A 46,676-nucleotide genomic window follows, 5' to 3' on the forward strand; every position below is an offset into this window, starting at 1 on the left:
TTAATGCAGTTGCCTTAGTAACCTCTTGAATTACTGCTTCCGCTTTATCTAATGGGTTTAAGTCTTCAAATCCTAGAAATGTAATTAATGATGATTGTGTCAAATCCCTGGGCATAGGTACTACAACAGCCCGAATGGACTTCCATCCTAGTAGCTTTGCTCCCTCAGTACGCAGTTGACCGTCCAACAGGATATAACGACCATCTTCTTGAGCTACAAGAATTATTGGGGTAATCTGCCCATGTTTTTTCAGTAGTCTAGCTTTAGCTTGAATAGATTCTAACGTTATCGTTTGCCTGGGTTCGGTGTTGCGTGAGTGATTTTGTCAAGCTATGGGTAAAGAATAAGTACCACGTTTATCATGCTCTTAAAATTTTGAAAAGGGCATATTTTTATTGGGCTACATATAGAGTCTAAGTGTATCCCGAAATCATTTATAAATCTTTTGGTTCATTTTGTTACCCATATAGGAATATATTTAGGTGGCTTTTAGGTTATTTCTATCGCCATCAATTTTTGTATCATATTTAACATTAATGACAAGTGTTCACGCATTACAAAAAATATTTCCAGCAGGGTTTGATAATGGTTACGGCAATCTCAAACTTTTAGTTGAGGGCTTTGATGTCGTCCGCATTCCCAGCTATATTTCTACAGCAGACATGGAAGATGTACCAGGACGGGTAGAGTTTGAAGGCAAGGCTTACACAGTTGGCGAATCAGCTTTCCGTTCTGGCTCTCATTTTGAGCGCAATACCGACAGCAACGAAAACAAAGTCAAGAATGCGCTGACCACTTTGCTGGGAGCATTAGCACATCTGCCACACCGCAAAGCTTGGCACTTAAAGATGGTTGTCAGCTTGCATGATGTTGGTTTGGCAGAAGAATTGAAGAAAGTATTAAATGGAGAATATCAGCCGATACTGGCGGGTAAACCATCAGAAGTGAAAGTAGAAGTGCTGAAGGTGATACCTGAAGGAATGGGAGCATTATTCGGACAGCCACTACCCAAAAAGTTGACTGTGCTGGACTTTGGCAATGGTACAACGCTGTACTCGCGTTACAATCAGGGCAAGCGAGAAGTACATACCCCCTACCCAACAGGAGTTGAAGTTCTTATTGATGACATTGCTCAAAAGATGAAACACCTTAACGGCGGTAAGGTAGGAGATCCAGCTAAGATTCGCTATTGCTTAGAAATGGGACATACCCGCTACAGTCGTGACATCGATATCAAAGAGATTTAAATATATTATTTCAATCAATTTGATTAATTTATAACATCTCAGTAAAGTGAAACTAAAAGTTATTGAAAGTTATCAAAATGACGCATCAAACCAGGATTGCAGTAGTTACAGGCAGTAATCGCGGATTAGGATATGCTATTTCCCGGAAATTATCTCAAATTGGCATTCACGTTGTTTTGACGAGTCGAAATGAAACAGATGGTCTTGCTGCCAAGCAGCAGTTATCTAGTGAAGGGCTTGATGTAAGCTATCATCCGCTAGATGTAACTAGTAATACTAGTGTGGCAGAGTTTACACACTGGTTGCAGCAAACTTACGGAAGAGTAGATATTTTGGTAAATAATGCTGGCATTAATCCCACAGTCAAGCCGGAAGAATCTAGCTTATTGACTGTGGAACTAGAAACTATGCAAACCACATTTGATACTAATGTTTTAGCGGTACTGAGAATTTCTCAAGCTCTAATCCCATTGATGAAAGTTAACAACTACGGTCGCATCGTCAATGTTTCTACTGAAATGGCATCTCTAAGCACTATTAGCGATGACTATTACCCATTAGCTCCTTCTTATAGAATTTCTAAAATTGGGGTAAATGGCTTAACTGCGCTTCTGGCTAAGGAACTCCAAGGTGATAATATTCTTGTGAATGCCTATTCTCCTGGTTGGATGAAAACCGAAATGGGAGGCGAGAATGCACCATTTACGGCAGAAGAAGGAGCCGAAACAGCTGTTTATTTAGCAACCCTACCAGATGGGGGAGCGCAAGGACAATTTTTTGCAGAGATGCGGAAGTTTGGCGGGCCGATTCAATTACAGTGGTAGATTTTTATGGAAAATTCAGCAATGTTACCCCCTATTTATGCAGATACACCAATAAAATTGGCTCCTGCCAAAATTATTACCTCGTTTCCAGTCAATACTTTTTTAGAAAATTTGGCGATCGCACCAGATGGTACAATCTTTGTGACTAATCATGAAGCTGGTCAAATTGTTCGCATTACTCCAGATGGTAATCAGCAAATTCATGCCAACGTTGCAGGGAAAGTTAGTGGTTTGGCTTTCACCAGCGACGGCAGTTTAGTAGTGACTGGATGGAATGCTGATTCTACACCTGTAGTTTCTCTGGTTGCCGCAGATGGCACGGTAGAAACTTTGCTAACATTGCCAGATGCGATATTTCTCAACGGTATTACCCCTCTTTCCGACACTCAGTATTTAGCAGCAGATTCTTACCGGGGTGCAATTTGGTTGATTGATATAGCTCAACGCCGTAGCGCCATCTGGCTCGAACATCCTTTACTGGCTCGTAGCAGTTCGGAAAACGTCATTCCGGCGGCTAATGGCTTGAAGCGTTTTGGTAATTTTCTCTACGTTTCCAATACGGAAAAAATGTTGCTGTTACGAATCCCTCTTGGTACAGGAAATGAACCTGGTGAGCCAGAAATTTTTGTCGAGCAGACTAATATTGATGACTTTGCTTTTGATGTAGAAGGCAATCTTTACGGAGCAACACATATCTACAATAGCGTAGTAAAAATTACACCAGACGGCAGTACAACTATTGTTGCTCAAGCCGAACAAGGTGTAATTGGTAGTACAGCAGTTGCTTTTGGTCAAATAGAAAGCGATCGCACTGCCATTTATGTAGTGATGAATGGAGGAATGTTTTTACCACCGCCTACAGGCGTAGTTCCTGCTAACGTTGTCCGCATTGAGGTGGATAAAGCTGGATATCCCTTAGTTTAAAAATTACCGCTTCTGGACAAAACAACCTCTGCTGAAGTGGGGAAACTCCCCTAGACAAGTTGACCTTTTTTGAATTTTGAATTTTGAATTTTGAATTTTAAATTGATTCATTTTCTGGAAGTTCCCAACCTCAAAACCTCAAAGGAGTCGTGCTGGTTAGCTTCAGCGCTTGGGGGGGGTGGATTCCGTTTGCTCAAAGACATTTTTAAGTAAAACCAATCCTTTTTCAACTTGGGATATTTCCTCGGCTGTCAGACCTTCCAAAAGATCAGCAATTTGGGCGCGTGTTTCATCTAAGGATTGTTGCAAAATAGATTTCCCCTCTTCTGTAAGAGTGAGGACGATACGTCTGCGCTCTTGCGGATGGTTTATCCGTTGCACTAAGTCCCGTTGTACTAGTCGTTCGATTGTGGCTGATGCTGTAGCAGAGGTGACACCTAAATGTTCTGCTAGATCAGATAAGGAAGCTCCGGGGTTACGATTGAGAAACGCTAGCGATCGCAATTGTGGTATTGATAAAAAAGCGGCTTTGTGCGATCGCATCTTAGCTCGGATAAACCTCATGACTGAGGGTACAGTTTCCATTACTTTGGCGGCACATTCTGCGGAAGTTGCACCTTCTTGAGAGGATTTATCGAGCTTCATGAGTATCGTAATTCTCCTAATTACATCATCATCTGTGGATAAAGTTTGCCACAGATGAGGTTTAAGCCTATTAATCTTACTAAGAGAATTGTACAATCCAGACCAAAGCCATACACTCTTGAACCTTGCAATAACATAGTGCTAAGTCAGTAAGAGGAAAAGGGGCAGGGGGCAGGGGGCAGGGGGTGCAGGGGAAGCAGAGGGAGCAGGGGGAGAAAGAGATTTTTTTTGCTGCTATTAACCTTGCAAAGTTCTCTTGGCGAACTACTAGAAGGGCGGGGCTTGTACCCTGAAGTTCTGAGCGCCGGCTTCCGGCGCTCAGACTTCTCTTCATGTTCCGCTCCGCTTCACGCAGAGGGGAAGGGTTTGCTCCCCCTGCTCCCTGCTCCCTTCCCCCTTCCCCCTTCCCCCTTCCCCCCTGCCTCTTCCGGTCACAGCCCACATCCTAACTTGTTGGTGCTGGTTTTTTGCCATTTCCGTTACCATCGACATTGGCAACAAACGACGGTTGCTGAGGACTAGAAGTTAACGACTCACCCCGCAGTCCCTTGCTGCGTTGATTTTTAGGAACTCCTCCCGCCATGCCATACTCTACACTGCTTTTACCATATAGAACGCCGACTCCCATCAGCATATGCTCTGTCATATCTGCTAATTTACCTTCTGTTTCAAGCATTTCACGATATAACTTATCTAGGTTAGACAGAGCGCTGTTGTAGGCATTCTCTTTAGCTCGCATCGTCTCAATTAAAGTTGAGAAAACAGGTAGAGTGAGTCCATTACCCACATCTAAATTTGGATCAATTGAGTTCATACCAGCCGCACGCCGCACTGCTTTTTGTAACACAGGAGAGCTTCTTTTTCTACGCGCCATGATATACACCTTGTAACATAGTACGGTTGATATTCTTTACCTTAAAAAATATCCGTATGATCAGCCTGAGAGAATTTTGGCAAATCTGCAATAACTTTTGCTACAAGCGATTATTGTTATAAATGCGCGAACTACTGAAATGAGAAAGCATTTAAAGCAAATGAGTAAGCAAACTCCGGTTTGCTTGCTAAATCTACTGAAATGAGAAAGCATTTAAAGCAAATGAATAAGCAAACTCCGGTTTGCTTGCTGAATCTACTGAAATGAGAAAGCATTTAAAGCAAATGAGTAAGCAAACTCCGGTTTGCTTGCTGAATTTATCAAAATGGGAAAGTAATTAGGCATTTTGAGAAATATCATGGGATGTCTGGCGACAAGAAGCAGAGCTTCTACGCACTTTTGGTAATAGGGTTGATGTAGGCGATCGCTCTCGTTTGTTTCTGAAACGCTTAAGTTGAAAATAAATTGAAGATAACTTGCTAAAGTTGCCTGGTGTCAGTAGGTGAAAGTCTGCAAACTGAAATATGTAACAACTACATCGTACTTTGCAAATAAATCTTTATGCGAGTCATCTACCACACTGCAAATCGTAAACCCGGAATTAAGCGATCGCAAATTGCAAGTATGAATAATCAGTCATTTTTTGCATATTCATCTTTTCTTTTACAAAGACATATAGAAGCAACAATGTTGCTTCCTAAACTTTTAGGTTATGCAACTTTAGTATGGTTTGGTACATTTATAATTTCATTGTTTTTATTTTGTGGCTAAATTAACCTAAGTAAAAACAATAGATAAGTTTGCTGTAGAGCTTATGCTTGCTTAGAGACGAAAACAATATTGACTAAAAATCAGGGAGCTAATGACATGATTGCAAATAATGGCAATAAAACAAATAATGGAACCAAACCAGAAAAGACACAATTTCAAACTGTAAATACCACCATAAATGATGAAATTAATTCAACAACAACACAACCCAGCAATATATATATAACTACATTCAATGAAAATAAACCTGAAAAGACAGACCCAGAATTAAATAAATTAGATTCGCAAGAATTAACATTATTTAGACCTATCGAATTATTTGCAGCTTCGCTAGGAGCCATCATTATTCCTTGTTTAGTTGCATGGGCAGGATGGCATATAAGTAATTCTCAATTTAATACACAACAAACAGATAATAAACATACTATACTCAAAGAATATATAGAAGGAATATCAACTTTAAGTCTAGATAAAGATTTAACAGAGAATGAAAAAGAAGTAAAATTAAGGAATGACAAAATTAAAGAGACTTTTGAAGAAACTTTAAAGACAAAACCTAAATCAACTAAAGAACAATTAGAAGTATTTCAAAGTATTAAAACTGCCAAAGATTTGTCGGATACAGTAGAAGATGCGAGAACTATAGCAAAAGGTCAAACAAGAACGGCTTTACGTAGGTTAGATGGTGAATTTAAGGGACATATTATACGTTTTCTGCATGAATCTAAATTAATTAAAGAAAAGTCGGTGATAATCTTAAGTGGTGCGGATATTACGGATGTTAAATTGAGAGATGCGCCGTTAGAAGACATCCAACTAGAAGGATCTTATATGACAAAAGCAGACTTTTCTAATGCTGGTCTTCAAAGAGCTAATCTTCAAGGAGCTTACTTAGATGGTGCTAATTTTCAAGGTGCTAATCTCCAAGATGCTGACCTTCGAGGTGCTAATCTTCAAGATGCTGACTTTCGAGGTGCTAATCTTCAAGATGCTGACTTTCGAGGTGCTAACTTCCAAAGTGTTAACTTCCAAGGTGCTAATCTCCAAGGCGCTAACATTCAAGATGTTAATAACTGGCAACACGCTTGTTATGATGAAGAGCTTAACGAGTATTTAGGCTTAACGAAGCAAGACCGAGATAGAAACTGCAAGGACAAAGAACCTTTTTAAAACCAGCTTGAAGTAGCTTTTGTTTCATCTCTCTAATTTTTTCAAACATGATTCACACATGGACTAACAACGACAGTATCACCAGCTAAAAAGCCACCTTCAAAAGGTGATGTGTGATTTATAGTTAATGAGCGATCGCACGCATCTAACACTTTACTAAGAGCGATCGCTCATCAACTATCTCAAAACAGCGTAGAAGCTCTGCTTTTTGTCGCCAGACATCGCTCACCGTACAACCTACCCCACACCTTCTACCGCCCCCAAAGCCAAGAGTGCAGATCGCTGCGCTGCTGTTAACCCAGTCACCCCCCTGATGTTCATCCCTTCATAAAGGCGATCTATTTTCAGGGTTTTAATCCGCTCAAATGTTTCCAGATCCCAAAGCTTTATTACTTCATCTTGACTAGTATTAACCAAGATATTACCAACAGAATTAAAGCTAACAGAGCATCCTCCACTAGTATGACTATGCAAAACTCTGAGACAGGTAAAGTTATTCATATCCCATAAGCGGATTGTTTGGTCAGAACTAGCGGATGCCAAAGTGGAACCATCAGGGCTAAAACTGACTGACCATACAGTAGAAGTATGTCCTTGCAACACTTTTAAGCAAGTGAAGTTACTAGTATCCCACAATCTAATTGAGTGATCGACACTACCAGTAGCGAGTATTTTACCATCTGGACTAAAATTCAATGACCAGACTCCATCAGTGTGACCAGGCAAAGTTATGATACATTTACCTTCACCTACATCCCATAACTTAACTAAGTAGTCTGCACTAGCAGTAGCTAAAGTATTACCATCTGGACTAAAACTAACTGACCAGATGTCACCCGTGTGACCTTCTAATGTTTTTACACATTTACGCTCGTGAATATTCCACAACTTTACACTCTTGTCCCTACTGGCACTAGCCAAGGTTTGACCATCGGGACTAAAGCTAACTGATGTTACTCCACCATTATGACCGTATAAAGTTGTAATACAATGACCAGAAATCACATCCCACAGTTTAATGCTTTTGTCATGACTGGCACTAGCTAATATAGAACCATCTGGACTAAAGCTAACTGACCATACCCAATTTGTGTGACCTTGTAAAATTTTAGTACAGTAACTAGATGCAACATCCCATAGCCGAACCAAACCATCCATACTACCTGTCGCCAACATACAATCGACTCCTGTCGGGCATACAGAGTTAAAGCTGACCGAAAACGCCCCACAGGAGTGACCTTGTAACGTTCTCACGCATACGCCTTTACTTATATTCCATATACGCACACTGAAATCTTGAGCAGCACTAACTATGTGGCGATCTGAACTAAAAATGACTGAGAACACGTCACTAGTATGACCGTGGAAAATTTTAACACAGGTACCTTGCTGCACATCCCACAACCTCACACTGGAGTCATAACTCCCTGTGGCTATAGTTTGACCGTCTGAACTAAAGCAAACTGACCATACTTCATTTTTATGACCGTGAAATGTTTTGATGCAAGTGCCTTTACTCACATTCCATAACCGAACAGAGTGGTCACTACTGCTACTGGCAAGAGTTTTACCATCTGGACTGAAGCAAACCGCGCGTACATTTCCAGCATGACCTTGCAAAACTTTTATACATTTATCTGTACTGACATCCCATAAGCGAATGTCGCAATCTTGACTACCACTTGCCAGGATAGAACCGTCTGGATTAAACCTGACTGAACATACCCCACTAGTATGACCGCGCAATATTTTAAGACACTCACCTCGACGGATATCCCACAAACGAATTGAAGCGTCTAGACTACCACTTGCAAGAGTTTGTCCATCTGGACTAAAGCGAACAGACCAAACAATACCTTTGTGTTGAGCTAAAGTTTTGAGACAATCTCCCGTTTGTACGTCCCACAATTTGATTAATCCATCATGACCACCACTTGCCAGGGTTTGTCCATCTGGACTAAAGGCAACTGTCCAAACTACACATTCATGTCCTTTAAATGTCAACAAGTTTTTTCTATTTGCCATTTGCCACAAATGAATTTGCCCATCCTGATCGCCCGTAGCTAACAGTTTTCTATCTGGACTCAAGGCAAGTGAAAAAATATTCTTTAAACTTGTGGCAAATGCAGACTGATCAAAAGCTGTATTTTGGAAATTGACTCCAGCTAAATTGATACGCTGTAAGTCAGCTTGCCTCATGCTCAAATTTGAGAAGTCATACTCTCGTAAATTTACTTGCAAATGCGCTAAAAAGTTGAGGATATTGCCCCCTGCATAGCCAGTTAAGATTGCAGTTTGATGTCTTTGCTGCTCCAATATATTCTGTAACAAAATTATTAGTTGTTCTTGACTGCCCATCTCTAGCAACAATTGCTCAAGTAATGGTTGCACAATTAATTGCTTTTGTGTCTCCCTAATATAGTCTTTGCTTGTTGCTTTGATTAAAGCATGAGTTTGGAATAAGCGTAAAAGGACAGACTTTTCCCCTAACAATTGTTGACGAATTTGTTGCACAAATCGCTGGGTGGTATATTCCATCACGACTGGTTGTAAAAAGAAATATTCACCACTTTTTTCAATTAATGACCTTTGCAACAGAGATTTAATTGCTGAAGGGACAAGACGTTGGGAAGAAGATGTTACTATATCAGCAACTAACTCGGCAAGGGATACTGGCTCTCGATTAATTGCCAGCCAATACATTACTTCCGCTTCTACTGGTGACAAATGGTAGAATTGCCGTTCTAACAAGTCGCCAATGTCCTCAAAAATGAGTATCCCGTGTTCTACATACTCTAAAACAGGGGCGATTCTACCATCGAAAAGCTCTTGGGTTCCGGCTGCTACCATCTTGAGCGCTAAGGGGTTACCCCCATAATGCTCGATGAGTAATTGCCATTCTTGTTCTGTACCCGTGAATTGTCCTTTTTGCTCAAATAACTCTTGTCCCTCAGTAGTATTTAATCCCTTTAATGAAAGCGATCGCACTCCTGTTCTTTCTCCTTCTAAGGGTACAATTTCTCTGGGTTTTTCTCTAGAAGTGAACAGAAGGCAACTAATATGAGGTACTTCACCAACGCGCTTAAGTAATTGACCGTATCCCTCGTAACCAGGACGACATTGCCCAGCTTGACCACCAGAGAGAATTGTCTCAACATTGTCTAAAATCAGCAGACATCGGTTTGATTGCAAACATTCCATCAGCTTTGCTAATTTGCCATCAAAGCTTTCAGGGATCACCATTTCCTTTTGCAACGCCAACAGCAAAGATTGCAGTATATTTGTGACTTGCTCATCTACTGGTGGTGCATTTTGCAAACTTCGCCACACCACTACCTCAAATTCGGCTTGAATTTGCAGCCCTAACTTCACCGCTAAAGTGGTTTTGCCAATACCACCAATTCCCAGCAGTCCAACTAAACGACACCGTTCTTCTAATACCCATTGTCGTAGCTGCAATAATTCTTCACTGCGACCAAAAAACACAGATACATCGGGTGCTTCTGCCCAGTCATACTGTGGGTTTCCTTGTCGAGTTTCTAGTTCTTCTACGGTTGAGGTAGGACGAGTATAATCGCTGGGAGATAACTCCAAATTAAAGGCAGCAAAAGCAAGCTGCAAGGAACTTTTATCTACAGGTTCCAAGCGTGCCAAAATCCTAGATATAGTATGCAGAGCTAAACGGGTGCGATCGCTCAGTTCTTCCAAAGAAAAGCTATCTCCACCATTCTTTTCCCATTCTGCTTTAGCTTTGGCAGCTTGAAGTTTATCCCAACCTTGGAGGGTCAAGGTTACACCTCGGTTGCGTCGAGCTTTTTGCTGTTTCATGCGTTTTAGTAAGTTGACCTAGTAAAACTACTTGCAAACTAGCGGCTAGTTAAGGTAGTGTTCGTACGAAACTAAAAATGAACATAACAGGATTTCAGATTGATAATATCAATCCCAGTAGATTTACGATAGTCATGAAACCAACAAAAATGTAAACTCTTTGACTAAATATTTGCCGTGTTGTGTCTCAGCTTTGATCCCAGCGTTTGTAAGTAATTATTTATTTGTATAAAAAGATAAATTGCGACACCCAATTTAATAGTCTCTTAACTGAGCCGTATTGTTCTATATATGCGTTACTGAGTGGAAGGATGAATCTGTCTCATACCAATACACCAAAATTATGAAACAGATCCAAACCCAGAAACCCTTATAAAATCCGTATTTTTTAATTTTTAATTGTTATGACTTGGGTGGTGTTCGGTGTGCGCCGAAGTATTTCTCACTACGGTAGCGAAGCCACACTCGTAGCACTTGTGGAATCTGCTGTTTTTGTTCTTTGCTGAGTTTGTTGTAAAGGTCTAATGCGCGATCGCGTTCACCCCTACAAGCAGCATTATTGTGGGCATCCCAATAGCTGCGGGCTACTCGAATCCGACGACAGACTTCTTTAATCAGTGCATCTCCCGTGAGTGGAGTGTCTTGTGTTGCCATACTCAGATACGATAAATTCATACTGCTATCGTAGCGAGTCCTTTTCATGTTCACAATCACAAGTTAATAGCTAGTTGATGTCTAGCAATACTGCCACTAATTTTTCTATATGTGCTGGTTTATGAGTTGCCATTAAGGATATTCTAATGCGACTTGTGGGGACTGTGGGGGGACGAATTGCTGGGGCGAAGATTCCTGCTTGTTTTAGTTGCTTACCCACTTGTAGCGCTTGGCTGGGACTTGACAACTGAAAACATAATATGGGCGATGCTGATGGTAGTAATTTCAGGTTTGGTATTTCCAGCAATAATTCTCTCAAGTAATTAACGTTGTGCCACAGCTGCATTCGGTGTTGTGGTTCTTGTCGAGCTATGTTGATGGCTGCTAAGGCTGCGGCTGTGTCTGCGGGTGATAACCCTGTGGTGTAAATCCAACTAGGGGCGCGGTTTCGCAAATAGTCAATCAGGGTGTGGCTTCCTGCTACATAACCGCCTAAACTACCTAAGGCTTTACTCAATGTACCAATTTGGATTAATTGCCTACCTGTACACCCAAAATGTTCTACACACCCAGCGCCAGTTTTACCCATTACTCCAGTAGCATGAGCTTCATCAACTAGGAGCATACAGCTAAATTCTTCAGCCAAATCTAATAGAGCTGGTAAAGGGCATAAATCGCCATCCATGCTGAAGACGCTATCTGTCAAAATTAAACAACGTCGGTAGTTTTGCCGTTGCTCAAGTAACTGGGTTTTCAGTTCCCCTACCTCACAGTGGGAATATTCCCTAACTGTTGCCCCACTGAGAATAGCTCCATTTTTCAGGCTGGAATGATTGTATTGGTCAGATAAGATTAAATCACGCTTGCCGACAAGAGCTGCGATCGCTCCTATATTAGCCAGATAGCCTGAGCTAAACACTAAGGCATCTTCTGTTTGTTTCCAAGAGGCGATCGCCTTTTCCAATTCCCCATGCAGTTCTCGATGCCCACTTAATAATCTCGAACCAGTACTCCCAGTGCCAAATTCTTGAGTAGCAGCCACCGCAGCCTCAATTAAGCGTTCATCCCCAGCCAACCCCAAATAATCATTACTAGCAAAATTAATTACCTCCTGCCCCCCTAAAACCACAGTTGCACCAGCACGACCCTGTATTGTTTGCACGGAACGATACCAATCTGCCCGATGGATGGTTAAGAGTGAATTTTGTAACCAAGCATAGGGATCGGGCATAGCAATTCAAAATTCAAAATTCAAAATTCAAAATTCAAAAAATATTAGGGAGTAACTGATGACTGATGACTGATGACTGATGACTGATGACTGATGACTGATGACTGATGACTGATGACTGTTGACTGTTGACTAATGACTGTTGACTAATGACTGACTTGCTCACTACTACTGAGGTGGGCGATCGCTTGTTTAATCCAGTCTTCTACGTAGGCATCTTTTGGTAAACCAATATCTTCGCTGACTACGTGTAAGGCGTGACTAACTTCATGGGCTGTGTAACCCAGGGCGAATAAAGTCATCTGCACTTCTTCGAGAATACCGGGGGCTGGGCCTTCGGTGGCGACGAAGAAGCCTGCTGATTTGCGCCATTCGATTAATTTGGCTTTGAGTTCCAAACAAATGCGGTCAGCGATTTTTTTACCCACTCCTGGGGCTTGAATTAAGATTTGGACGTTAGCAGCAATGATGGCTTGGACTAAATCTGGTAGTTCCAAGGTGTCTAAGAGGGCGATCGCACTAGCTGCACCCACACCACTCACAGACAACAGGTGGCGGAATAAATCCCGTTCGGCTGGGGAAGAGAAACCATAAAGCAAGGGTATTTCTTCCCGGACTTGGTAATGGGTAAAGATTTGCACCAAATCTCCGGTTGTGGGCAATTGCTTTGCTAACCGTTGGGGAATTTGCAAATCATAGCCCATACCATTCACTTCGAGAGTGAGAATGACGCGATTGCTGCCTGCGTTTTGAATACCAGCGACTATACCTTTGAGATAGCTAATCATTCTAGGAAACCAAAGAATTGTAAACCTTCAATAATTCCACCTGCACAAAAGTTTTTTGCCAGGTAGCGATGGTCTGCGGGATACTCACTGTGCCACTGAAGCAACTCCGGTCGGGCATTCCCGACGATGATTCCCCTTTCGTTGCCCACAGCGAACAAAGCAATATCATTACCTGAATCACCACAGACAACTGTTCTTTCTGCTGCAAATTTCCACTTTTGACGAAGAAATTGCATTGCCTGACCTTTATCGCTGTTTAATGGTACAATGTCAAGGTCTATACCGCTACTATAAATTAACTTTATATTTAGTTTACATTTCTCTAACTCTGTCTCAAGTTGTGGTATGACCTTAAATGAGGCTTCTTGATGCAGAAAAAAACTGACTTTAAAAGGGCGTTGCTCTGAGTCTGGTTGCAGCACTAATTCGGGAAATTTCTCGCTTACGGACAGTACCAGTTCTCGGTTCCAGCCATCGTTAAGAATTTCTGACCAGTCAGAATCAGGATTACCACTACCATCGAGATAGATTTCCGTACCCACAGACAAAACTAACCCATCAGGTTCTATCAAGTTTTTTTCTACTTGCAGTTCTTTGTAAAGAATAGGCGATCGCCCGGTGGCATAAACTATTTTTGTGCCATATTCTTGACGATGGTGAGTGAGTATCTGGCTGAGTTCTGCCAGGGCTGCATCATTACCTACCAAAGTGTGATCCAAATCGGTGACAAAAAGAAATGGCTTCATTATTTTGTTCCCAAATTTATAGGTCAAGCATTCCGAGCTAATTTACCAGATTTTGGTTCCTATGTATTCTCACCAGTGTAGGAGTGTAGGGGTGTGAGGGTGTGAGGGTGTAGGGGTGTAGGGGTGTGAGAGACAAGGAAGGGGAGCAAGATTCAAAGCCTCTCTCCTTGCAGGGGCTACGGTGTACACACAAGTCTAATAACCTAGCCCCATAACGTTTTGATCCCCCCTCACCCCCCTTAAAAAAGGGGGAACAAGAATCAAAGTCCCCCTTTTTAAGGGGGATTTAGGGGGATCGAACGACATTTTGCACCCAGCAAAAAGATGTGTGTACACCGTAGCCTTACAGGGGAGAGGTACCCTGCGGGTACTCCTACGGAGAACTCGTAGAGTAGCAAGCTATGGAGAGGGGTTTCAAAAATAAGTTGCACATCGCGTTTATTCTGTACTGTAGAGACGTAGCATACAACGTCTCTACATCATTTATTCTTTCTCCTACACCCCTACACCCCCGTTTTTCCTCGCTAAAATAACACAGAAATATGGTTTAGGGTCTAGATAAGTGCTGAAAAAATTTCGTTTTTATATATTATTTGCACTTAGTTTAGTTTTTGTAATAGGCGTATATTACGTCTCAGATTTTTTAGAGCGATCGCCTGTTATGAGTTGTGATGTTCCTTATGGTTTTATTCAAACAAAAGAAGCTAAATACTATACATTTGCTGAAGAAATAGTAATTCAACCTTGGCGTGGTCAGCATCATGTATATGCGATATTTCAGATTCCTGACGGCTACCAATATGAGTATTTATTTCGGCTAAAAATCCCAGGAGAAGACATTCAATGCGGCGGATTGATGCCTCTTGATAAAAATGTTTTTACTGGCATTCCCCACAAGCAAGGATATTATCCAGTTCGTGGATATTTAAATACACGTATTGCCATAAATCTAATAACCAAAGGCAAGCTAGATCAGTTAAAGAAACTGCAAAATTGGCAACTTGGTTATGTGATGACAAAGAAAATGTAGAAATTTTGGATTAAATTAACATTCCCGCAATACAAGCAGTAATAAAACCTGCCAGCAATCCACCAATCATACTTCTAAAACCCATCCGGGCTAAATCATGTTGACGTTGAGGAGCCATTCCAGTAATACCGCCTATCGTAATCCCAATTGAACCGATATTGGCAAAGTTACACAAAGCATAGGTGGCAATAATCACTGCCCTCTCAGAGATTTTTCCACTCTTAATTAAGTTTCCCAAATCTACATAAGCCAGAAACTCATTCAAAATTGTTTTCTTACCCAGTAGCGCCCCCACTTGCGCGCAATCACCCCAAGGTACACCCATCAAAAACGCTACAGGAGCCATAATAAAAGACAAAATCCACTCTAAAGATAATTGTGGTAAACCAATATAAGAACCTAACCATCCGATTAGAGCATTAACTACAGCCAACAACCCCAAAAAGGCGATAATCATTACCCCCACATTCACGGCTAGCTTTACACCATCAATTGCGCCGCTAGCAGCAGCATCAATCACATTGACATAACCAGTCTCGCCTTCCATCTTTGCCTGACTAGCCGTTTCTGATACTTCCGTTTCTGGATAAAGTAATTTTGATACTACCAACGAGGTGGGTGCAGTCATAAAAAAGGCAGCAATTAAATGTTCTGGAGGTATTCCAAAAGACAAGTAAGCACCCAGCACACCACCAGCAATTGTGGCAAAACCACCAGTCATGACTGCATGGAGTTCTGATTGAGTCATTTTTGCCACATAGGGTTTTACCATCAGTGCTGATTCTGTCGGCCCCAGAAAAATGTTACCAGCACAAGATAGAGATTCAGAACCAGAAGTTTTCATTGTCTTCATCATCACCCACGCCAACCCATTAACCACCCTTGGTAAAATGCCGTAATAATACATGACATTAATGAAGGCAGAAAAAAAGATAATTGTTGGTAGTACTTGAAAGGCAAAAAAATGATCCTTAAAGTTATCGCCAAAGACGAATTTAGCCCCCACATCTGAAAATGATAAAAAATAGCTGACTGTATCACCCAAAGACTTAAACACATTTAATCCCCAAGGTGTTTTGAGAATCACTAGCGCCAATACAAATTCCAAACCTAAACCCCAGGCTACTGTCCGCCAACGCACTGCATCACGACGAATAGACATAGCGTAGGATATACCAATGAAAACTAAAATTCCTAAAGCAGATATGGCACGTTCCATGTAATTTTGCTTTTATACAAACATGGTCAAAAAGTATACATAAGAATTTGCTTTTTTGCTCAGTTTTGGGGGAAATTGAAACGCGGAGGATTGGTTATGGGCAATGAAGTGGGAATGAAATGGTGAAGCTGTTGTTATTCGATTTATTGGCAAGTATTATATTTTACACGAGTATCCCTCTGCCTTATATCAACGGCTTGGATTTTCAAAGGGTGTCGCGGCTTGTACCCGTGGTGGGGTTAATTATTGGGGGAATTTTAGGTTTATTCGATGGAGGCATGAATTATCTGGGTATGCCCGTATTAACTCGTAGCGCCTTGGTGGTGGTACTGTGGATTTTTATCACTGGGGGGTTACATTTAGATGGGGCGATGGATACGGCTGATGGTTTGGCGGTGGGCGACCCAAAACGACGGTTGGAAGTGATGGCGGATAGTGCTACAGGTGCATTTGGAGCTATGAGTGCGATCGCTATATTATTACTAAAAACCTCTACTCTCACAGATATTGGGGAATACCGTTGGCTAATATTAATGGCTGCTTGTGGCTGGGGACGTTGGGGACAACAAGTAGCGATCGCCTGTTATCCTTATTTAAAAGCCACTGGTAAAGGCGCATTCCATAAACAAGCTATTCGCTCATACAAAGATTTATTACCCGGATTATGCTTGATGGTTGCAGTTAGTGGCTTATTTTGGCTAGTAAATAACCATCATCTATTGATATCAGTAGTCGTGTTGATTACTGGAAGTGCGATCGCTACTTTAACAGCTGCATGGTTTAATCACAAATTAGGCGGACACACAGGCGACACCTACGGCGCAGTCGTCGAGTGGACAGAGGCTTTATTCCTCTGCGTACTGACCATACTCACATAACTTACCATGTAGGCAATAATTCTATCTGTGTTTATCTGCGTGCATCTGCGTTTTGATGCTACAGCCAAGCAGCAAACAAGGGTCTATGGTGGTGAGCCTCCTTATGAGCCACCAGATTATTTAATTTTGTAACGCCTACACTCTGGTGAAAAAGGTGTTTTTAAAGGCTGAAACGCACATTTTTACTAGGGCTTGGCAGTTCGTAACGGATTGTAAATATCACTGCTAATTCGTCGCAGTGAGCTATAAAAAGCTAGGAAGATTAAATATGTGTAAATAAAAGTAAAGTTCGTAATTTAACCTTGACATAGCCAGTTGCCAAAGCAATAACCCCATTAGCAGTTACTTACCATCACTTCCCCGCAAGGGGATGGAAACAAGAGTGGGTGTTAGGTGATGACGGCTATATGCACGCTCAGTTACTTACCATCACTTCCCCGCAAGGGGATGGAAACAGCTCCTGGATCTGATGTAAATGCTTTCTTAGCAATGTTGTGTTACTTACCATCACTTCCCCGCAAGGGGATGGGTGCGACTATCAGTCGCACATAAGAGTGGGTATTGCGAAATACCCCGGCAAGTGTCTATGCCAGTACCTGCCCGAAGGAGCATCATGGGTAACTGTGATGTTTCAAAGCTAGAGGGAAAAGCGTAAAATCTGCCAGCCGAAAGTGGAAGTAACGCAGGGTAAAACTATCAAAGGGTTAACGCAAGTGAATCTTCATTGAGGCATCGTGAAGCGGAAATACTGAAACGGCTGAAACAGTAATAGCGTCAACTGGAAAAACGCTTACAGGGTAGTCAGGCGACTCAGACAGAGAATATTCAAGGCAACCAAGGACGGTAGTCTCAAAAAGGTTCGCAGCCTTCAAAAACTACTATTGCGTAGTTACTCTAATATACTACTTTCCTTAAGCTCATCCCACCCCTAAAAGGGGATGGGATTTCACGTTGACGGTTGACGGTTAACAGTCAGCAGTTAGCAGTTAACGGTGGCGGGGCGGCTATCCCTCCCACCCCTTGAAGGGAGTGGGTTTCCCGCCGCCTTCGATGATACAACCTAGACACAACAAGACTTTTCACCCAGTACCCAGTCCCTAGTCCCCAGTCCCCAGCTATATGATTGAGCGATCGCCAGAATTTGGATAAAATAATTGACGGGACTATAATTTTGGATTACCCAAAGAGTGGGAATTTTTTAACTGATATTGTCGCCACTTCTCCTGCTGACGCGTTCTTTTATCTTCCGTAAGACTATCAAAACAGTGGGGGCAAGAAATACCTTCTTCATACTGAGGAGATGCCTTATCTTCTTCAGCCAAGGGGTGTCCACAACAGAAACATAACTCGTGAGTTCCCGGCTCTAACCCATGAACTACGGCGATACGTTCATCAAAAACAAAACATTCCCCTTGCCATAAACTCTCCTCTGGTGGGATTTGCTCTAGGTACTTGAGTATACCACCCTTGAGATGATACACCTCTGCAAAACCTTGAGAAAGCATGAAAGATGAAGCTTTTTCGCAACGAATACCCCCAGTACAAAACATAGCTACTTTTTTGTGCTGATTCGGGTCGAGGTTTTGGCGGACATATTTCGGGAAGTCTCGAAATGAGTTTGTTTGGGGATTTTGCGCCCCCTGGAAAGTACCGATATGTACTTCGTAATCATTGCGTGTATCAATAACAATCACTTCCGGGTCAGAAATCAACTCATTCCATTCTTCAGGGGTTACATAAGTACCCACCTGTTCATTAGGGTCTACTTCTGGTAAACCTAAAGTGACAATTTCTTTTTTCAGCCGCACTTTCATCCGTTCAAACGGCGGAGTGTCTGCGGTGGATTCTTTATGTTCTAGGTCTTGTAAGCGCAAGTCAGAACGTAGATAAGATAAAACATTGTCAATGGCTGGACGCGAACCTGCAATTGTCCCGTTGATTCCTTCTTTAGCTAGGAGAATCGTACCCTTGATATTTTGGGCTAAACAATAAGCCAACAAGGGTTCTTGTTTCTCAGCAAAATCCGGCAAACTGACGAATTTATAAAATGCAGCAACGATTTGCGTATTTTCTTGGTTCATCCCTTTGTAAAAAACAGAGTTTTCGATTATGATATTGAAGGTTATAAATTCAATTTTACGGGGGTTTAGCTCAGTTGGTAGAGCGCCTGCTTTGCAAGCAGGATGTCAGCGGTTCGAGTCCGCTAACCTCCATTGACGTAAATTAGGGTATAGGGGTGTAGGGGAAAGAGTAAAACCAAACTCTTCCCTTAAACCCTCACACCCTTACACCCTCATACCCTTATACCCCTACACCCTTACATAACTAACGTTGAAAGACCACCGAAAGATTATTGGCAGGCATTTGGTAGGTTTTATGCAGTTGGAGATTTTGTTGTTTAGCTGCTGCAATCACATCTTCCAGGTTGCGTACTCCCCACTCTGGATTTTGGGAACGTAAGGATTCATCGAAGGCGGCGTTACTTGGGGCGGTATGTTCTCCCCCTTGTTTGTAAGGCCCGTAAAGATAAAGAATTCCTCCTGGTGGCAAAATCCGCCCCGCACCAGCTAAGAGTCCCAAACAAGCTGACCAAGGGGAAATGTGAATCATATTAATATTAACTATGGCAGTAATGGGGGCATCGTTGAGAATTGCGTCCTTTTCTACTGACCAAATTGGCTGACTAGCATCAAGTTCTACAGGTGGGTAAAGATTATCGCTGGGAAATTGTGCAGTCCATGCGGTGATACTAGCTCGTAATTCCGGATTGGGGTCAGAGGGTAGCCATTTACGTGGTTGAAGGCGGGGGGCAAAGAAAATGGCGTGTTCACCTGTACCACTGGCAATTTCTAGAATAGTGCCACTGGTAGGTAACACTTGTAATAGCACTTCTAAGATGGGTTCGCGGTTACGTTGTGTTGCTGGTGCATATTTGCGGGGGTCTTGTGGTGTGTTCATCTGGCTGTGTAGAGTAATTCATTATTAAACTAGCAGCGATGGGCTACCCTCCACCATAATCGTTGGTGTTCCGCCCAGCCTAGCTGACCGCCTGCTTTTAAAAGTGGCAAAATCAATTAGGCTATTCTGCTTTTAAGTTGCATAATTCATCGTGAAGGCTGTTGACAGTTGACCGTTAACAGTTAACAGTCAACAGTTAACACCCCTTATTAGTAGTTATGCAATTTAAACCCGCATTAGCTTAGGCATTCATTTTGGATAATATAGTCGGGAGCATCACTTGCCGAAATTAATCAACTCTACCCAACCACCCCTAAAATTTATCCCCCACAGTTTTAACCCCCTCATTCTCAGGTTAATGCAGTGGTTACTACCTCTTGTGTTGCGCTTTCGCACACGCCCTTGGCTCCCGGCTGGTATCGTCAAAATTGAAGCAGAAAATTCTGAAACATTAGCAGAACTTTATCAACAATTCCAAAGTGGGAAAATTCGCTTTTTAATGGCATTTCGCCACCCAGAGGTAGAAGACCCTCTGTGTATGTTGTACTTAATTTCTCGCATTGTTCCACAGGTGGCGCGTCAAAAAGGTATTAAGTTGCAATACCCAGTTCACAGTCATTTTGTCTACGACAGAGGAATGACTATATGGGCTGGAAATTGGTTGGGTTGGTTGTTTTCTCAGTTGGGAGGCGTGCCAATTCGTCGCGGAAGACGGTTAGATAGGCAAGCTATTCAAACAGCAAGGGATTTATTCGCTAACGCTCCATTCCCCATTGCTGTTGCCCCTGAAGGTGGTAATAATGGTCACAGTGGCATAGTCAGCCCTCTGGAACCCGGTGTTTCCCAATTGGGGTTCTGGTGTGTGGAAGACTTGAAAAAAGCTCACCGGACAGAAACTGTGGTGATTGTGCCGGTATCTATCCAATATCGTTATGTTACGCCGCCTTGGTCTAAATTGGATGAGTTGTTGAGTAAGTTGGAAGCTGATAGCGGTTTACCAGTGCAATCAGTTGGGGAGTCTGCAATCAATCAACCGGAGATTTACCATCAACGCATCTGTCGCCTGGGTGAATATTTAATTACAGAGATGGAAGAGTTTTATCGCCGCTTCTATCATCAAGATATCCCCAACACTATAGCCACAGAAGAATCTACCACGCCCAATCAGGTGTTAATTGCCAGACTGCATCGTTTATTAGATAAAGCGTTACAAGTTTCCGAGCAGTATTTTGGTATTCCAGCCCAAGGTAATTTTATCGACCGTTGTCGCCGTTTAGAAGAAGCCAGTTGGAATCGCATATATAGAGAAGATTTACCAGATATCGATAATTTACCTTCCTTTAAACGGGGACTCGCCGACTGGGTAGCCCAAGAAGCAGACTTACGAATACAGCATATGCGTCTAGTAGAGAGTTTTGTGGCTGTGAATGCTACCTATATACAAGAAAAGCATAGTGCAGACAGATTTGCCGAGACGGCTTTACTAATGTTTGATATGCTTTCTCGTATACAAGAATCAACTCTACCAGGACGACCAAGGTTAGGTTTACGGGAGGCGGTAATTAAGGTAGGTGAGCCAATTTCTGTCACGGAACGCTGGGAAAAGGTGCATGATAACCGCCAAGCGGCTAAAAAGGCTGTGAGTAATTTAACTCAAGATTTACAGGTGGCTTTAGACAATTTGATTGATTAGGGATTGGGGATTGGGGATTGGGTGAAGAAGAAGACGCGACGCCAGTCGCTACAACGGGGGGAACCCCCGCAACGCGCTGGCTCATGAATCGCGTCTCTACAGGTGGTTTATTTGTTGGGTTCTTTTTTTACATTGGTGTTAACACAATGTAGGGGTTTAAATCCCCGTTACAACACGTAAGTAGGTCGGTGTAAATAATTATTGTTGGAATAAGGCAGGGAGCAGGGAGCAGGGAGCAGGGGGAGAAAGCGTTTGAGCCTTATTTACTTTTCTTTACATAGTTTGGTTTTATTGCATCGACTTACTTAAACTCGGTGCAGGAACATTACAACTGGGATTGGAAAACCTCTTTAATAGTCAATATTTCCCCGTAGTTTCCCAATTGCAAGCCAATGGTAGCGCTTATGCTGCTGCTAGAGGTAGGACTTTGAGTATTAAGTATTCTTTTGATTGGTAAATTCTTTTCTTGATGAAGTAACTGAGGGAGTCGGAAAGCTTGAGAATCCGTACTCCCAAAGTAAAAACCCCACGGGTGCAGTGTGGGGTCTATAAAGTTAGAATCTAAGTTTATAGTACCATTGTACTATATAGATTACACATAGGCAAATATAAGGTCATAAACGTTTGAAACCCCTACACCCGGTCTCAACAGAAAATCTAGGTGCGTAAGTCCTATTGATTTGGTTAAACAAAAATTCATATAAACAAATATAAAATTAATCATAATTAAAGAATTTTTTGCTTAATCAAACTAATATATTTATCTTTGCATTTGTTAACATAAACCGTAGCTTTATATTGCAGTTTGTTACTATATTGTATGGACTTGAGGAATATTCCTTTAGACTGAATTCCAATGGCAAAAATTGGGATGAATGCAGATGCACGGAGTTAATTTCTTGTGTCATGGGTTTGTAGTTGCTGTATCTTTTGTGGCTTGCATTGCTGGCTTGATGTTGCTGTGGGATAGCAAGGGTACAAAAGATGATGAACGGGAAGAAACCGAGAAAATTCTATTTAGAATGAGCTTTAGTTATTGGCTAGTTTATTGTGTGGCATTTGGTTTGGAAAAGTTGGTTTTCCCTAACTATGAGCCAATGATGATGACATTGAAAATAACTACAGCTTTGTCATATTTTTTAACTTTTTCTTGTATATTGAGTCTGCCACTACATAGATTCGCAGTACGCCAAGAAGTTCAGGATTAGTCATTAGTCACTAGTCATGTGGACTATTGACTATGGACTATGAAGGGAATTTACCTTTTTCTAGGGATGAGCTACCCTCGATTGCAGGCGATCGCAATCATCGTTTCCAGTGTATCCTGAGCAAGAGGTGTTAGAATAAACACCTCTTGAACTGTTTTACCCTGTCGGGCAATAATTTTATAGCCACCACGAATCGGTACAGATATACGCAGTTGCATTTTGGGAGAGTGGCCTCTAACCCTACCAATAACCCCTGGTGTGATGGTTTGAATGCCATCTTGTTGACACAGGCGTTCTAAAATCGGGATCAGCCCAGGAATGTGGGTAGAATGATTCCAAACTAATCTACCATCCTTTTTACGAGAGACGGGCTTTTGGTGGTCAGCAGAGGATTTACCCATGATAATTAAGCCGCCTCTAGGGGGGCCATTGTTAGCCCAGCCCGGCGTAATTGTTGGTGATACAATTCTGCGGGTTCTTGTGGCCCTACCCAAACGATCGCTTGTCCCTCATAATGTACTTGATTAGTCAAATCCCAAGCTAAATCGCCAGTCATACCCGGAATATACTTCACCAAACACTCGGCAACGTGTTGAAAAGTATTAAAGTCATCATTTAACACAATCACTTTGTAATTGGGATAAGTCTTGCGGACAGTTTGATTAGACCGTTCAGGAGTTACAGTTGGCGCTGTACTCATGGCGTAAACATCTATCGAAAGTTTTGTAACCATAGAACAGTTAACCAGAGAAATTTTACAAAACTAAACTACAACTAAATAGTTTAGTCCATTGTTAGTGGTCAGTGGTCAGTTGTCGGTTGTCAGTTGACAAGGTGAATAGAAATTTTTCCCCACTCCAAACCCTAAAACCCAGACCAAATCTGACCTGCGCGAACGGGAACGCCAAAGGCAAACAATTAGTGGTGAGTACCCTTATCGTAAAGAAGCGACTGGGGAATAAATCAAAATCTATCCGTCGCCTCAATCAAAGCGCTACGAATCCCCACTTCACTCATCGAATGACCAGCATCAGGAACCACAATAAATTCAGCTTCCGGCCAGACTTTGTGTAATTCCCAAGCCGATGTCATGGGGCAAACCACATCATAACGCCCTTGGACAATCACAGATGGAATATGGCGGATACGATGAACATTTAATAGTAATTGATCCTCAGAATTGAAAAATCCTTGATGAATAAAATAATGACATTCAATACGGGCAAAAGCATCAGCGAAATTATCTGCTCCAAAAGTTTGCTTTAGTTGGGTATCAGGAAATAATCTACTAGTACTAGCTTCCCAAATTGACCAAGCACGAGCCGCTTCTCGTCTAACTTGTGAATCTGGACTAGTTAAACGTTGGTAGTAAGCCTTAAGTAAATCATCACGTTCATTGACAGGAATTGGTTGCAGATATTCTTCCCAAGCATCAGGAAAAATATAACTAGCACCTTCTTGATAAAACCAACGCAATTCTTTTTGTCTGAGTAAAAATATCCCGCGTAAAATCAAGCCTAAACAACGCTCAGGGTGTGTTTGACTATAAGCTAAAGATAAAGTACTGCCCCAACTTCCACCAAAAACCACCCACTGTTCTATTTCTAAATGCTCGCGCAATTTTTCAATATCATTAACCAAATCCCAAGTTGTATTTTCCCTTAATTCTGCATGGGGTTCGCTTTTACCGCAGCCACGTTGGTCAAACATGACTAATCGCCATTTTTCAGGATGAAAATATTGCCGATAAACTGGCGGACAACCACCACCAGGGCCACCGTGCAGTAAAACTATGGGCTTACCTTGAGGGTTTCCTGATTCTTCAAAATGAATGGTGTGTAAATCAGAAACTTGTAACTTACCTTCTTTGTAAGGTTCGATGGGTGGGTAAAGTTCACGCATATTTATATCTAAAATATTGATAAATATTAATTTATTTTCTCAACCTTGCTTAAGCAAGAAATAACACAGCCATAACTACAGCACATTTTCCCCCAGTAAATTATACAAAGGCGGGCAAGATGCCCACCCCACAAGATTTATCATATTAAATGTGTAGTATATTTATTAGTTTTCCCTCAAATCCAACCTATGGCACTATGGACTATGGACTAATGACTATGGACTATTGACTAATGACTATTTACTAATGACAAAATGATATGTGTTTTGCCATCGCCACTGTACAAGGTGGGAATTTGAGATAACTAAACTAAGATTTATGGGTAAGCAGCGCGTTCTGTCGGGAGTTCAACCAACTGGTAATCTACATTTGGGTAACTATTTAGGGGCGATTCGCAACTGGGTAGAAATTCAAGACCAGTACGATAATTTCTTTTGTGTAGTGGATTTACACGCAATTACTGTACCGCATAATCCAGCTACATTGGCGGCAGACACTTATGCGATCGCTGCACTTTATTTAGCCTGTGGTATTGATTTAAAATACTCCAATGTCTTTGTCCAATCCCACGTCTCAGCCCACACTGAACTTGCTTGGTTCCTCAACTGCATCACCCCCCTGAATTGGCTGCAAGACATGATTCAGTTTAAGGAAAAAGCCGTCAAGCAAGGGGAAAACGTAGGTGCAGGGCTGTTAATCTATCCAGTGCTGATGGCGGCTGATATCTTGCTTTATCAAGCCGATAAAGTACCTGTAGGTGAAGACCAAAAGCAGCACCTGGAACTCACACGGGATATTGTCAACAGATTTAATCACCAATTTGCCAAAGATAAACCTGTGCTGAAATTGCCAGAACCTTTAATCAGCAAGGAAGGTGCAAGGGTGATGAGTCTCACCGATGGGACACGCAAAATGTCTAAATCTGATCCCTCAGAGTTAAGCCGCATTAACGTTTTAGACCCACCAGACCAGATTGCTAATAAAATTAAACGTTGTAAAACTGACCCGGTGAAAGGTTTAACCTTCGACGACCCAGAACGCCCAGAATGCAACAACTTGTTGACCTTATATATGTTGCTGTCTGGTAAAAAGAAGGAAGAAGTAGCCGCAGAATGTCAAGATATGGGCTGGGGACAATTCAAGCCCCTGTTCACCGAAGCAGCAATCAACGCCCTCAAACCTATACAAGACAAGTATCAAGAAATCACTGCTGACAAAGGTTATCTAGAGTCGGTGTTGCGTGATGGTCGAGAAAAAGCTGAAGCCGTCGCCAACCAAACCCTAGCAGATGTCAAAGCAGCTTTAGGCTATTCTGCACCCCTTTAATTCGTAATTCATAATTAGGGACTGTTGGGTCAAGAATTGTATCTCATCCTTCCCCAGTCCCCAATCAATACTTATCGGTTAAGGATTAAGCAGTATTAAGAATAAAAAAAGTGAGTGGTTGACGTTTAGTACCCGCTCCTGAGTGGATTGGTTTTCTAGATGGAAACATAGAACGAGGTTTTTTGACTACTCTGGGATTTGTCCTGCCCTGTCTTGGAGGGATTTTTTGCTCCAAAATTTCCAGGATTAGTTTGGAGAAAAAAAGGAGCATCCCTTGACCACAACTTCGGAGTAGTTTTAAAGCTCGCACTCTCTCACCGATACGATAAGGACACATTAAGGCATCAACAATCAGATGAGTTCCCGCCTCTACTAACAATACCAAACGTACCTTCGGGAAAGCAGCCCTAGTTCCTTTTCTACTACCTGGATATCCAAACACCCTGGTATTAGCCGCGCTATCTGGTACATCCATCACTGTACCGTCTACTGCCATCACTCGCAGTCCTCCTAAAAATGCTCCCGGCGTTTGTGGTGTGCCTAATGGCCGGACTATTTTTTCAAATAGCTGACTCATTACCCGACATCCTAATCTCTGCCTCGCTTCGCTGATTGAAGAACTACTTGGTGCTTTCCAATACTGCCCTAATCGCGTCCACTCTCTACTTAACCCACTCACCAGATTTTTCAGTACATCTCCCAAGCAGCATCTGATGACCATAGATTCATCGCTATGACTAGACACACTACCAAACCAGATGGCAATTTCCGTGTTCGCTCTTCACCACTGTCTGTCTCTGATAGAGTTTCTCTAATCACTGATAGCGAAATGACTGTTTCTATCGCTTTAAATATTAACTAGGCGTATCTAATCTTGGCGTTATTAAGGAGAAATCTTTTAGCAGCACCAGTTTTTCCGAACACACTTGTAAGTGAACAATTATCACTTTACCTTGCTTTTGTTCTTAACCGAGAAGTATTGCGGCTACAGATGCCCTTGGGCAAATTGAGAAAAATCTATTGCAACTTATAGAACAGCTAGCTCAAAGTTAGTAGCTGCAAAAAAATTACTTTAATTGTATAGTTGCGATTGCACAGACTATCAACTCAGTTAAAACTACAGATAAAGTCGTAATCATGAGCGTTGAGGACAAACATTTAGATGTTCTACAGAATATAGAGTTTGCCATCATGCAAGTCTATCAAGAAAGACCGGATTTGATTGATGCTGAGGTAATGACAGCAATTGAATCATTAATCCGCGTTTATAGTGCCGAAGCTCAAGGTAGGTCAGGCGCATCACGTCCAATTAGAGGAATATCAGCCCAAGTCGCTACACAAGTAAAGGCGATTTGTGAATTACGCTTAGGGCGAACCTCCATTTCAGATGAAACTGACCAACCGCTTGACGAGCAGATGACACCCAAGACCGTGACAGAAATCGTAGACTGTCTCAAACGAATTCAATCGTCAATTAAACTGTGGACTAATAAAGGCGGACGACAAGGGTATCTCAACTTTATCAAGCAGTTTTTTCAATCTCAATGACGCACCCCCATCAGATTCTTAGAGGAAAAATGTACTAGTACAGCACAGCGTAAATAAGCAGACCATTCTAAACTAACGAAACGCTTACGCTGTATTCATTTTGAATTTTGAATTTTGAATTTTGAATTCCGCCTTGCGGTACTAGGGCGATCGCTCTTGAGGGTAGGCATCACACTTATTCAATCACCAGATAGAGTCAGAGAAGAAAAATTAATGGTAGTTTGAGTTATTGGAACGCTCATCTCAACCCCCGAAGTGAATAACTCAGTATTAATTGCCCTGACCCTCACCGGGTCTATAGTTCTATCACCAGTCAGCATTGCTGGTATCCAAGGTTCAACCCAAGCTATCAAAATGTCTTCATTTAACCTTAGTTCCCAAAAATGGCAAAACCGCGTGCTACTGGTGTTTGCACCGTCTGTTGATAATCGTGATTACCAACAACAGATGCAGTTATTTAACCAGCATCAAAACGGTTTTACAGAAAGGGATTTAGTTCTGGTTCAGGTTTTGGCAACAGATAAAAGCTATGCCAACGGACAGTTAATAGATGAATCTTCTGCTGTCAAGTTGCGCGATCGCTTTGGAGTTGACAAAGATAATTTTCGCGTTATTTTGATAGGCAAAGATGGGGGTGTTAAGCGCAGTGACACTACACCAGTTCCAGCCACAGCAATTTTTGAGCAAATTGACGCTATGCCCATGCGTCAACAAGAAATGCGCTCTTCGAGTTAGAAAGTAGCTATAAAATACAACCTAGTCAAACGCTGCATTATACCCAGGGCAAACCACCCGATAGATGAAGATTAGGGGAACTGATGATACTTTGAGATGAGCAAAAGCAGATAACAAAAAGTAGCTCCCAATGATTATTGTCCATCATCTCAACAACTCGCGCTCGCAGCGTGTGCTATGGCTACTTGAAGAATTAGGCATCGAATACGATATCAAGTTTTACGAACGTGACCAGAAGACGATGTTAGCACCAGCATCACTGCGCCAAGTCCATCCGCTCGGCAAGTCACCAGTGATTACAGATGCAGAAGTGACTGTTGCTGAGTCGGGTGCTATTATCGAATACATAGTAGAGCGTTACGGCAATGGTAAGTTAATCCCAAAATCCGGTACGCCAGAGCGTCTGCGCTACACCTATTGGCTGCATTACGCCGAAGGTTCGGCAATGCCACCTCTGGTAATGAACCTCATATTTAGCCGTTTTGGGGCAGGAGATAACAGGGCAAATGACGCATTTATCGCGCCCCAAATCAAGCTTCACTTTGATTACATAGAAGCTGAACTTGGTAAGAGTACGTGGTTTGTCGGCGAAGAGTTCACCGCCGCCGATATCCAAATGAGCTTTCCTCTGGAGTTGGTTGCCCTGCAAGCCGAACTTATCTCAAACCGACCAAAGATTCAGGAATTTATCGAACGCATCCATGCGCGACCTGCCTACAAACGCGCCCTTGAACGTGGAGGCAAATACGACTACGCCAACAGCATTTAATAATTCTCGTACAAGAGCGATCTGATCGCTTGTTTCCTGAAATTCAAATGCCTGTGGTGGTAATAACGCTATTCTCCATAATTTTGTGTATAGTACATAAATACTATATAAAGCTGACTCCATTACTTCTAAAACAGTATCGAGTATAATAGCTGCGCCGTTTGTTGAAAGTGATGTCCACCACGCCCCTACCAAGCCAGCAACAAGTTAACGCTACTCCCAAACATGAATCAATCATGGGAGTGGTAGAACGCTTGACCTATTATTCTCAAGAATCGGGTTATACCGTGGCGCGGTTACAACGCCCCAGTGCCAAAGAACTAACTACAATTACTGGTAGCTTTGCAGATATCCAGCCAGGACAAACGCTGCAATTAACTGGTTTTTGGCGGGAACATCCCCAGTATGGTTTGCAGTTTCAAGTGGTGAATTACAAAGAAACCAAACCTGCAACACTTACAGGAATAGAGAAGTATTTAGGTAGCGGTCTAATTAAAGGTGTGGGGCCTGTGACTGCTAAACGGATTGTTGCCCATTTTGGGATAGAGACTCTAGATATTATTGAAAACCAAATCGAGCGACTAATTGAAGTCAACGGCATCGCCAAAAAGCGGATTGCCATGATTCAAAAAGCCTGGAACGAGCAAAAAGCCATTAAAGAAGTGATGGTATTTCTGCAAAGTCATGGCGTTTCTACTACTTACGCAGTCAAGATTTATAAGCAATATGGTGATAAATCCATAGATACAGTCACCCACAACCCCTACCAGCTAGCAGATGATATCTACGGTATAGGGTTTTTGACTGCCGATAAAATAGCTCGTAATTTGGGAGTTCCCGCAGATTCCCAGTTTCGTTACTGTGCTGGGATGACCCATGTATTGAGTGCCGCCGCAGAAGATGGACATTGCTACCTGCCACAAAGCGAACTGATTGACGAAGTAATCAAACTGCTGACAACTGATACTCATCAACCAACAGAAGATGCCATCACTGTGACTATCAAAGATATGGCCTTGAAAGATGAGCTAATTAGAGAACGGGATGCTGATAAAACGCTCAATTGCTACAAACCTACTTACTTCTACACCGAACAAAACCTAGCCCAATTGGTACGAGTTCGCCTCACCTACCCCATCAGTGCTGATGTTCCTCGTGTCCGGGCTTGGTTAGAGCGTTTTAGCAGTAGCCGCCAAGTTGCGCTATCAATAGAACAGCAACAAGCAGTAGAGAAGGCTGCTTACTCTCGATTTACCGTGATTACAGGTGGCCCTGGTGTCGGCAAAACCTTTACCACTCACACCATAGTTTCCTTGTGGAAAGCAATGGGTAAATCAATAGCCCTGGCTGCACCAACGGGGAGGGCTGCACAACGTTTAGGTGAGATGACCGGACTAGAAGCTAAAACCATTCACCGCCTTTTGGAATTTGACCCCAAGACACGCAGTTTTAAAAGAGATCGCACCAACCCCTTACCCCAGAGTGCCATTATTGTAGATGAAGCCAGTATGCTTGACTTGTTTCTGGCATACTCCCTTGTTGAAGCAGTGGCAGACAATGCCCAACTATTGTTAGTGGGAGATATTGACCAATTGCCATCGGTAGGTGCGGGTAACGTGCTGGCTGATTTAATTAAGTCGGGAAAAGTGCCTGTAGTGCGCCTCACCCAAGTATTTCGCCAAGCTGCTACTAGCAAAATTATTACTGCATCCCATCAAATTAACCGGGGGCAATATCCCCATATTGAACCAATTTCTAATACACCCCAATCTGATTGTCTGTGGCATGGTGGAGGATTTGAGCCAGAACATGGAGTGCAGGCAATTAGTGAGTTGATTAGTGATTTTATTCCTAAACTTGGTTTTAATCCTGCTACTGATGTACAAGTGCTTTGCCCCATGTCACGGGGATTAGTCGGTACGCGCAATCTTAATAATGTACTGCAACAATTGATTAATCCACCTAGTTCTGAAAAAGTTGAAGTCACCAGGGGAGGGACTATTTTTAGAGTAGGCGATCGCATTATTCAATTAACCAATGACTATCAAAGGGAAGTTTTCAACGGTGATGTAGGATTTATTACCAAAATAGATACTGAGGAACAGGAAGTAATCGTCCAGTATCAAGAACGGGATGTTACGTATGATTATGCTGACATGAATGAACTGGCTTTAGCCTGGAGCGTGAGTATCCATAAGTCACAAGGGTCAGAATACCCAGTAGTGATTTTGCCTTTGTACACCCAACATTACATGATGTTGACTCGGAATTTACTTTATACAGGGTTAACCCGTGCTAAGAAATTGGCGATTATTATTGGCAGTCAGAAGGCAATAAGTATGTGCGTTCGTTCTACAAAGTCGCAGGAACGGTATACCCGATTGCAAGAGAGGTTACAAGCAGCGATGAGCGTAGCCCTACCAAAATAAGCACATGAGATGTGTTCGAGCTTTTGAGAAAAAATTCTTGATTTTTTGAGAGGTTATCTCTAAAGAAATATAAAGGGAGAAACATAAATAGATATTCTCATCTGAAGATATATGAAGAAGTGAAGTGCTATCCCTTAGATCCATAGGAAAAACCATTGTTGGCAAACAGCCTCTTATGAAAATATCTTTGCTTAAATCGAAGATAAAATTTCTTTTTTCTCATGTTGGTTGCTAACTTTTATCATTTTGTGAAAGAAAAACATTAATATGCTGAATAAATTATCACTCGCTGCTGTTGGTTCTTTAATCATCGCTTTGGGAATGGGAGAAACTGCACTAAGCGCACAATTTACTAGTAGCGTTGTTGCTAGTGGACTAGACAATCCTCGTGGTCTGGCTTTTGGACTGGATGGCGCACTTTATGTTACAGAGTCCGGTGTTGGTGGAACAGGAGCATCCGTTGTCTTAGGTGATGGGCAAACAGCACAATACGGTTCTAGTGGTGCAATTACTAAAATTCAAAACGGGCAACAAACGCGCATAATTACAGGATTACCATCTTTAGCACCATCTAATGGAGGAGGAGGTATTGGCCCAAGTAGCATAGCATTTGATAGCAGTGGCAAGGCTTATGTAATTACAGGTTTAGGTGCTAATCCAGACCCTAGCTACTTTAATCCTTTGATATTTCCCGACTTTGGCAAACTCTTGCAAGTTGACTTTAATACCAACTCTTGGACAACTGTGGCTGATCTGGGAGCTTTTGAGGCTGCTAACAATCCTGATGGCAGCGATTTAAATAGCAACCCTTATGGGCTATTAATCCAGAATGATATAGCTTATGTCACAGATGCAGGAGGTAATGATTTACTCCAAGTCAATACAGATGGCAGTAATCTGAATGTACGGGCTGTGTTTCCTAGCAGTTTAGGAACGAACCCATTTACAGGTCAGACCATTCCTGTGCAGTCAGTACCTACAGCGATCGCTTCCTCTGGTAGCGGTGAATTATTTGTTGGCCAACTAACCGGATTTCCTTTTACTCCAGGTACAGCTAACGTCTATAAAATTTCCTCTGGTCTGCCTCCCGAAATCTATGCAGGTGGTTTTACAGGGATCACTGGTTTAGCTGTTGACCCTCAAGGCAGTTTGTACGTTTTACAATTTGCTAGTCAAGAACTCTTGAGTGGTAATGGTGCTTTAATTAAAATTGATCCTGATGGTACTCGTACTACCATCGCCAGTGATGGGCTAATTGCCCCTACAGGCCTTGCCATTGGAACTGATGGTAGTATCTATGTGTCAAACAAAGGTGCTTTGCCAGGACAAGGCGAAGTGTTAAAGTTTGTTGCTAAACCTGTACCAGACAATAGCTCCGCAACGTTAGGACTGATAGCTTTAGGTACTATTTCTGCTGTATCTCAAATCAAAAAAAATAAATTTAACTAGCGATCGCCTCCCATAAAATACAAGCGAACGCGAGTAGCGTCTCGCAGAGTTACATCTATTCCCGAACCATCCTTGATATTAGGACTTCTAGCTCTTGGTATCTGGGGGAATGCCACAGCGCTTTCAGGCAAAATAAAACACAAATTAACTCACAAATGAGTCTACATAGTGCAGTGCTGGAAGCGTTCGCTGGGCAGAACGCCATTGCACCCCAGAAAATATAAGCGAGGAAAAACCAAAAAAAAGCGATCGCGAGGAATTATCCTCTACCGTCCGAGTGCGATCGCCCGATGGCGCAATATGGCCTCTGTCATATCCACTTCCAGAGTACATAGAAGGAGTCACCCGTAACCAACCAGCAGGCAAAGTATTATCAGGACGAAAGTTATTTTGGCGTTCAGCATCGCCAAGCCATGACTTATTTAACTGCCAAGCCACCCAGTTGGCAGTTCCCTTACTGTTGTTGTAAGAGAGCGCATATTGATTTTTTACCATCAGGTAATTATCAGGCGTAAGCTTTGTTGGTGTTGCACCACTGGGATTTCCCAGCAGCAAATGCACGCTGATTGATGGGGAAAGTTCAGTTGATGGTGGCACTTGGGACTGGGCTGGCGAACAACCGACAATCAACGCCACCAACGCCGCTACACCCCAGATTCGACAAAATCCCATAAATTGACGCACTCTTAGAGATTTATTTCACTTCAGCATTTCTGATTGTATTTCCTGACGTTCACTCAGCTAGGCTTCAAATTGTCAAGTCTCCTGCCCCACGCCCTGGTGTTCCCTTTTCATCTACAATCAGTTCATTGCTATCAAATTTGATATCAAATGACTGACCACAAAACCCCACCAAGCGAAATGATTCGTGTCCCTACTGCCCTAATTCCAGCAGTAAAAGAACTATCCAAGTTGCACCGTCAAGGGCATACAATAGCCTTGCTGCAAGCCTTAGAGGAATTGTTCACCCAGCTTGATAGCAAAATTGATAGCGATATTGCCCCTAGCAGTAAATCGATTTTGCAGCTAGAAAAGAAACTAGAAACCAAGCTCGACGCAATTACCAAGAAGCTGGAACTCATGGAGAGGGCTATTACTTCTGGGAGATACAGCAGCAACAACAACAGACCTCGCAGGCAAACCTACTCGCACCAACAACCCCAAGTTGAACTGCTACCCAGAACAAATGAAAGTTTAGCCCAAAGACTCGGTGTTACTCCCCAAAGTCTCATTGCTGACAGGGAAAAACTCACCACCAAAGAATTTCTCAGCTATACGCTCCACCGCGACCCCATGAATACGGGATGGGAATGGAACGCTAAAACCGAACTCTACCATCCAGTGAAATAACTTCAAGCGTTCGCCAGCAATCAAATCACGCTCCCCTTCTCTACGAGACGCTCCGCGAACGGGTGAGACGTGAGGCTGCTTGCTGTTTCAGCTAAGTACCGACAACTGAAGACTGCTATTGAGATGTTTCTCCTTCAACCAAAGGGGGCTTTTTTTTCGGAATCGGTTTTGGTGGAGGATTGCGGCGTTCGGCATTGCCGCCAACATTATCCTTTTTAGATGGTCGCAGCCCGTTGGGTTTATTCTTTTTGGCAGATTGCTGGACAGTGGCTTTATCTTGTTTGGAAGCTTTCAGGAAACGGGGTGCGGTTTCTTGTGGTGGTGCTAGTAGGGCTACAAAACCCCAGACATCACGCCCTGGTAGAAATTTCGCTTTGAGGGTGACAAATACTGCGTGTCCTTGTTCTTGTTTCGGGACTTTGGGATTAAATCGGAAGGGTCTAACTGGTGCATCCTTCCACAGCAAGGGTAGATGACTGGACTTCATGAATTTTACCTTCTGGGCTGGTTCAGCCTGCTTAATATATTCCAGTCTTTCAGAACTGAAGTTGCGGAACACAGAGATGCAGGGAGTTTGACAGACGGGAATAAACTGCCACAGTCCTGAGAACTTAAACTCTAGGTCTTCTAAATCTTCTGAGACTACCTCTTGGAATCGCCCTCTGTCAAAACCTACTAGCTGAAAAGCGATGCGATGCAGTTGCTCTTTTTTCGGGAAATGAATTGCCTTTGGATAAACTACTAAACGTTGAGTACGGTTGCCAGTAGTTTCTATTTCTTTCTTAAGAGCTTGAAATACTCTCTGTTTTCGCCCAATGTAGAAAAGTGGGTATTGATTTCGACCAATCGTAACAGTGCTGCTGCCTTCTGAATTTAGGTTTACCTCCCCAGTGATTACCCCAACAGCTTGAAATATCGCCCCTGAAGCTTCAATGTCATCTATTTGTGATGAGGTATTTACTTGCTCATCATCCGTTGGGATTTCCAGTAGGGGGTCTATTTCTACCTCAGTTGTAGAAAGTTCTTTTGACTGGAGTTGAGCTACGTCCGGTTGGGTAAACAGAGTCTTTTCATACAACTCAGTATCAGTAGACTCCAAAGGCTTAGGTTCGTCAGATGGCATGATGATTGTCAAAGTATGCGAATCGCGGTCTGATTCAATCTTAATTCTCTACAATTATGACCCCTGCCTTCCTTTTTGGTGAACTACTAGGCTTCAGGCATGAAAAAGTCATTCCAGAAAAATCAGGGCTTTCATTTGCAAACTTTTAGCTGTAGCGCATCCCAACTAGATCGACATAGCCACCTTTCCCTTGGTAAAGGCTAAGTATTAAAAATAGCAAGCCGAAAATATCAGTTTTCGGTATCAATTTAGTATAAGTAAAAAAGTAAGAAATGGAATTTAATTAGTCGCTAAACCGTTTTAATGATAAGGTTTGGGGTAGGTAATGCTACGCAAGCTTGTTGCTCGGTAATGGCTTAGTTTACCTGAAGCCCATTTGTTAACTGTCTTTTTACGTTATCTACTTTGCACAAAGATGGGGTAGTTTTTTTCGATATTAAAATGTAGCAAATGTAATTAAAACAAGAGTTAATCTGATTGAGCGACTTTACTCAGTCCAATCCCTGCCGTCAAATCTCGTAGTAGTCCACCATAGAGATTATGACAGGTGTGATTATTCTTTGCATTCCCTACTCTCTATGCTCTTACGTCAGTTACACCTGTCATAATTTGCGTGGCAAAGTAGTAAGCGATACATATGAAGTTAAAATGAAGCAATTAAGCTGTTATATGAAGGTTATTAAAATATTTGCTTAACTGTCTTAAATATCTTAACTGTCATTGCATTCTCATGAAAATTTTGAAATATTAAAAGCAACGCTGAGATACACTTCATGCGTTTTTTACTAAAGCATTTGTCAAGCTAGACGCTTTAAGCCAGCGACTATATGTGCTGCTGCAATAGTATTCACCCCAGGACTGATGTCTTGAGGCGAACACTGTTGTGCCGAGTTGTCTTTAGCGTTAGCAAAACCCACACTCATTCATTTTCAAACTCTAGTAATTTCAAAGGTTTATAATAATGACAACCACAATATCTACTGCAAGACCCTACTATTACCCTACCGCAGGAACATATTATTACCTCATTGCTAAACACAGTGGTAAAGCATTAGCTGTGGATGGAAACAAGACCGAAGATGGAGCAAATGTCCTGCAATGGAATAACCAAAAAGCCGATCACTTCAAATGGAAATTAGAAGATGCAGGTGAAGGCTATTTCTATCTCATTGCCAAACACAGTGGCAAAGCATTAGCTGTGGATGGAGCAAGGACTGAGGATAGTGCAAATGTTGTGCAATGGACTAACCAAAGAGCCGATCACTTCAAATGGAAATTTGAGGCTGCTACACTACCTACTGTAGGAACAGACTACTACCTCATTGCCAAACACAGTAGTAAAGCATTAGCTGTGGATGGAAAGAAAACTGAGGATGGAGCAAATGTCCTGCAATGGACTAATCAACAAGTCGATCACTTCAAATGGAAATTAGAAGATGCAGGTGAAGGCTATTTCTATCTCATTGCCAAACACAGTAGTAAAGCATTAGCTGTGGATGGAAAGAAAACTGAGGATGGAGCAAATGTTCTGCAATGGACTAATCAACAAGCCGATCACTTCAAATGGAAATTAGAAGATGCAGGTGAAGGCTATTTCTATCTCATTGCCAAACACAGTAGTAAAGCATTAGCTGTGGATGGAAAGAAGACTGTGGATGGAGCAAATGTCCTGCAATGGACTAATCAACAAGCCGATCACTTCAAATGGAAATTTGAGGCTGTGTAGTTAAGCATTTTGCTCTTGTTTTAAATAAGGGGTTCTTGTAGCAATCATACAGAAACTTTGCCTAACACAGAACTTGGCTGGTATCTTTTGATAAACTACAACCCCGATTCTTTCGTTAAAAGGTTATTTGACTTTACCTAAAAGGATATAAACTAGGCAATGTTTAACGGTTGCTAGAAGGATCGCTGTATCTGCTTTTTGACATTAGGGTAAGTTCTTGCACAGATGCTACTCAAACGCCAACTATTCCAGAAAAAAGTGAAAAAAGGCGACATGGAATTAAACAAACTAAAAATATAAATATTTGATGAAATATTCATTAACTGTCTAAACTGTCTTAAGTTTCCTTGCATATTGAGAAAAATTTTGAAATATTAACAAGTGGAAAGTGCGCTGAGGTAGTTCTTAAGAAACTTCCAATATTCAAACTTGTCAATTTATTTTTTCCATCACAATTATTGTATTGAGGAATTAAAAACATGGCTGACGAATTTGAAGAATTACGGCAATTGAGATTTCAAAAGCCAGTCAATTATTACACCTATTGGGGCTTAGAGGCAGACTTTTCAAGACGTGGACTTATTAGCCCAGAGACACAGCAACTATTGCTTGAAAAGGGAGAATATTTCGGAAGTTTGAAACAAGATGAACTTCCACCAGTAAATAATGATTATACCTGGGCGCAAATTGAACAAGAAAACAAGGATTGGTGGCCAAGCCATTGTGCAGCTTTGAGAAGTGGAGGTGAGAGAGGAAACAATATTTTAAGTGCTGAATATCATAAAAATTTGGTTTATTTATGCCAAGATGGCCCCTTTGTTGGTACGGAAGATCAAAAAGACCGAGAAAGACATTGGGGGGCTTTGCTTTCACTGCCTGGAGTGACAGTGTGCTGGCCAATTGTCTATTTTTGGCGTGAATTTGTTCAGTTTGAATGGAACTGTGTAGACGATCAGTCAAATGAAATTATTTCCAAAGGATTTGCTACCTGGACACGCAGGGGACATCGGGGCGGTTGCTACTTCAAGAGCGAACAATTTACCTTTTACCGCGATGTATATGCCCCGCCAGAACTATTACCACAATAGTCACTTCTGCAAGCAAGTAAGGCACTTGCAAGGAATAAAATGCCCAGCCGTATAAAGAATATAGTCGTTAGATAACTGGACTGTTGTGCCTTCGCCCTTCAGGGGCGAAGGCGACGGCTGGGCATTTTATTTTTTGGAACACCCTTATTTTGATTAGATTGGATGAATTTGAGAGCCAAAACAATTACGTATTTTTATGTAAATTAGATAACAGAAAAAGTCAGATAGAAAACAGGCTTCAGATAAACTGAGCCACGACCTCGCAAGGAAGTTGCACGGTCGCTGCTGGAAGAGGGCGCTCGCGTGGGGGCATAAATGAAGCCATTTGAGTTTGAGGCTTTGATTACACGTTCTGGCTCTAACGTGGAATACTGGCAACACTTACCAATAGCATGGGCTTTTGTTTAACTTTAATATTATGGTCCCGGACTGATATACTGAAGTAACATTTGTGTCACTGGATGATCGGAGAGTTCCGCCTTCCTGTTTGCTTGTATCACCTCTAATAAAAACATGATGATATTTTGCCAAGCAGTTTGGAAACTGGGATGTCCTTGTCCTAATTGATCTTCAATCATTGTTAATGCTTGTATGTACAATGGTTCTGCCTGCCTGTAGTATCCGTTGACGCGATAGAATTCTGCAAAATTATTCATGGTTGCTGCTACGCCAGGATGCTTGTCACCTAACTGCTGTTGGATGACTTCTAGCGATCGCACAAGCAAGGATTGGGTTAATGGATGGTTGGAAAGTTCCGTGACTTTAGGCAACTGTAATGTGTTTACTAAAAAGACAAAGAAATCTGAATAAATACTTTGAAAATAGGGATGTTCTTGTCCCAATCTATCTTCTATAAATGTTAATGTTTCTACATATACCAGTTCTGCACTTCTATAATTTCCTTGAACACGGTAAAGCCTGGCGAGATTGTCAAGAGTGACTATTATCGCTGTATCAGACTTACCTAACTGCTGTTGATAAATTTTTAATGCTTGCCGATATAGTGGTTCTGCTTCGCTATATCGTTGTTGCATATAAATGAGATATGCAAGGTCATTGAATTTTTTTGCCACAAACGGATGGGAATCGCCCAATTGCTGTCGAGAAATTTCTAGCGATAGCCGACACAACGGTTCTGCGTCAGTGTAGCGATTTTGTGAATAATAAAAATCCGTAAGATTATTGAGGATTGTTGTTGTATCTGGATGGGAGTCTCCCAACTGCTGTTGTGAGATGCTTAACGCTTTTTGATATAGCGGTTCTGCCTGACTGTAGTTGCTGTGATGGCAATAAAATTTAGCAACGTTATTTAGGCAACTGGCTATACCTGTATTATTTTCACCCAGATCCTGTCGCAGAGTTTCTAGTGCTTGTGGCAGCATCGCTTGGGTTCTTGAATGATTAGAGAGTTCTGTGATTCTGCCACACTTTATAGCTCGCATCACTAACACAATGAAATATTGGCTGATATTTTGGGTATCAGGATGAGCATAACCTAAGCTACTCTCAAAAATCGTTAAACACTCTAAATACAGCGATTCTGCCTCACTATAACGGTCTTGTAATGTATAGACTCTTGCCAGAGTGCTAAGGCTGTCTGCTGTTTCTGGGTGAGTATTTCCTAATTGTTGTCTGTAGATTTCTACCGCTCGCAAAGACAATGCTTCTGCCTCAGTGTAGCGCTCTTGGTCAATATAGAGGTTTGCTAGTGTATAGAGACTCCTTGCCATAGCCGGATGGTCATTTCCTAATTGCTGCTGACGGATTTCTAGCGATTGTAAACCCAATGCTTCTGCTTCACTATATCGCTGTTGCGAAGTGTAGAGTAGTGCGAGATTATTGAGACTTTGTGCTATGTATGGATGGTTATTCCCTAATTGCTGCTTGCGGATCTCTAGCGATCGCAAACCCAATGGTTCTGCTTCACTATAACGTCCTTGCAAAAGGTAGAGTTCCGCAAGATTGTGCAAAGTGATGGCTAAAATTTGGGTATCTTCTGACTGATTTTGTGAATACGCCAGTGATTTTTGATACAACTGCTCTGCTTCAGAGTAGCGTCCTTGTCTATAGTAAAGGAATGCAAGATTGTTAAAATTATATCCTAAGTCTGGGTGAGATTCTCCTAAATGCTGTTGACGGATTCTCAGCGATTTCTGATACAGCGTTTCTGCCTCACTATAGCGTCCTTGCTCTCGGTATATTATCCCAAGATTGTTGAGGATATCAGCTACATACAAATGAGATTCCCCAAAACGGACTTTTGCAATTTTTAGACAACGTTCTGTCCATTGCACAGCTTCTGTAAAAGCAGTCTGTCCCTTATAAAAGCAAGTAGTGCCTCTGAAAAGCCGAATAAACTCTTCATTACTAAGCAAAGGTTCTAGAGTGATTATTGCCTTTTGAACATGAGGAATTACAGATGCCATTTGCTCAATCACAGAAAGAGTTGGTTCCCTGGGGATTTGCTCTGCAACTGCTGCCATTCCCCAGCAAAGCGATCGCTTCATCTCCTGTTCTTTGGACATCTGCTGTTGTTTTGCTCCAAAGAATTCTCTGAGAAGTTGATGCAATTGATAGTAACCCTCTCCTGTGCGTTGCAGTAAATGGGGATTAATCAGCATCTCATCCCGAATATCTTCCAACTCTTCGTTATCTTGCCCCTGCACATCTTCCATGAACCACTTTGGGCGTTGGTCAATGCGAAAGGTATGCAAATCTAATTCATACACCTGCCAACAAAGTTGCGCTAACCACCACGGAATTTCTGCTAAGGCAAACAAACTCAAAAATCCAGCTAATTCCTGCGCCTCTTGTGTCAAATCCTGCCAACTCAACTCAAACGCAGTTGCTACCCCTAATGATGCAGTCATACCCGGTTCTGCATCTTTCAGAGCTTTCGCATCTAACCGCTTTTCCTCCAAGCGTTTCAGCAGCTTGTCTATCGATACATCTGGTTTCCGCGCCAGATATCGCCCCACCAACTCTAACCCTAGTGGCAAATAGTTTTTCTCCTCTGCATAAGAGCTTTTTCAATTCTGCTAGCTTAGAGAAACCAACCTGCACTAATGTAAATTATGCGTTCAAATGTCGATTCTCAGAAAATTGCACAATTGATGAAACTTTTAGGTAGAGAAGCCCGTGGCTCTGGTTGCATTTACTTTACAGGTGGTGCGAGTGCTTTACTCGTGGGATGGCGTAGTTCTACTGTGGATATCGATATCCGTTTAGACCCTGAACCTCCAGGTATCTTCCAAGCGATCGCTAAACTTAAACAACAGTTGGACATCAATATAGAACTAGCTTCCCCGCAGGATTTTTTACCTCCCCTTCCTGGATGGCGTAACAGAAGCATTTTCATTGGACGAGAAGGAGCAGTATCATTTTATCATTACGACTTCACATCGCAAGGCATTTCTAAGCTATCTAGGGGATATAACCGCGATATTGATGATGTTCGAGCTATGTATGAGCAGAAATTATTTTCTTTAGAGGAATTACGTGATTGCTTTAGAGCAATCGAACCTGAATTGATCCGATTTCCTGCCCTAAATCCCGATATTTTGAAAAGCAGGATCGAACAATTTATCGAGTCCTGTGAAAGTACACCAGGGAGTGATCAATCATGGAGCTAAATGAATTGCCTGGATCTGAGTTAATCTTACCCGGACTGGAAGATATTCTCCACGGTAAAAATAATACCATCGGAGCGCTATTAATCGCGATCGCATCTATACGCTTAACCAAAGCAGGTTTAGATATCCCAAATCAACCTCTAGCATCAGAGCCAGAACTGGCTTTGTATGCTCATCTTCAGCAAGAACACGATGATGCTTATTCTTACTATAATGCTTTGTTAAATAGTCTCAACAGCTTTTGTTCTGCCCTCGAACTCAAGTCCAGATATCAATGAAAAAGATGGATTTAAGAGGTTTTTTTGATTTTTCACAACCAAATATATGATAATCATTTTCATGCAGAAGTCTATGAAAATAATTTGTAATTAAATGAATCTTTTATTGCGATTTTTTCTAAAAAAACTGCTTTATCTTTTCCTATTGCTATTGACAGTGGCAATTATCACCTTTGTGTTGATGGATTTATCTCCCATTGACCCCAGGGCAAACGCATCTAAATATAGTACATAAATACTAAGAGAAAGATCAAGGCAGTGATGCCTACGGCGGGCTTTCCTGCGGAACGCTGCGCGAACGCCTACTTAACTTCCCTAAGTTACATGAATATGGGGTTTTCTCATGAATCATTTAGGATTGCTATAATTGATTTATTTTGTTTATAATTTGTCAAGTTTTGCACTTATATAGATGACTTTGAAATCCTTATTAGTTTTTGTTAGGAAATAAGGTGCGTTTCCCCTGAGGGATGCTGCTGATGTGGGATAGAGGGCTACATTCTTACCGAATGGTTCATGCCACCTTCAATCAAGGATGTCACTATTTAGGGCGAGTGCCAAAGAACGTTAAATTCCCGGTAAACAAGGTTTTGGACGATGGTTCATATCTCTCCTGGATTGCTCCAGACCGCAAATCCAAGCACAAAGGTAGGTCAAGGATTCAGGTACGGGTTATAGAATACACTATCGACTCAGAGAATGGACAACAAACTTATCGTTTAATTACCAGTTTGATGGATATTGCTTTATTTCCTGCATTGTTGTTAGCCACAGAGTATCATCAAAGTCGGGAAATCGAAAATACTATTGATGAGTTAAAAACTCATCTTAATGGGCGCACAACTCCAATTCGCTCTCTCAAACCCCGTGAAGTTGTTCAAGAAATCTACGGGTGGCTTTTAAGCCATTATGCAGTTCGCACTTTAATGTTTCAAGCCGCGACTGCTGCTTCCATATCTCCATTACGCTTAGGTTTTACTGGTACTCTCAAAGTCATTCGTCGGGCTATTTCTGATTTCCAAGATGCGAACAGTGAGCAACTACCCTTTTTTTCTCCAAACTAATCCTGGAAATTTTGGAGCAAAAAATCCCTCCAAGACAGGGCAGGACAAATCCCAGAGTAGTCAAAAAACCTCGTTCTAAGTTTCCATCTAGAAAACCAATCCACTCAGGAGCGGGTACTAAACGTCAACCACTCACTTTTTTTATTCTTAATACTGCTTAATCCTGAACCGATAAGTATTGAGTCCCCAATCCCCATCCCACTCCTTGTTCTTTCAGGTGTAATTCGTTATACCCTTAAAAAGAACCGACATAATCACGTTATGGATGATAACCATAGCTATACTGCTTTGAATTATTTCAGTAAAGCCGCGCAAGCGGGGGAATTTTTAGTTACCGCCGAGGTAGCACCACCAAAAGGGGGAAATCCCACTCACATGATGGAAATGGCGGCGACTCTTAAGGGGAGAGTTCATGCTGTCAATATTACCGATGGTAGCCGTGCGGTGTTGCGGATGTCTTCATTGGTAGCATCGGCGATTTTGTTGCAACAGGGTATTGAACCAATTTGTCAGATGGCTTGCCGCGATCGCAACCGTATTGCACTACAAGCCGACCTCATGGGCGCTCACGCCTTGGGTATTCGTAATATTTTAGCTTTGACTGGTGACCCAGTAAAAGCAGGCGATCATCCCGAAGCCAAAGCCGTCTTTGATTTAGAAGCAGTGCGACTATTGCAACTAATACGAAAAATGAATCAAGGTGTTGATTGCAACGATAAACCCTTGACCGATGGCGCAACCGATTTATTTGTCGGTGCAGCCGTAGACCCGCAGTGTGCAAGTTGGTCTGGTTTACAAAGTCGCTTTGAGCGCAAAATTGAAGCGGGAGCGCAATTTTTTCAAAGTCAATTAATCACTGATTTTGAAAGACTAGAAAAGTTCATGGATAAGCTAGCTTCTGGCTATAACAAGCCAATTTTGGCAGGAATTTTTCTGTTGAAATCAGCAAAAAATGCCCAATTTATTAATAGGTGCGTTCCGGGTGTAAATATACCTGAACACATTATTGATAGATTAGCCAAAGCCAAAGACCCATTAGAAGAGGGTGTAAAAATTGCTGCCGAGCAAGTACAGATAGCACGGCAATTGTGTCATGGTGTCCACATGATGGCTGTGAAGCGGGAAGATTTGATTCCGCAAATTTTAGATTTAGCTGGAGTTGCACCAGTTAATCAGGTGTTAGCGAAGTAGTTTCAAAAATCTTTCATATTTTTATTATAGCAGTTGTTTTATTGCAGCTGCTTTATTGTTTCTTAAGTGTAGAGAATGTTGCAACTGTAATGACATATATGACATACACCTATGAATGTTAGAAAGTAGTAAGATCGAAGTAACTTATCTAAATCATAATGTTCAGTATGATTTTGAAAATAATAAAGATTACAAATTAATAATCAAATACCCCTTAACTCCAAGAAGTAGCCATTATGACACATATCAATGATCTCAATCCAGAATATTTTAAAAAAGAGATGGAAGCCAAAGAGCCAGATATTCTAGAAGAAGATAATGAAATAGAAGAGTTATTTATTGATGAAGGGAATATTGTATCAGAAGAAGAAGTTAATGAACCCTTTGAAGCAACTGAAATTAGAGTTGAAACAAGACAGAAAACCATTAATTATTTATTAAGCAAAATTATAAATAATAAACTTGAATTATATCCTGAATTTCAACGCAAATCAGTTTGGAATGAAGTTGCTAAAAGTAGGCTTATTGAATCGATTTTACTTCGTATTCCCCTACCAGCATTTTATATTGATGCAACCAATGAAAATAACTGGTTAGTAATAGATGGTGTACAAAGGTTAACTAGTTTAAAGGAGTTTGTAATCGATAAAAAACTGAGGCTAACTGGATTAGAGTCATTTACTGAGTTTAACGGAAAAATATATGATGAAATACCTCGTAATTACCAACGTCGTATAGAAGAAACCCCTCTCACAGTTATTTTTATTGAACCAGGCACAGCCAATAATTTTAAGCAAGTTATATTTGAGCGTATTAATACTGGTGGTTCATCCTTATCAATACAGGAAATTCGTCATGCTTTAAATCAAGGTAAAGCAACAAAGTTATTAGAAAATTTAGCTGTATCGTCTGAATTTAAAATCGCTACTGACAATGGTATAAAGCCAGATAGAATGGCTGATCGTGAATGTATACTTAGAGTATTAGTTTTCATGATAAATGATCAAGAAATTTTCAAAAAAAGCAAAAGCTTTAAAAGAATATTAGATAAGTCTATGTCATATATAAATTCTATGTCTGTTGAGGAAATAAATTTAATAGAAAAGCAATTTTTAAATTTAATGAAATTAGCATATGACATCTTTGGCAAAGATGCTTTTCGGAAAATGAAAGTAGGAACAAAGCGATATCCCATTAACAAAGCTTTATTTGAAAGCTGGTGTGTTAATTTATTTAAACTTAGTGATCAAGAAATTAAAATTATTAAAGAAAAAAAAGAAAATATTAAACATAGAATGATTGATTTGACTAACGAGGGTAAATTTGATACTCCTATATATAGAAGTACAGGAAACATTAAGACTGTATTACATAGATTGGATGAAATTGCAGCAATTATCAAGGCAGAATTGTCATGATATATTCACTACATTTGAAAAACTTTAAACCTTTTGAAGACCAGCTAATAGAGTTTAGGCAACTAACTCTATTATCAGGTTTAAATGGCATGGGTAAGTCTTCAGCCTTACAATCATTGCTGTTATTACGTCAGTCATATCAACAAAGACTTTTACAAAGAAAACGTTTGGCTCTAAATGGAGATTTAGTAAGTATTGGGACTGCTAAAGATGCTTTATTTGAGGGAGCGAAAGAGGAATTAATCGGTATTAAACTGATAGTAGAATATCGAGAGAAAATGACATGGGAATGGAATTTTAGATATGACCAGAAAGCAGATGTTTTACGTACTGATATTGCTCCCATAACCCAGGAAATACATGATTTTAGCCTTTTTGGAAATTATTTTCACTATTTGCAAGCAGAAAGGCTTGGCCCTCGTAATGTTTTTGAAATGTCAGATTATTCAGTAAGCCAAAATTTTCAAATTGGTACTAGAGGTGAATATGCGGAACATTTCTTATACGTTTTTGGTGATCAAAAAATAAATACTATTGGGCTTGAGCAGAAATTTTCACAAAATATTCCTAAAAATTTGGAACGCTTTAAACAAAATGAACCAAATAAATTAAGTCATCCAAAAGAAAAATCTTTATTACTGAAAAATCAAGTAAAGGCATGGATGGGAGAAATAAGTCCTGGCACAAGAATTCATATCGACCCGATTGAAGGTGTTGATTTAATGAGTTTGCGATACTCATTTGAAATGGGCAAAGAGGTGAGTAGCAGATATCGTAATACTAATGTTGGCTTTGGAATTACTTATACTTTGCCAGTTATAGTAGCTGCACTTGCATCTATTCCAGGTTCATTAGACCTATCTTTAAAATAAATTTTATAGGAAAATAAACAGAGGAGCTAGAAAAGCGAGTATTAATAATGACAAGCCCCTTAAAAAGAATAGAATCATACCCAGAGG

41 protein-coding genes, 1 tRNA gene and 4 pseudogenes are annotated in these 46,676 nt (G+C 41.5%); 26 read left to right on the top strand and 20 right to left on the bottom strand.

From position 1 onward, the window contains the following. The coding region (locus H6G14_RS23520; protein ID WP_338421213.1) for a ParB/RepB/Spo0J family partition protein at positions 1 to 289 on the bottom strand (289 nt) is incomplete at its 3' end. A 247-nt stretch (positions 290 to 536) separates the two neighbouring features. Between H6G14_RS23520 and H6G14_RS23525 the strand changes: the two are divergent. The 3 genes and pseudogenes from H6G14_RS23525 to H6G14_RS23535 form a co-directional block, all read left to right on the top strand. Next, positions 537 to 1,244 (top strand): annotated as a pseudogene (locus H6G14_RS23525) (ParM/StbA family protein); the annotation flags it as partial. An 80-nt stretch (positions 1,245 to 1,324) separates the two neighbouring features. After that, positions 1,325 to 2,071 (top strand): SDR family oxidoreductase, encoded by a 747-nt coding sequence (locus H6G14_RS23530; RefSeq protein WP_190570162.1) that lies wholly within the window; start codon positions 1,325 to 1,327, stop codon positions 2,069 to 2,071. A gap of 6 nt (positions 2,072 to 2,077) precedes the next feature. Next, positions 2,078 to 2,995 (top strand): SMP-30/gluconolactonase/LRE family protein, encoded by a 918-nt coding sequence (locus H6G14_RS23535; protein WP_190570163.1) that lies wholly within the window; start codon positions 2,078 to 2,080, stop codon positions 2,993 to 2,995. Positions 2,996 to 3,157: 162 nt separating this feature from the next. Here the strand turns inward: H6G14_RS23535 and H6G14_RS23540 are convergent, their stop codons facing one another. Together H6G14_RS23540 and H6G14_RS23545 are read right to left on the bottom strand one after the other, a co-directional pair. After that, on the bottom strand, positions 3,158 to 3,640 hold the full coding sequence (locus H6G14_RS23540; RefSeq protein WP_190570166.1) for a MarR family winged helix-turn-helix transcriptional regulator: 483 nt from the start codon (positions 3,638 to 3,640) through the stop codon (positions 3,158 to 3,160). 445 nt (positions 3,641 to 4,085) lie between these two features. After that, on the bottom strand, positions 4,086 to 4,514 hold the full coding sequence (locus tag H6G14_RS23545) for a hypothetical protein (protein WP_190570168.1): 429 nt from the start codon (positions 4,512 to 4,514) through the stop codon (positions 4,086 to 4,088). 840 nt (positions 4,515 to 5,354) lie between these two features. On the opposite strand from H6G14_RS23545, the gene H6G14_RS23550 reads away from it, so the two are divergent. Continuing rightward, the gene (locus H6G14_RS23550; protein ID WP_199326268.1) at positions 5,355 to 6,455 is read left to right on the top strand and encodes a pentapeptide repeat-containing protein; all 1,101 of its coding nucleotides are present in this window, start codon (positions 5,355 to 5,357) and stop codon (positions 6,453 to 6,455) included. 237 nt (positions 6,456 to 6,692) lie between these two features. Here H6G14_RS23550 and H6G14_RS23555 read toward each other — a convergent pair whose 3' ends face one another. From H6G14_RS23555 to H6G14_RS23575, 5 genes are all read right to left on the bottom strand, one after another. Further along, positions 6,693 to 10,283, bottom strand: coding sequence for a WD40 domain-containing protein (locus tag H6G14_RS23555; protein ID WP_190570170.1), 3,591 nt, complete (start codon positions 10,281 to 10,283; stop codon positions 6,693 to 6,695). A 402-nt stretch (positions 10,284 to 10,685) separates the two neighbouring features. Next, complete coding sequence (locus H6G14_RS23560) at positions 10,686 to 10,937, bottom strand: hypothetical protein (RefSeq protein WP_041456226.1); 252 nt, start codon at positions 10,935 to 10,937, stop codon at positions 10,686 to 10,688. Between the two features lie 70 nt (positions 10,938 to 11,007). After that, positions 11,008 to 12,168 (bottom strand): 8-amino-7-oxononanoate synthase, encoded by a 1,161-nt coding sequence (bioF, locus tag H6G14_RS23565; RefSeq protein ID WP_190570172.1) that lies wholly within the window; start codon positions 12,166 to 12,168, stop codon positions 11,008 to 11,010. Between the two features lie 146 nt (positions 12,169 to 12,314). Further along, the gene (gene ruvA, locus H6G14_RS23570; RefSeq protein ID WP_190570174.1) at positions 12,315 to 12,956 is read right to left on the bottom strand and encodes a Holliday junction branch migration protein RuvA; all 642 of its coding nucleotides are present in this window, start codon (positions 12,954 to 12,956) and stop codon (positions 12,315 to 12,317) included. Continuing rightward, complete coding sequence (locus tag H6G14_RS23575; RefSeq protein ID WP_190570176.1) at positions 12,953 to 13,702, bottom strand: sucrose-phosphate phosphatase; 750 nt, start codon at positions 13,700 to 13,702, stop codon at positions 12,953 to 12,955. Before H6G14_RS23575 ends, ruvA begins: the two co-directional genes overlap by 4 nt. 562 nt (positions 13,703 to 14,264) lie before the next feature. On the opposite strand from H6G14_RS23575, the gene H6G14_RS23580 reads away from it, so the two are divergent. Further along, complete coding sequence (locus tag H6G14_RS23580; RefSeq protein WP_338421212.1) at positions 14,265 to 14,732, top strand: hypothetical protein; 468 nt, start codon at positions 14,265 to 14,267, stop codon at positions 14,730 to 14,732. A gap of 10 nt (positions 14,733 to 14,742) precedes the next feature. Here H6G14_RS23580 and H6G14_RS23585 read toward each other — a convergent pair whose 3' ends face one another. Continuing rightward, a complete protein-coding gene (locus tag H6G14_RS23585; protein WP_190570178.1) occupies positions 14,743 to 15,951 on the bottom strand; it encodes a NupC/NupG family nucleoside CNT transporter in 1,209 nt (402 codons plus the stop codon). A gap of 119 nt (positions 15,952 to 16,070) precedes the next feature. On the opposite strand from H6G14_RS23585, the gene cobS reads away from it, so the two are divergent. The 3 genes and pseudogenes from cobS to H6G14_RS33690 form a co-directional block, all read left to right on the top strand. Further along, entirely contained in the window at positions 16,071 to 16,829 is a 759-nt protein-coding gene (gene cobS / locus H6G14_RS23590; protein ID WP_190570180.1) for an adenosylcobinamide-GDP ribazoletransferase, read from the top strand. Positions 16,830 to 17,225: 396 nt separating this feature from the next. Next, positions 17,226 to 17,381: a hypothetical protein gene (locus tag H6G14_RS23595; protein ID WP_190570182.1), complete on the top strand. Its 156-nt coding sequence runs from the start codon at positions 17,226 to 17,228 to the stop codon at positions 17,379 to 17,381. 227 nt (positions 17,382 to 17,608) lie between these two features. Continuing rightward, a pseudogene (locus H6G14_RS33690) lies at positions 17,609 to 17,761 on the top strand (reverse transcriptase N-terminal domain-containing protein); the annotation flags it as partial. A 231-nt stretch (positions 17,762 to 17,992) separates the two neighbouring features. On the opposite strand, the gene trhO reads toward H6G14_RS33690, so the two are convergent. Next, a complete protein-coding gene (trhO, locus tag H6G14_RS23605) occupies positions 17,993 to 18,910 on the bottom strand; it encodes an oxygen-dependent tRNA uridine(34) hydroxylase TrhO (protein WP_190570184.1) in 918 nt (305 codons plus the stop codon). 59 nt (positions 18,911 to 18,969) lie between these two features. Here trhO and H6G14_RS23610 point away from each other — a divergent pair. Next, a tRNA-Ala gene (locus H6G14_RS23610) sits at positions 18,970 to 19,042 on the top strand. A gap of 112 nt (positions 19,043 to 19,154) precedes the next feature. Here H6G14_RS23610 and H6G14_RS23615 read toward each other — a convergent pair. Further along, positions 19,155 to 19,787 (bottom strand): class I SAM-dependent methyltransferase, encoded by a 633-nt coding sequence (locus tag H6G14_RS23615; protein ID WP_190570186.1) that lies wholly within the window; start codon positions 19,785 to 19,787, stop codon positions 19,155 to 19,157. Positions 19,788 to 20,067: 280 nt separating this feature from the next. Between H6G14_RS23615 and H6G14_RS23620 the strand changes: the two genes are divergently transcribed. Together H6G14_RS23620 and H6G14_RS23625 are read left to right on the top strand one after the other, a co-directional pair. Further along, positions 20,068 to 21,480 carry a 1-acyl-sn-glycerol-3-phosphate acyltransferase gene (locus tag H6G14_RS23620; protein WP_190570187.1) on the top strand — a complete coding sequence of 471 codons (1,413 nt, stop codon included), beginning with the start codon at positions 20,068 to 20,070 and terminating at the stop codon, positions 21,478 to 21,480. Between the two features lie 875 nt (positions 21,481 to 22,355). Then, the gene (locus tag H6G14_RS23625) at positions 22,356 to 22,688 is read left to right on the top strand and encodes a hypothetical protein (RefSeq protein WP_190570189.1); all 333 of its coding nucleotides are present in this window, start codon (positions 22,356 to 22,358) and stop codon (positions 22,686 to 22,688) included. A gap of 71 nt (positions 22,689 to 22,759) precedes the next feature. On the opposite strand, the gene H6G14_RS23630 is transcribed toward H6G14_RS23625, so the two are convergent. The 3 genes from H6G14_RS23630 to pip all read right to left on the bottom strand — a co-directional run bounded on the left by H6G14_RS23630 (position 22,760) and on the right by pip (position 24,590). Continuing rightward, positions 22,760 to 23,089 (bottom strand): DUF2103 domain-containing protein, encoded by a 330-nt coding sequence (locus H6G14_RS23630; protein WP_190570191.1) that lies wholly within the window; start codon positions 23,087 to 23,089, stop codon positions 22,760 to 22,762. A 5-nt stretch (positions 23,090 to 23,094) separates the two neighbouring features. Beyond that, positions 23,095 to 23,421, bottom strand: coding sequence for an ATP-dependent Clp protease adapter ClpS (clpS, locus tag H6G14_RS23635; RefSeq protein WP_010994580.1), 327 nt, complete (start codon positions 23,419 to 23,421; stop codon positions 23,095 to 23,097). A gap of 230 nt (positions 23,422 to 23,651) precedes the next feature. After that, positions 23,652 to 24,590, bottom strand: coding sequence for a prolyl aminopeptidase (gene pip / locus H6G14_RS23640; RefSeq protein WP_190570193.1), 939 nt, complete (start codon positions 24,588 to 24,590; stop codon positions 23,652 to 23,654). Between the two features lie 319 nt (positions 24,591 to 24,909). Here pip and trpS point away from each other — a divergent pair, with 319 nt between their 5' ends. Next, positions 24,910 to 25,917 (top strand): tryptophan--tRNA ligase, encoded by a 1,008-nt coding sequence (gene trpS, locus H6G14_RS23645; protein WP_190570195.1) that lies wholly within the window; start codon positions 24,910 to 24,912, stop codon positions 25,915 to 25,917. Between the two features lie 250 nt (positions 25,918 to 26,167). Here the strand turns inward: trpS and H6G14_RS23650 are convergent. Next, a pseudogene (locus H6G14_RS23650) lies at positions 26,168 to 26,733 on the bottom strand (transposase domain-containing protein); the annotation flags it as partial. A gap of 321 nt (positions 26,734 to 27,054) precedes the next feature. On the opposite strand from H6G14_RS23650, the gene H6G14_RS23660 reads away from it, so the two are divergent. The 5 genes from H6G14_RS23660 (at position 27,055) to H6G14_RS23680 (ending at position 32,847) form a co-directional block, all read left to right on the top strand. Beyond that, entirely contained in the window at positions 27,055 to 27,465 is a 411-nt protein-coding gene (locus H6G14_RS23660; RefSeq protein ID WP_190570201.1) for a hypothetical protein, read from the top strand. Positions 27,466 to 27,720: 255 nt separating this feature from the next. Next, positions 27,721 to 28,200 carry a DUF4174 domain-containing protein gene (locus tag H6G14_RS23665; RefSeq protein WP_190570203.1) on the top strand — a complete coding sequence of 160 codons (480 nt, stop codon included), beginning with the start codon at positions 27,721 to 27,723 and terminating at the stop codon, positions 28,198 to 28,200. A gap of 130 nt (positions 28,201 to 28,330) precedes the next feature. Next, positions 28,331 to 28,969, top strand: a complete 639-nt coding sequence (locus tag H6G14_RS23670; RefSeq protein WP_190570205.1) for a glutathione S-transferase family protein — start codon at positions 28,331 to 28,333, stop codon at positions 28,967 to 28,969. Positions 28,970 to 29,142: 173 nt separating this feature from the next. Further along, on the top strand, positions 29,143 to 31,398 hold the full coding sequence (gene recD2 / locus H6G14_RS23675) for an SF1B family DNA helicase RecD2 (protein WP_190570207.1): 2,256 nt from the start codon (positions 29,143 to 29,145) through the stop codon (positions 31,396 to 31,398). 267 nt (positions 31,399 to 31,665) lie between these two features. Then, a complete protein-coding gene (locus H6G14_RS23680; protein WP_242053519.1) occupies positions 31,666 to 32,847 on the top strand; it encodes a ScyD/ScyE family protein in 1,182 nt (393 codons plus the stop codon). Here H6G14_RS23680 and H6G14_RS34075 read toward each other — a convergent pair. Together H6G14_RS34075 and H6G14_RS23685 are read right to left on the bottom strand one after the other, a co-directional pair. Then, entirely contained in the window at positions 32,844 to 32,978 is a 135-nt protein-coding gene (locus H6G14_RS34075; protein WP_277884326.1) for a hypothetical protein, read from the bottom strand. The two genes, H6G14_RS23680 and H6G14_RS34075, sit on opposite strands and share 4 nt — an antisense overlap. Positions 32,979 to 32,991: 13 nt before the next feature. Then, entirely contained in the window at positions 32,992 to 33,519 is a 528-nt protein-coding gene (locus H6G14_RS23685; protein WP_422394109.1) for a DNA/RNA non-specific endonuclease, read from the bottom strand. Positions 33,520 to 33,678: 159 nt separating this feature from the next. Between H6G14_RS23685 and H6G14_RS23690 the strand changes: the two genes are divergently transcribed. Continuing rightward, a complete protein-coding gene (locus tag H6G14_RS23690) occupies positions 33,679 to 34,197 on the top strand; it encodes a hypothetical protein (RefSeq protein WP_190570209.1) in 519 nt (172 codons plus the stop codon). A 115-nt stretch (positions 34,198 to 34,312) separates the two neighbouring features. On the opposite strand, the gene H6G14_RS23695 is transcribed toward H6G14_RS23690, so the two are convergent. Together H6G14_RS23695 and H6G14_RS34080 are read right to left on the bottom strand one after the other, a co-directional pair. Continuing rightward, positions 34,313 to 35,320, bottom strand: coding sequence for a hypothetical protein (locus H6G14_RS23695; protein WP_190570211.1), 1,008 nt, complete (start codon positions 35,318 to 35,320; stop codon positions 34,313 to 34,315). A gap of 797 nt (positions 35,321 to 36,117) precedes the next feature. Next, on the bottom strand, positions 36,118 to 36,243 hold the full coding sequence (locus tag H6G14_RS34080) for a hypothetical protein (RefSeq protein ID WP_277884327.1): 126 nt from the start codon (positions 36,241 to 36,243) through the stop codon (positions 36,118 to 36,120). A 38-nt stretch (positions 36,244 to 36,281) separates the two neighbouring features. Between H6G14_RS34080 and H6G14_RS23700 the strand changes: the two genes are divergently transcribed. Beyond that, entirely contained in the window at positions 36,282 to 37,046 is a 765-nt protein-coding gene (locus H6G14_RS23700; RefSeq protein ID WP_190570215.1) for an RICIN domain-containing protein, read from the top strand. Between the two features lie 479 nt (positions 37,047 to 37,525). Further along, positions 37,526 to 38,134: a hypothetical protein gene (locus tag H6G14_RS23705; RefSeq protein ID WP_190570217.1), complete on the top strand. Its 609-nt coding sequence runs from the start codon at positions 37,526 to 37,528 to the stop codon at positions 38,132 to 38,134. 416 nt (positions 38,135 to 38,550) lie between these two features. Here the strand turns inward: H6G14_RS23705 and H6G14_RS23710 are convergent, their stop codons facing one another. After that, positions 38,551 to 41,133 (bottom strand): tetratricopeptide repeat protein, encoded by a 2,583-nt coding sequence (locus tag H6G14_RS23710; protein WP_190570219.1) that lies wholly within the window; start codon positions 41,131 to 41,133, stop codon positions 38,551 to 38,553. A gap of 75 nt (positions 41,134 to 41,208) precedes the next feature. Here H6G14_RS23710 and H6G14_RS23715 point away from each other — a divergent pair, with 75 nt between their 5' ends. The 6 genes and pseudogenes from H6G14_RS23715 (at position 41,209) to H6G14_RS23740 (ending at position 46,589) form a co-directional block, all read left to right on the top strand. Beyond that, on the top strand, positions 41,209 to 41,766 hold the full coding sequence (locus H6G14_RS23715) for a DUF6036 family nucleotidyltransferase (protein WP_190570220.1): 558 nt from the start codon (positions 41,209 to 41,211) through the stop codon (positions 41,764 to 41,766). Continuing rightward, positions 41,757 to 42,044, top strand: a complete 288-nt coding sequence (locus H6G14_RS23720; RefSeq protein WP_190570222.1) for a hypothetical protein — start codon at positions 41,757 to 41,759, stop codon at positions 42,042 to 42,044. Before H6G14_RS23715 ends, H6G14_RS23720 begins: the two co-directional genes overlap by 10 nt. Positions 42,045 to 42,511: 467 nt before the next feature. Next, positions 42,512 to 43,108 (top strand): annotated as a pseudogene (locus H6G14_RS23725) (transposase); the annotation flags it as partial. Between the two features lie 261 nt (positions 43,109 to 43,369). Further along, complete coding sequence (locus H6G14_RS23730) at positions 43,370 to 44,299, top strand: methylenetetrahydrofolate reductase (protein WP_190570224.1); 930 nt, start codon at positions 43,370 to 43,372, stop codon at positions 44,297 to 44,299. A gap of 236 nt (positions 44,300 to 44,535) precedes the next feature. Then, positions 44,536 to 45,717 (top strand): DUF262 domain-containing protein, encoded by a 1,182-nt coding sequence (locus H6G14_RS23735; protein ID WP_190570226.1) that lies wholly within the window; start codon positions 44,536 to 44,538, stop codon positions 45,715 to 45,717. Beyond that, positions 45,714 to 46,589, top strand: a complete 876-nt coding sequence (locus H6G14_RS23740) for an AAA family ATPase (RefSeq protein WP_190570228.1) — start codon at positions 45,714 to 45,716, stop codon at positions 46,587 to 46,589. The genes H6G14_RS23735 and H6G14_RS23740 overlap by 4 nt, the downstream gene beginning before the upstream one ends. The last annotated feature ends 87 nt before the right edge of the window (positions 46,590 to 46,676 follow it).

The sequence above is a fragment of the Nostoc parmelioides FACHB-3921 genome, from assembly GCF_014696625.1.
GTDB lineage: Bacteria > Cyanobacteriota > Cyanobacteriia > Cyanobacteriales > Nostocaceae > Trichormus > Trichormus parmelioides.

Coding starts and splice junctions, on each gene's coding strand:
- H6G14_RS23625 (WP_190570189.1), top strand. CDS start 22,356: ATGCAGATGCACGGAGTTAATTTCTTGTGTCATGGGTTTGTAGTTGCT.
- clpS (WP_010994580.1), bottom strand. CDS start 23,421: ATGGTTACAAAACTTTCGATAGATGTTTACGCCATGAGTACAGCGCCA.
- cobS (WP_190570180.1), top strand. CDS start 16,071: ATGGTGAAGCTGTTGTTATTCGATTTATTGGCAAGTATTATATTTTAC.
- H6G14_RS23575 (WP_190570176.1), bottom strand. CDS start 13,702: ATGAAGCCATTTCTTTTTGTCACCGATTTGGATCACACTTTGGTAGGT.
- H6G14_RS23730 (WP_190570224.1), top strand. CDS start 43,370: ATGGATGATAACCATAGCTATACTGCTTTGAATTATTTCAGTAAAGCC.
- ruvA (WP_190570174.1), bottom strand. CDS start 12,956: ATGATTAGCTATCTCAAAGGTATAGTCGCTGGTATTCAAAACGCAGGC.
- H6G14_RS23705 (WP_190570217.1), top strand. CDS start 37,526: ATGGCTGACGAATTTGAAGAATTACGGCAATTGAGATTTCAAAAGCCA.
- H6G14_RS23735 (WP_190570226.1), top strand. CDS start 44,536: ATGACACATATCAATGATCTCAATCCAGAATATTTTAAAAAAGAGATG.
- recD2 (WP_190570207.1), top strand. CDS start 29,143: ATGTCCACCACGCCCCTACCAAGCCAGCAACAAGTTAACGCTACTCCC.
- H6G14_RS23700 (WP_190570215.1), top strand. CDS start 36,282: ATGACAACCACAATATCTACTGCAAGACCCTACTATTACCCTACCGCA.
- H6G14_RS23615 (WP_190570186.1), bottom strand. CDS start 19,787: ATGAACACACCACAAGACCCCCGCAAATATGCACCAGCAACACAACGT.
- H6G14_RS23670 (WP_190570205.1), top strand. CDS start 28,331: ATGATTATTGTCCATCATCTCAACAACTCGCGCTCGCAGCGTGTGCTA.
- H6G14_RS23695 (WP_190570211.1), bottom strand. CDS start 35,320: ATGCCATCTGACGAACCTAAGCCTTTGGAGTCTACTGATACTGAGTTG.
- H6G14_RS23690 (WP_190570209.1), top strand. CDS start 33,679: ATGACTGACCACAAAACCCCACCAAGCGAAATGATTCGTGTCCCTACT.
- H6G14_RS23535 (WP_190570163.1), top strand. CDS start 2,078: ATGGAAAATTCAGCAATGTTACCCCCTATTTATGCAGATACACCAATA.
- H6G14_RS23720 (WP_190570222.1), top strand. CDS start 41,757: ATGGAGCTAAATGAATTGCCTGGATCTGAGTTAATCTTACCCGGACTG.
- H6G14_RS23555 (WP_190570170.1), bottom strand. CDS start 10,283: ATGAAACAGCAAAAAGCTCGACGCAACCGAGGTGTAACCTTGACCCTC.
- H6G14_RS23740 (WP_190570228.1), top strand. CDS start 45,714: ATGATATATTCACTACATTTGAAAAACTTTAAACCTTTTGAAGACCAG.
- H6G14_RS23685 (WP_422394109.1), bottom strand. CDS start 33,519: ATGGGATTTTGTCGAATCTGGGGTGTAGCGGCGTTGGTGGCGTTGATT.
- H6G14_RS23540 (WP_190570166.1), bottom strand. CDS start 3,640: ATGAAGCTCGATAAATCCTCTCAAGAAGGTGCAACTTCCGCAGAATGT.
- H6G14_RS23680 (WP_242053519.1), top strand. CDS start 31,666: ATGCTGAATAAATTATCACTCGCTGCTGTTGGTTCTTTAATCATCGCT.
- H6G14_RS23630 (WP_190570191.1), bottom strand. CDS start 23,089: ATGGGTAAATCCTCTGCTGACCACCAAAAGCCCGTCTCTCGTAAAAAG.
- H6G14_RS23545 (WP_190570168.1), bottom strand. CDS start 4,514: ATGGCGCGTAGAAAAAGAAGCTCTCCTGTGTTACAAAAAGCAGTGCGG.
- pip (WP_190570193.1), bottom strand. CDS start 24,590: ATGCGTGAACTTTACCCACCCATCGAACCTTACAAAGAAGGTAAGTTA.
- H6G14_RS34080 (WP_277884327.1), bottom strand. CDS start 36,243: ATGAGTGTGGGTTTTGCTAACGCTAAAGACAACTCGGCACAACAGTGT.
- H6G14_RS23660 (WP_190570201.1), top strand. CDS start 27,055: ATGAGCGTTGAGGACAAACATTTAGATGTTCTACAGAATATAGAGTTT.
- H6G14_RS23560 (WP_041456226.1), bottom strand. CDS start 10,937: ATGGCAACACAAGACACTCCACTCACGGGAGATGCACTGATTAAAGAA.
- trhO (WP_190570184.1), bottom strand. CDS start 18,910: ATGAACCAAGAAAATACGCAAATCGTTGCTGCATTTTATAAATTCGTC.
- H6G14_RS23715 (WP_190570220.1), top strand. CDS start 41,209: ATGCGTTCAAATGTCGATTCTCAGAAAATTGCACAATTGATGAAACTT.
- H6G14_RS23595 (WP_190570182.1), top strand. CDS start 17,226: ATGACGGCTATATGCACGCTCAGTTACTTACCATCACTTCCCCGCAAG.
- bioF (WP_190570172.1), bottom strand. CDS start 12,168: ATGCCCGATCCCTATGCTTGGTTACAAAATTCACTCTTAACCATCCAT.
- trpS (WP_190570195.1), top strand. CDS start 24,910: ATGGGTAAGCAGCGCGTTCTGTCGGGAGTTCAACCAACTGGTAATCTA.
- H6G14_RS23530 (WP_190570162.1), top strand. CDS start 1,325: ATGACGCATCAAACCAGGATTGCAGTAGTTACAGGCAGTAATCGCGGA.
- H6G14_RS23585 (WP_190570178.1), bottom strand. CDS start 15,951: ATGGAACGTGCCATATCTGCTTTAGGAATTTTAGTTTTCATTGGTATA.